The following is a 56,566-nucleotide window of genomic DNA, read 5'->3' as shown; positions in this document are numbered from 1 at the left end:
GTGTCGGTCCACTCGTGGGAGGGCGCCTGGCTCGGCACGAAGTCGGGGTGCGAGGGGTGGCGGCGCGGGTCGGGCGCGGCGGCCGGGGCGTCCTCCACGAGCGGCTCGGCGTCCAGCAGTCCGGCCTCCAGACCGGTGGCCAGCAGGTCGGCCTCGCGGCGGGCCCGGGCGTCCTTGGCGGTTTCGCCGACCGGGTGGCCGGGGCGCAGCGGGGCGCCGCCGTCGGTGCCGGGCTCGTTGATCAGGTCCTCCAGCGCGGAGCGCAGCGCCTCGCCGAACTCCGGGTCCATCGTCCCGGCGTTGTCGGCGGCGTCCTGCGGGCCGGTGGGGCGGGGGAAGAACAGCGGCCACTCTTCGGTGCCGGTGAACGGGGAGTCGAACAGTGGCGCGTCCTCGGCCGCGCGGGCCTCCTGCTCGGCCCAGAACGCCCGGGCCTCGGTGATCTCCCGCTCGCGGTCGGCGGCGAGCGCCTCGGTGACGGCCCGGCGTATCGCGGCCTCGTCCACCGGTGCGGGCACGGCCCGGGCCGCGGCCTGTGCGTCCAGCCGGCGGGAGATTCCGCGGAGACGGAGCAGCACGGCGGTCGACACGGTGATCAGGATCAGCAGCAGGATGGTGTAGACGGCGCTCACGGAACGTACTCCTAGCGAGGAGCGGAACGGGGTTACGTGTCCACACTGCCGCATGCGGGGCTGTTACCGCAGTGGCGAATGTCTAATTCGTCCGGAACTTTCGCGCTTGTCCCCAAATTGTTAGGTAACACCGTTCTACGCAGTGGAGTTGATCCGCTCCGCAGTGTCGATTTCCGGACCGGAAATGACGGAAAGGAGGGCCGGATCGACCTCGCGGTGTGATCCGGCCCTCAATTACGCTGCGTCACTCCAAATGGGTGGTCCAGACCCTTCGGAGGTGCCGGAGGGTCAGCTGAGGCGCTCGATGACCATGGCCATGCCCTGGCCGCCGCCGACGCACATGGTCTCCAGGCCGAACTGCTTGTCGTGCCACTGCAGGGAGTTGATCAGCGTGGTGGTGATCCGGGCGCCGGTCATGCCGAAGGGGTGGCCGACCGCGATGGCGCCGCCGTTGACGTTCAGCTTGTCCAGGTCGATGCCGAGGTCGCGGTAGGAGGGGATCACCTGGGCCGCGAAGGCCTCGTTGATCTCGACCAGGTCGATGTCGTCGATGGTCAGACCGGCCCGCCGGAGCGCCTGCTTGGAGGCCTCGACCGGGCCGTAGCCCATGATCTCGGGGGAGAGGGCGCTGACGCCGGTGGAGACCACCCGGGCGAGCGGGGTGATGCCGAGCTCGCGGGCCTTGGTGTCGGACATGATGACCAGGGCGGCGGCGCCGTCGTTCAGCGGGCAGCAGTTGCCGGCGGTGACGGTGCCGTCCGGGCGGAACACCGGCTTGAGGCCGGACACGCCCTCCAGGGTCACGCCGGCGCGCGGGCCGTCGTCGGTGCTCACCACGGTGCCGTCCGGCAGCGTGACGGGGGTGATCTCGCGCTCCCAGAAACCGGCCTTGATGGCGGCCTCGGCGAGGTTCTGCGAGCGGACGCCGAACTCGTCCTGCTCGGCGCGGGTGATGCCCTTGAGCGCGGCCAGGTTCTCGGCGGTCTGGCCCATCGCGATGTAGGCGTCGGGCAGCAGGCCGTCCTCGCGCGGGTCGTGCCACTCTCCGCCGCCCTCCTCGGCGCGCTTGGCGGTGCGGGCCTGGGCCTCGTCGAAGATCGGGTTCATGGTGCCGGGCAGTCCGTCCGAGGTGCCCTTGACGCTGCGCGAGACGGTCTCGACGCCGGCCGAGATGAAGACGTCGCCCTCGCCGGCCTTGATCGCGTGCAGCGCCATCCGCGTGGTCTGCAGCGAGGAGGAGCAGTAGCGGGTGATGGTGGCGCCGGGCAGGTAGTCCATGCCCATCTGCACGGCCACGATGCGGGCCAGGTTGTGGCCCTGCTCGCCGCCGGGCAGGCCGCAGCCGAGCATCAGGTCGTCGATCTGGCGCGGGTCGAGCTGCGGGACCTTGGCCAGGGCGGCCTGGATGATGTGGGCGGTCAGGTCGTCCGGGCGGACGTCCTTGAGCGAACCCTTGAAGGCCCGGCCGATCGGCGAACGGGCGGCGCTGACGATGACGGCTTCGGGCATTGCGGGCTCCTCGCTGGGTGACGGCGGACTCGGCGGTCCGGGAGGAAAGTTACCGCTTGGTAGCTCAACCGTCACCGGCCCCGGCGTGTGAGCTGGCCGACGTGCTCCCCGGATCCTCGCCCGGTTCCCGCGCCGCCTCCGGGCCGACCCGCAGCCGGTGGCGCAGCAGGGCCCAGCGCCGGCCCGCGCCCTCCGCCTCCACGGCCGCCACCTCGGTGCCCGCCCGCCCGGCCGCCGCCGCCGCGGCCACCGCGACCGGCAGCACCGTCTCGCCCGGGACGGCGGCGCTCGGCCGCTCCTCCTCCGGCCACAGGTCCAGCGCGGCGCACACCGAGGGCAGCACGGCCATCGCGGCGGTGGCATAGCCCTGGGCGGACGGGTGGTAGCGGTCGGCGGCGAACATCTCCGGGCGGGCGGCGAACTCCGGGCCCAGCAGCGAGCCCAGCGACACGGTGCGGCCGCCCGCCTCCACCACCGCGATGGTCTGCGCGGCGGCCAGCTGGCGGCTCAGTCGCCGGGCCACCCAGCGCAGCGGCGGGCGCACCGGCTTGATCGTCCCGAGATCCGGGCAGGTGCCCACCACCACCTCGCAGCCGTTCGCGCGCAGCGCGGCGACGGCCTCGCCGAGCTGGCGGACGGCGAGCTGGGCGGGGCTGTGCCGGGTCACGTCATTGGCGCCGACCATGATCACGGCGATGTCCGGGCGGTGCCGCAGGGCCTGCTCCAGCTGACCGGAGAGGTCGGCGGAGCGGCCGCCGGAGCGGGCCACGTTGACCAGCCGCACCGGGCGCTCGGCCACCGAGGCCAGACCGGCGGCCAGCAGCGCGCCCGGGGTCTCGCGGGCCCGGGCCACCCCGAGGCCGGCGCCGGTGGAGTCACCGAGGACGGCCAGCACCAGCGGGGGCTGCGGGGCGGTGCGCTGGTCGGCGAAGGCCTCGCCGTAGACGCCGTCCGCCTTGGGCGGGACGGTCTCCAGGATGCCGATGGCCTGGATGGCGAGCTTGCTCTCGGTCAGCAGCAGGCCCACCAGCCCCACCCCCAGCAGGCCGAGCCCACCGCCGCCGTAGGCCGCCGCAGTGGCGATCCGGCGGGCCACCCGGGCCCGCGAGTCCTGTGCGCCTGGCATCCGCTGCCCCCTTCGCGTCCTCGTGCCGTCCCCTCCGGGGCACGGCAACGCCTGCACAGCGCTCTTACCCGCGCGGAGGGCGGGAGTACCGGGGGCGGGGGAGGGGGTGGGCCATTGGGGGAGGCGGGGGCCGCTGCGCGGGGCCGGGTGGGGTGGAGAGGCAAGGGCGCGGAGGGCGGGAGTACCGGGGGCGGGGGAGGGGGTGGCCCATTGGGGGAGGCGGGGCCGGAGTGAGGAGAGGGCCGGAGGGGAAGCCCGGGGCGCCGCCCACGCCCTAGGCTTTGCAGTACCGAATGCACTCGCATGCCCATAGACCGGGAGGACCCCCGTGCGGTACCACAACTCGATCATCGACCTGGTCGGCAACACGCCGCTGGTCAAGCTGAACAAGGTCACCGAGGGCATCAGCGCGACTGTGCTGGCGAAGGTCGAGTACTTCAACCCCGGCGGCTCGGTGAAGGACCGCATCGCGATGCGCATGATCGAGGCCGCCGAGGCCTCGGGCGCCCTCAAGCCGGGCGGCACGATCGTGGAGCCGACCTCCGGCAACACCGGTGTCGGTCTGGCGATCGTGGCCCAGCAGAAGGGCTACAAGTGCATCTTCGTCTGCCCCGACAAGGTGTCCACCGACAAGATCAACACCCTGCGCGCGTACGGCGCCGAGGTCGTGGTCTGCCCGACCGCCGTCGCCCCGGAGCACCCGGACTCCTACTACAACGTCTCCGACCGCCTGGTCCGCGAGACCCCGAACGCCTGGAAGCCGGACCAGTACTCCAACCCGGAGAACCCGGCCTCGCACTACCACTCCACCGGTCCGGAGCTGTGGGAGCAGACCGAGGGGAAGATCACCCACTTCGTGGCGGGCGTCGGCACCGGCGGCACCATCTCCGGCACCGGCAACTACCTGAAGGAGGTCTCCGGCGGCAAGGTCAAGGTCGTCGGCGCGGACCCGGAGGGCTCGGTCTACTCGGGCGGCACCGGCCGGCCGTACCTGGTCGAGGGCGTCGGTGAGGACTTCTGGCCGACCGCCTACGACCGCAACGTCGCGGACGAGATCGTCGCGGTCTCCGACAAGGACTCGTTCCAGATGACCCGCCGCCTGGCCAAGGAGGAGGGCCTGCTGGTCGGCGGCTCCTGCGGGATGGCCGTGGTGGCCGCGCTGGAGGTGGCCCGCAAGCTCGGGCCGGACGACGTCGTCGTGGTGCTGCTGCCGGACGGCGGCCGCGGCTACCTGTCGAAGATCTTCAACGACGACTGGATGGCCGACTACGGCTTCCTGCCCTCCTCCACCGACGAGGCCCACATCGGCGAGGTGCTGGCCCGCAAGGAGTCCATGGAGCAGGGCGGCGTCCCGCAGTTCGTCCACATGCACCCGAACGAGACGGTCGCCGAGGCGGTCCGGGTGCTGCGCGAGTACGGCGTCTCGCAGATGCCGGTGGTCTCCCCGGGCGCCGGCCACCCGGACATCATGGCCGGCGAGGTGATCGGCTCGGTGGTGGAGAAGCTGCTGCTGGAGGGCATCTTCGCCAAGGAGATCGAGCTGACCGACACGCTGGACAAGGTGATGTCCAAGCCGCTGCCGGTGGTCGGCTCGGGCGAGACCGTCACCAACCTGATGACCGTGCTGGAGAAGGCCGACGCGGCGGTCGTGCTGGTCGAGGGCAAGCCGCAGGGCATCGTCACCCGGCAGGACCTGCTGGGCTTCCTGACCACCCGCGGCGCGCACTGACACCGGCTCACCGGGCGGGCGCGCACTGACGCCCGCTCACGGAGCCAGCTGACGCCGGCTCACCCCACTTCGCCCGTGGACGGACCGGAAGGATTCGTCCACGGGCGAAGTGGTACACCGGCGTCACCTGTCCGCAGCACGTGGTTAACACGGCTCCGGCATCGTGGTGGTCAACGGCGAGACGCCGAGCGAGACGGCAGCGGCCGACCGGGAGCGGCTCCCCGGCGGGCGCGGTCGGCTCCGGACACGTCGGACGGTCCTGACCCGGCCGCCGTGTCCGCCCTCCCCGACCGGCATCGGAGGGAGGGGCCCTCCGCGGGAGGCGCCGTCGTCCCGCCCCTGTCCGGCTCCGGCCGGTCGACAGGGTGCGGCGGCTCCCGCGGCGATCACCGCGCCGCACGGCGCGGCTCCGCGGTTCCCGGGTGGGGGAGCCGAGGCGGAGAAACGGTGGGGCCGGTCCTGTTCCGAGGACCGGCCCTTCCCGTGCGCCGCTTCCGGTGCGCGCCGGGGGGCCTTCGTTCCCGTACGCTCGCACGCATGACCAGCACTGAAACGACCGACGCCCCGCGCTACGTCAAGCTCAAGATCGAGCTCATCGCGGAGATCACCGACGAGGGCGCGCTCAAGGCGGCGGCCCTGCAGCAGGTCGCCGGGGACGAGTACCTCGACGACGAGGAGCGGGCCCAGTCCGTCGAGGCCATCGAGGTGGACCCGTCGGGTTCGCTCGCCCACTTCATCGACCCCGTCGCGCTGCTCGGCGACGTCCCGGGCGTCGAGCTCGCCTCGGCGACCTGGGAGTCGGCGCAGACCGAGTTCGACCCCGAGAGCGAGGAGTGGGACGAGTACACGGTGGAGGAGTCCGCCGAGTAACGGCCGCACCTGCGGTGGCCGCCGCCCGTGAACGCCCGGTCCGCCTTCGGCGGGCCGGGCGTTTTGTCCATGTTCAGCGGGAAGTTGGGTCATCTCATATGATCGCTTACCCTTCGGTGATGGAACCGTGAGCAGCCGGATTGCGTTTCTGTATCCGTAAATGCCCGGGATGGATCAGCAGGGAGACGCGACGTGACGGCACTGGACGGTCAGGGGCGGGTGGCCGGAAGCAGCTTGAGCCGACGCGGGATGCTCGCGGGCCTGATCGGCGCTCCGGTGCTGCTGCTCGCGGCCTGCAACGACAACAGCGGCGGCAGCGGCGGCAGTGGTGACAAGGCCGGCTCCGGCGGTGGCGGCGCCAGCGGCACCCCCGGCTCGGGCGGCGGCAGCGGCGCCCCGAAGACCTCGGCCGCCGTGATCACCGTCACCCCCGCGGACGGCACCACCGGTGCCAGCTTCAGCGAGCCGGTCAAGGTCACGGTCAGCAACGGCACCCTGAGCGCCGTCAAGGTCACCGACTCCACCGGCAAGGAGCTGGCCGGCCAGCTCTCCGCCGACAACACCAGCTGGACCTCGGCGGCGGCCCCGGCCAGCGGTACCAAGTACTCGGTCACCGCCAGCGGCGTCGACAAGGACAAGCTGGAGGCGGACGCCAACGCCACCTTCACCACGGCGACCCCGGCCAACACCTTCGTGGGCTACTTCACCCCCGAGGACGGCTCGGTGGTCGGCGTCGGCATGCCGGTCTCGATCAACTTCAGCAAGCCGATCACCGACAAGAAGGCCGTCCAGTCGGCGATCACCGTGATAGCCGAGCCGGGCGTCGAGATCGTCGGCCACTGGTTCTCCAGCACCCGCCTCGACTTCCGGCCCCAGGAGTACTGGGCCAAGGGCACCAAGGTCACCCTGAAGCTGCGACTCAAGGACGTCGAGGGCGCCAAGGGCGTCTACGGCACCCAGTCCAAGGACGTCGGCTTCACCATCGGCCGCGCCCAGACCAGCGTCGCCGACCTCGCCACCAAGAAGCTCACCGTCACCACGGACGGCCAGGTCAGCGCCGTCTACAAGATCTCCGGCGGCGCCCCCGAACACACCACCTGGGGCGGCAAGATGGTCATCTCCGAGCAGTTCACCCAGACCCGGATGAACTCGCAGACCGTCAACCTGGGCAGTGAGTACGACATCGCCGACGTGCCGCACGCCCAGCGCCTGACCACCTCCGGCACCTTCATCCACGGCAACTACTGGTCCTCGCCGTCGATCTTCGGCGGGCAGAACACCAGCCACGGCTGCGTCGGCCTGCAGGACGCCAAGGGCGCCTCGGACAGCAGCACGGACGGCTACAAGTTCTACAAGTCCTCGATCGTCGGCGACGTGGTCGAGGTCGTGAACTCCGGCGACAAGACCGTCGCCCCGGACAACGGCCTGAACGGCTGGAACCTGAGCTGGGCCGACTGGAAGGCCGGCAGCGCCGTCTGACCCTCCCCATCCGAAGAAAGCTCCCGGGCGGACCGAACCTCGCGGTCCGCCCGAGGAGTCTGATGGGTGTGAAACGCGAGCAGAGACAGCGACAGGACGCCGAATTCAGCGCGTTCGTCGCCGGGAGCGGCCGCCAACTACTGCGGCTGGCCGAGCTGTTGACCGGCGATCCGGAGCGGGCCAAGGACATCGTGCAGTCGGCGCTGGAGCGCGCCTACCTGCACTGGCACCGGATCACCGGCGACGACCCCACGGCGTACGTCCGCCGGATCGTGGTGAACCAGCACCGCGACTGGTGGCGTCGGCTGCGCAACCACGAACTGCCCACCGACCACACCCCGGACCGGCCGCTGGCCGAGGACCTGGCCGAACGGCAGGCCGAACGGGCGCTGCTGCACCAGGCGTTGGGCGCCCTCACCCGCCGGGAGCGGACGGTCGTGGTGCTGCGGTACTACGGGGACCTCACCGAGGCCGCCATCGCGGCCGAACTGGGAATCGCCCGGGGCACCGTGAAGAGCACCCTCAACCGGGCGCTGTCGAAGCTGCGCGCACACCCCGAACTCGCCGACCGCGCGGGCGGCCCGGCGGGCCCCATGACGTACATCGAGGTGACGGTATGAGCTTCGAGGACCGACTCGGAGAGCTGTTCAGGGACGAGGACCCGCACGCGGCCGGACCGGACCCGGCGGCGGTCATCGCCGGCGCCCGGCGGCGCCGCGCCCGGCGCAGGGTGGGGGTCGGGGCGGCCGCCCTGGCCGTGGCGCTGGTCTGCGGGGCGACGGCGGTGACGGTGGGCGGCGCCAGACCGGGCGGGGACGCCACGGCCGGGGCGGGGGCGGCCCCCTCGGCGGGGGCGTACGCCCTGGTGCCGCAGGCCCAACCGACTCCGACCCCGACGAAGACCGCGTTGCCGCCCTCGCCGGTGCGGCAGGTCGCGGTCGGGGAGAAGGTGCAGGTCACCGACACCTCTCGGATGTGGGTGACCGAGACCCAGCGTTGCGACGAGCAGCTCGGCCCGGACGGGAAGTGGTACTCGGCGTTCAGCTGCCGGGACGTCACCAGTGACAACCTGGACCACTCCCAGCCGCAGGTCTACTGCCAGGGCACCGGCGACGCACAGCACCTGGTGTCGCTCTGCTTCTACCTGGGCCCGACCCCTGACAAGATCATCTTGTTCGAGGACGGCAAGCCCCTTCCGGCCACCCTGGTCACCGCCCCGGGGATGAAGAACTGGACGGCCTTCTACCTGGTCCGGCCCGTCAAGCCCCAGCCGCAGCAGACCGCCCCCGTGGGGTGGCCGGCCGACCCGATCGGCGTCTACGACGCCCAGGACCGGCTGCTGGCCGAGTCCCCCGGCCGGACGGCCGACCACAAGTGGGTGCACGCGCCGGGCGCCACCGGCGAGACCACCGCGCCGACCGCGCCGACCACGCTGACCACGCCGACCGCGCCGACCGCTCACTGAGGCGGTCGCGCCGCCTCACCGCTTCGCGTAGTCCGCGAAGCCCTGCCAGTCGACGATCACGCACGGCTCGTCGCCCAGGATCCAGGCGTCGTGCCCCGGCGGACAGATCATGAAGTCGCCGGGGCCGTACTCGGCCTGTTCACCGTCGTCGATGACGATCTCCATCCGGCCCGAGACCACGTACCCCATGTGGGCGGCCTCGCAACTCTCGGTCCTGGCGATCGGCTTGACGTGCTTGGACCACTGCCACCCGGGCTGGAACACCGCCCGGCCCACCGGTCCGGCGTCCAGGTTGACCAGACGCAGTTCCCCCCATGCCCTCTTCGAAGGGGCGGACTTCCTCGGGTTCGTCGAAGCTCTTGCGGACGAGACCGGACATGGCGCGACTCCTCTCACGTGGGCGGCCCGGCCACCGGGGGGTGGCTGGGCCGCCCTGCCGGTGGTTCCAGTCTGAGTCCGGACCGGGGCGCGGTCACTCTGGGTGGCCGCGCCCCGGGCGGGTGCGCCGCGGGGGTCAGCCCTGGGTGCGGGCCACGCCGATCGGGCAGGAGGCGCCGGTACCGCCCAGGCCGCAGTAACCGTTGGGGTTCTTGGCGTCCGACAGGTACTGCTGGTGGTACGGCTCGGCCGGGTAGAACGGGCCGGCCGGGGCGATCTCGGTGGTGATCGGGCCGTAACCCAGCGCGGTCAGCGCGGGCTGGAAGGCGTCCCGGGTGGCGGTCGCGGCGGCGGCCTGGGCGGGGGAGTGGGTGTAGAGCGCGGAGCGGTACTGGGTGCCCACGTCGTTGCCCTGGCGGTTGCCCTGGGTCGGGTCGTGGGCCTCCCAGAAGGCCTTCAGCAGTTGCTCGTAGGAGATCACCGCCGGGTCGAAGACCACCCGGACCGCCTCGGTGTGCCCGGTCAGCCCGCTGCACACCTCCTCGTACGTCGGGTTGGGCGTGTGGCCGCCCTGGTAGCCGACCAGCGTCGTCCAGACGCCGGGCAGCCGCCAGAACGTGCGCTCGGCGCCCCAGAAGCAGCCCAGCCCGAAGTCGGCCACCTCCAGCCCCTCCGGGTACGGCCCGGTGAGCGGGTGGCCGAGCACGGTGTGCGGCTCGGTCAGGGCGAAACCCGGGGCCGGGCGGCCGGGCAGCGCCTGGTCGGCGGGGACGAGCGAGGTCTTGTGGTGGCGGCTGAACATCACGGCCTGCTCCAGCGGGGTAGGGAGGGTTGCCCAGGGTTCAACGCACCTGACGGCCCGCGGATTCCGTGCCCGGATTCCGGCGAGCGCACGGTCGCACGGCCACTAGGCTCGGAGCCATGACCGAGCACCAGCTTCCCCATGGCTTCGAGACCCTCGCCATCCACGCAGGGCAGGAAGCAGACCCCCAGACCGGGGCCGTCGTCACGCCGATCTACCAGGTGTCCACCTACAAGCAGGACGGGGTGGGCGGCCTGCGGGGCGGCTACGAGTACAGCCGCAGCGCCAACCCCACCCGCACCGCGCTGGAGGAGTGCCTCGCGGCGCTCGAGGGCGGCGCCCGCGGCCTCGCCTTCGCCTCCGGCCTGGCGGCCGAGGACACCCTGCTGCGCACCATCCTCAAGCCGGGCGACCACATCGTGATCCCCGATGACGCCTACGGCGGCACCTTCCGGCTGTTCGCCAAGGTGCTGACCCGCTGGGGCGTCGAGTTCTCCGTCGCCAACACCCAGAAGCTGGACGACGTCCGGGCCGCGCTGCGCCCCAACACCCGCGCGGTGTGGGTGGAGACCCCGTCCAACCCGCTGCTGGGCATCACCGACCTGGCCGGGCTCGCCGAGGTCGCGCACGGCGCCGGCGCGCTGCTGGTGGTCGACAACACCTTCGCCAGCCCGTACCTGCAGCAGCCGATCGCGCTCGGCGCGGACGCGGTCGTGCACTCCACCACCAAGTACATGGGCGGCCACTCGGACGTGGTCGGCGGTGCGCTGGTGCTGGCCGAGGCGGGCCTCGGCGAGGAGGTCGCGTACCACCAGAACGCGATGGGCGCCGTCTCCGGGCCGTTCGACGCCTGGCTGGTGCTGCGCGGCATCAAGACCCTGGGCGTCCGGATGGACCGGCACAGCTCCAACGCGGAGAAGGTCGCCGAGCTGCTGAGCAGCCACCCCAAGGTCAGCCAGGTGCTCTACCCGGGTCTGCCCGAGCACCCCGGCCACGACATCGCGGCCAAGCAGATGAAGGCCTTCGGCGGCATGGTCTCGTTCCGGGTCGCCGGCGGCGAGGAGGCGGCCGTCGAGGTCTGCAACCGCGCGCAGCTGTTCACCCTGGGCGAGTCGCTGGGCGGCGTGGAGTCGCTGATCGAGCACCCGGGCCGGATGACCCACGCCTCGGCGGCCGGCTCGCCGCTGGAGGTGCCGGCCGACCTGGTGCGCGTCTCGGTCGGCATCGAGTCGATCGACGACCTGCTGGCCGACCTCACGCAGGCGCTCGGCTGAGGCCGTTGGCTCTCACTGCCCCTGCTGGTTCGCCGTGTACGACTCCATCGCGAGGTTGAAGCGGGCCAGCAGGGCGCAGAACGCCTGCTGCTCCTCGGGCGGCCAGTCGGCCACCAGGCGGCGGGTCAACTCGGCCCGGCCGTCCCGGACTTCGGCGAGCCGGCCGATGCCGCAGGAGGTCAGCGCGAGCCGTACGGCGCGGCGGTCGGCCGGGTCCTGCACCCGGCCGACCAGCCCGGCCGCGACCAGCGGGGCGACCTGGCGGGTCACCGTGGAGGAGTCCACGCCGAGCGCCTCGGCCAGCGCCTTGACGTTCGCCGCACCGTGCCGCTCCAGGCGATCGAGCAGCAGGTAGGCGGCCCGGTCCAGCGTGCCGACGCCGCCGCCGGAGGTCCGGACCTGTTCCATCCGGCGGGCGAACACCGCCAGCTGGTACTGGAGTTGGGTGTGCACGGGCTCGGTTCGGTCAGTGGCCTGGGGCGAGGTCGTCGTCATCGCGGCTCACGATCGTCATGCGGTGAGAGAAGCTCAGAAGCAGCAGCGTACGCGGGCGGAGCGGGCCCGGGAACAGGCCCGACGTCCCCGATTGCCGGTGCTCGCACCCGGGGGCTCCCCGTGCGGGCCAGGCCGGGCGCGCTGATCCGGCCCGCCCCACACGGGGCGCCCTAGGCTGACATCATGCACAACTGGCCGATCACCCTCGACGACGTCCGCGGGGCCCAGAAGATGCTCGCCGGGGTCGTCCGGGTGACCCCGATGGAGGGCAGCCGGCACCTGTCCGGGCTGGTCGGCGCGCCGGTGCACCTGAAGTGCGAGAACCTCCAGCGCACCGGCTCCTTCAAACTGCGCGGGGCGTACGTGCGGATCGCGGGACTCTCGCCGGTGCAGCGGGCCGGCGGCGTGGTGGCGGCGAGCGCCGGGAACCACGCCCAGGGGGTGGCGTTGGCGGCCTCGCTGCTGGGGGTGCGCTCGACGGTGTTCATGCCGGTCGCGGCGCCGCTGCCGAAGGTCGCGGCCACCCGTGAGTACGGCGCCGAGGTGCGGCTGCACGGCACCACCGTGGACGAGGCGCTGCAGGCGGCGCAGCGGTACTCGGAGGCGACCGGCGCGGTCTTCATCCACCCCTTCGACCACTGGGACGTGGTCACCGGCCAGGCGACCGTCGGCCTGGAGATCCTGGAGCAGTGCCCCGAGGTGCGCACCATCCTGGTCGGGGTGGGCGGCGGCGGGCTGCTGGCCGGGATCGCGGCGGCGGTCAAGCCGCTGCGGCCGGACGTCCGGGTGGTGGGGGTGCAGGCGGCGGCCGCGGCCGCGTACCCGCCCTCGCTGGCGGCCGGGCGGCCGGTGACGCTGGAGCACTTCGCCACCATGGCCGACGGGATCATGGTCGGGCGCCCCGGGGACATCCCGTTCGAAGTGATCAACACCCTGGCGGACGGCATCCGCACGGTCTCCGAGGACGCCCTGTCGCGGGCCCTGCTGCTCGCCCTGGAGCGGCTGAAGCTGGTGGTCGAGCCGGCCGGGGCGGCGCCGATCGCGGCGCTGCTGGAGCAGCCGGACTCCTTCGAGGGCCCGGTGGTGGCGGTGCTGTCCGGCGGCAACATCGACCCGCAGCTGATGCAGCGGGTGCTGCGGCACGGACTGGCGGCGGCCGGGCGCTACCTGTCGCTGCGGGTGCGGCTGGCGGACAAGCCGGGCTCGCTGGCGGACCTGCTGGGGGTGCTGACCAGGGTGGACGCCAACGTGCTGGACGTCGCGCACGTGCGGATCGACCCGCGGCTCGGGCTGACCGAGGTCGAGGTGGACCTGCACCTGGAGACCAAGGGGCCGGAGCACTGCGCGCTGGTGGTGGGGGAGTTGCGGGACGCGGGGTACGTGGTCGCGGGCTGAGCGCTTCCGGTCCCGGTTCGAAGACTTTCTTCGAATCCCCTTGACGCGATGTATCGCGAGTCGTCAGACTCGCGATACATCGCGTTCTGTGTCGGTGTCGGGAACCGAGTCGCCCGTGCGCCCGAATGGGGGGCAAAGCGGAACAGATCGCCACAATCGTCCAAGGAGATGAGGCAGGCCATGGCGCCAGCCATCCAAGCCGAGAACCTGGTGAAGACCTTCGGCGACGTACGGGCCCTGGACGGCGTCAGCCTCGACGTCCCCGAGGGCACGGTGCTCGGGCTGCTCGGCCCGAACGGCGCGGGCAAGACCACCACCGTCCGCGTCCTGACCACCCTGCTCCGCCCCGACTCCGGCCGCGCGGTGGTGGCCGGCGTCGACGTCCTCAAGCACCCGAACCGGGTCCGCAGCCTGATCGGGCTGTCCGGCCAGTACGCGGCGGTCGACGAGTACCTGACCGGCTTCGAGAACCTGACGATGGTCGGCGAGCTGTACCAGATGCGCACCCGCGACGCGAAGGCCCGCGCGCTGGAGCTGCTGGAGTGGTTCAACCTCACCGAGGCCAAGGACCGCACCGCCAAGACCTACTCCGGCGGCATGCGCCGCCGCCTCGACCTCGCCGCCGCGCTGGTCGTCCGGCCGCCGGTGATGTTCCTGGACGAGCCGACCACCGGCCTCGACCCGCGCAACCGGCTCGCCCTGTGGGAGGTCATCGAGACCCTGGTCGAGCAGGGCACCACGCTGCTGCTCACCACCCAGTACCTGGAGGAGGCCGACCGGCTCGCGCACGACATCGCGGTGGTCGACCACGGCCGGGTGATCGCCCGCGGCACCGCCGACCAGCTCAAGGCGCAGATCGGCGGCGAGCGGATCGAGGTCGTGGTGCACGACCCGGGCCTGGTCACGGACGCGGTCGCGGCGCTGTCCGGGTACGCGCTGGGCGAGCCGGCGGTGGAGAAGAACACCCGGAAGATCACCGTGCCGGTCAGCGGCGGCGCCCGGGTGCTCGCCGACGCGATCCGCGAACTGGACGGCCGGGGCATCGAGATCGACGACATAGGCCTGCGCCGCCCGACCCTGGACGACGTCTTCCTCACCCTCACCGGCCATGTCGCCGATGCGGTCGAGGAGGACAACGGCGGCGCCTCCAAGGGGCGCGGCCGGGGCGGCCGGGGCCGCGGGAAGACGGGCGGCGATGACGCGGACGGCGCCGGCGACGGTCAGGAGCCGGACCAGCAGCAGGCCGTCACGGCCGGAACGGAGCGCTGAGATGAGCACCAGCACGGCCACCGAGCACGCCATCGGCGCCGCGATGCCCACGCCCCGCCGGGGCCTGTCCGCGACCTTGCACGACTCCTGGGTGGTCGCCAAGCGCAACCTCCGCCGGATGTCGCGGATCCCCGAGATCGTGGTGTTCGGGCTCATGCAGCCGGTCATGTTCGTGCTGCTGTTCTCGTACGTCATGGGCGGGGCGATCAAGATCCCCGGGGCGAGCTCGAGCTCCGACACCTACATCCAGTTCCTGATGGCCGGCATCTTCGCCCAGACCGTCACCTTCGCCACCGCCGGCGCCTCGGCCGGCATCGCGGAGGACATGACCAAGGGCCTGGTGGACCGCTTCCGCTCGTTGCCGATGGCCCGCTCGGCGGTGCTGGTCGGCCGCACCCTCGCGGACCTGTGTCAGACCGCGTTCACCGTGATCGTGCTGGCGTTGGTCGCGCTGGCGGTCGGCTGGCGGATCCACGACGGGGCGCTCAAGGCGCTCGGCGCCTTCGGGCTGCTGCTCCTGCTCGGCTACGCCTTCTCCTGGATCGGTGCGCTGATCGGACTGTCGGTGCGCAGCCCCGAGGCGGCCACCTCGGCCGGGCTGATCTGGCTGTTCCCGCTGACCTTCGTGTCCAACGCCTTCGTGCCGGTCAGCTCGATGCCGGGCTGGCTGCAGGGCGTCGCCTACTGGAACCCGTTCAGCGCGACGGTGCAGGCCTGCCGGGACCTCTTCGGCAACCAGGTCGGGCCGGTGGACAGCGCCTGGCCGATGCAGCACGCGGCGCTGGTGTCGGCGCTGTGGTCGCTGGTGATCACGGCGGTGTTCTCCTGGCTGTCGGTGCGCAAGTACCGCTCGGCCGTGGGGTGACCTCGTGGTGACCGTGGGGTGAAACGTCACCGCTGGAAACGCCCGAGGGCGGCCACGGGGTCCTGGTGGACTCCGCGGCCGCCCTCGGCGGTGTTCGAGGGTCGGATCAGCCGGCGTGCGGCACGACCTTGACGATCTTCACCATGGCCGGCTTGCCGTTCGGCAGCTCGTAGGTGGCCTCGTCGCCGATCTTCTTGCCGTCGATCGCGCGGCCCAGCGGCGACTGCGGCGAGTAGACGTCCAGGTCGTCGGCGCCCGCCACCTCGCGCGAGGCGAGCAGGAACTCCATGAGGTCGTCCTCGTCGCCGTCGAAGGCGACCGTGACGACCATGCCCGGGGCCACCACGCCGGAGTCGGCCGGGGCCTCGCCGACCTTGGCGCGCTCCAGCAGCTGGGTCAGCTGGCGGATGCGCAGCTCGTACTTGCCCTGCTCCTCCTTCGCCGCGTGGTAGCCGGCGTTCTCCTTGAGGTCGCCCTCCTCGCGCGCCGCCTCGATCTTCTGGGCGATCTCGATGCGCCAGGGCCCGGTCAGGTGATCCAGCTCGGCCTTGAGCTGGTCGTAGCCGGCCTGAGTGAGCCAGGTCACGTTCTCACTGGTCTGGGTCACGGGTGCTCCTCGTAGGTGCTGGGGGGCTGTGCTGAGGGTGTGAGTCGTCAGCAGGGTCGTCGGTGATATCGGTCTTAACTACAAAGCAACGCCCGCTCCCGTACCATCCGGTGCGGAAGGGGCGAAACCACGAGCCTAACAAGTCCTGCCGACAAGCGGGAGAGCCGTTGTCGTGGCATTGACGGTGGCGTTACGCCACGGTGTACAGGAACCGGGTGCGGGACTTCCTACGGATGCCCGTTCTGTCGGACGAGTATGCGTCCCCGGGCCGTTCCCCGTCTCCTCCTGGCCTGCTTGCCGGCGTACCTCCCGGCCCTGCGTCCCGGTCTACTTCGCCTTCGCCGGGGTGCAGCCCAGCAGCTCGGCGGTGGTGCCGCGGGCGGTGGTGCGCAGGGTGACGGTGGCGTCGTAGCTCGACCCGGCCGCCGGGACCGGGAAGTCGGCCACCCCGACCACCGCGTGGTCGTCGCTCTGCGAGCGGACCGTACAGGTACCGGCCGTGCCGTCGCTCTTGCTCACGGTCAGGTGCAGCTGCACCTCGGAGTCGGAGAGCACCTGGAAGGTCGGCACCGAGCCGTTGATCTTGGACTCGCGCAGCAGGTAGGAGCCGCCCAGCCAGGCGATCAGGCCCAGCCCGAGCACGCCGCAGACCGCGCCGACCACCTTCAGGCGGCGGTCCGAGTCGCCGTCGTCGCGCCGGCCGTAGCGCCCCTCGGGCAGCTGCGTGGCGGTGCTCTGTGCAGTCATCGGACTTCGTCCTCTCCTCGGGAGGGGCCGCGCGGGCGGTGCGGGGGAATGCCACGGTCTCCCAGTCCGTCACTATAGGAGGGGCACGCCCGCGGCCGGTCCGGCGGGGGCGGGGCTCGGCCGCGCCGGAGACCTGCCGCGGGCCGGGCCTTGCGGCGACGCGGTCCCCAAGTGAGCGGTTCGTACGGTGGGCTGACCGGACTTCGCGGAACGCCCGATGACGTGGAAGGAACGCAAGGCGTTGACTGAGCAGTTGCGACTGATGGCGGTGCACGCCCACCCGGACGACGAGTCCAGCAAGGGCGCGGCCACCATGGCCAGGTACGTCGAGCAGGGTGTGGACGTGCTCGTGGCCACCTGCACGGGGGGCGAGCGCGGGTCGGTCCTCAACCCCAAGCTCCAGGGGGACCCGTACATCGAGGCGAACATCCACGAGGTGCGCCGCAAGGAGATGGACGAGGCGCGGGCGATCCTCGGCGTCAAGCAGGCCTGGCTGGGCTTCGTCGACTCCGGCCTGCCGGAGGGCGACCCGCTGCCCCCGCTGCCCGAGGGCTGCTTCGCCCTGCAGGACGTCAAGGAGGCGGCCGAGCCGCTGGTCCGGCTGATCCGCGAGTTCAAGCCGCAGGTCATCACGACCTACGACGAGAACGGCGGCTACCCGCACCCGGACCACATCATGACCCACAAGATCACCATGCTGGCCTTCGACGCCGCCGGTGACCCGGACGCGTACCCCGAGGCCGGCGAGCCCTGGCAGCCGCTCAAGCTGTACTACAACCACGGCTTCCCGATGGGCCGCATCCGCGCTCTCCACCAGTACCTCACCGAGCGCGGCCAGGACTCCCCGTACGGCGAGTGGATCGCCGGCTGGGAGAAGAGCGGCCGCAAGGAGCGCGAGATCACCACCCGGGTCCGCTGCGACGACTGGTTCGAGACCCGCGACCGCGCGCTGATCGCCCACGCCACCCAGATCGACCCGGACGGCCCGTGGTTCCGCGTCCCCCTGGAGGTCCAGCGCGAGGTCTGGCCCACCGAGGACTACGAGCTCGCCCGTACCCTGATTGACGTGGACCTCCCGGAGGACGACCTGTTCGCCGGACTGCGCACCCCCACCCTGGCGGCCGAGGCCGTCGACGCGCGCGACTGACCCACCCCCCGACGGCCCGGCTCGGCGTGAGCCGGGCCACCATAGAGATATGAGCGCCCCCGTGAACCTCATCCACCTCGCCGCTGACCTCGCCGTCGACGACGCCAAGGTCACCCCCGGTCTCCTCGGCTTCGTCGTCTTCGCCGCCCTCGGCGTGGCGACGTGGTTCCTGGCCAAGTCGATGAACCGGCAGTTCAAGAAGGTCGACTTCACGGAGGAGCCGGAGGCCCCCAAGGAGTGACCCGCCGCGGCCGGCCCCCGCCGTCAGCCGCGGGGGGACCGGCCGTCGGCGGACTCGGCCGGGTCCGGACCGGCCTGACGTGTGGGTGGGGGGCGATGCGCGAGGATGGGGGCATGCCGAACCGTCTCGCGGACGCGACCTCGCCGTACCTGCTGCAGCATGCCGAGAACCCGGTCGACTGGTGGCCGTGGGGGCCGGAGGCCTTCGCCGAGGCCGAGCGGCGGGGGGTGCCCGTGCTGCTGAGCGTCGGGTACGCGGCGTGTCACTGGTGTCATGTGATGGCGCACGAGAGCTTCGAGGACGCCGGGCTCGCCGGGTACCTGAACGAGCGGTTCGTCGCGGTCAAGGTGGACCGGGAGGAGCGGCCGGACGTCGACGCGGTGTACATGGAGGCCGTGCAGGCCGCGACCGGGCAGGGCGGCTGGCCGATGACGGTCTTCCTCACGCCGGACAAGGAGCCGTTCTACTTCGGTACGTACTTCCCGCCGCAGCCCCGGCACGGGATGCCGTCCTTCCGGCAGGTGCTGGAGGGCGTGGACGCGGCCTGGCGGGACCGGCGGCAGGAGGTGGGGGAGGTCGCCGGGCGGATCCGGGCCGACCTGGCCGAGCGGGCCTCCGTCTACTCGGCCGGCGCCCACAACCCGCCCGGTGAGGCGGACCTGCACCAGGCGCTGGTGACCCTCAGCCGGGAGTTCGACCAGAGCCGCGGCGGCTTCGGCGGGGCGCCCAAGTTCCCGCCGGCCATGGTGATCGAGTTCCTGCTGCGCCACCACGCCCGGACCGGATCGGAGGCGGCGCTGGAGATGGCCGTCCGCACCGGTGAGGCGATGGCCCGCGGCGGCATCCACGACCAGCTCGGCGGCGGCTTCGCCCGGTACGCGGTGGACGCCGGCTGGGTGGTGCCGCACTTCGAGAAGATGCTGTACGACAACGCCCTGCTGCTGCGGGCCTACCTGCACCTGTGGCGGTCCACCGGCTCCGAACTCGCCCGCCGGGTCGCGCTGTCGACGGCGGACTTCCTGCTGCGCGAACTCCGCACCCCCGAGGGCGCGTTCGCCTCCGCGCTGGACGCCGACAGCCTGGACGAGGAGACCGGCGCCGCGGCCGAGGGCGCCTACTACGTCTGGGAGCCCGGCCAGTTGGTCGACCTGCTCGGACCGGCCGACGCGGCCACCGCCGCCCGGCTGTTCACCGTCACCGCCGACGGCACCTTCGAGCACGGGACGTCGGTGCTCCAACTCCTCGCCGAGCCCGAGGACTTCACCGAGTACGAGGAGATCCGGCGCCGGATGTTCCAGGCCCGGGCCTCCCGGCCCGCACCGGCCCGGGACGACAAGGTGGTCGCCGCCTGGAACGGCCTCGCCATCGCCGCGCTCGCCGAGACCGGCGCCCTGCTGGAGCGCCCCGACCTCGTCGAGGCCGCCGAAAGCGCCGCCGACCTGCTGCTCGCCGTCCACCTCACCCCCGACGGGCGGCTGCTGCGCACCTCCCGGGACGGCCGCCCCGGCACCAACGCCGGCGTCCTGGAGGACTACGCGGACACCGCCGAGGGCTTCCTGGCGCTGTACGCCGTCACCGGCGAGGCGGAGTGGCTCCAGCTGGCGGGCGGCCTGCTCGACACCGTGCTCAAGCACTTCACCGACGAGACCTCCGGCGCCCTCTACGACACCGCCGACGACGCCGAGCAGCTCATCCGCCGCCCCCAGGACCCGACCGACAACGCCACCCCGTCCGGCTGGACCGCGGCCGCCGGAGCCCTGCTCGGCTACGCCGCGTACACCGGCTCCGACCGGCACCGCACGGCCGCCGAACGCGCCCTCGGCATCGTCGGCGCACTGGCCGGGCGGGCGCCGCGGTTCATCGGCTGGGGCCTGGCCGTCGCCGAGGCGCTGCAGGACGGGCCGCGCGAGGTCGCCGTCGTCGGCCCCGCCGACGACCCGGCCACCGCGGCGCTGCGCCGGGCCGCGCTGCGGGGCACGGCGCCCGGGGCGGTGGTCGCGGTCGGCGCACCGGGAGAGGCCGCCGCGGAGGTTCCGCTGCTGGCGGACCGGCCGCTGGTCGGCGGCGCGCCCGCCGCCTACGTCTGCCGGCACTTCGCCTGCGAGGCGCCGACCACCGATCCCGCGGTGCTCGGCGAGCGGCTGGGCGTCGTACTCGAATAATCGTTGGCGGGCGGGCGTCGAGCGGGGCGAGGATGGGCCATGGCCTGGACCCTCAGCACCTCGCTCGACGACTTCCGCGGCCGGGCGGCGGCCTTCCTGGCCGCCCGCCCCGCCGAGAACACCGTCCTGCTCACCGTCCTCCACCGGCTCGCCGAAGCCGGGCCCTCCGTGTTCGGGGAGTGGCCGCCGGTCTTCGGCTGGTGGCAGGCCGAGCCGGGCGGCCCGGTCGAGGGCGCCTTCCTCCAGACACCGCCGTTCGCGCCCCGGCTGTCCGCCATGCCGCGGGCCGCGGCCGCCGAGCTGGCGGTCCGGCTGGCCGCGGCCGGGCCGGAGTTCACCGAGGTCGCCGGCGTCGGCGGGGGAGTGGAGCCGGTCCGGGCCTTCGCCGAGGCCTGGACGGCCGCCACCGGCGCCGGGCAGTCCGTCCGCGCTGAGGAACGGCTCTACCGGCTCGGCGAGTTGACCGACCCGCCCCGCCCACCGGCCGGCCACCCCCGGCTCGCCGAGCCGGCCGACCGGGAGCTGGCGATCCGCTGGTGGCAGGAGTTCCTGCTCGAAGTGAAGATTCCGCTCCACGACGTGACACGCACGGTGGACGACCGGATCGCGTCCGGCGGCCTCCACCTCTGGGAGGACGCGGGCAGCCCGGTCGCCCTGGCCGGCAGCACCCCGGTGCTCGCCGGGATGTCCCGCATCGGCCCGGTCTACACGCCTGCCGACCTCCGCGGTCGCGGCTACGCCAGCGCCGTGACCGCGGCCGCGTCCGCCCACGTCCTCGGCCTGGGGGCACAGGAGGTGCTGCTCTACACCGACCTCGACAACCCGACCAGCAACTCCATCTACCAGCAGATCGGCTACCGGCCGGTGGAGGACTGCCTGGTGCTGGACTTCCGGGCGCGGTAGGGCGGTTACGCGTCCTCGGTGAGGTGGCCGCCGGTCACGCCGACCACCTTCGTCTCGAAGGGGTCGAAGGGGGTGGAGGCCGTCGTCGCGGTGGTCGGCGACGGCAGGTGGTCGGCGTTCTGGTAGTCGTGCGCGCAGGTGATCAGATGGCCGCCGGCCGTCTTCATGTCGGTGGAGAGCCCGTCCAGCAGTGCCTTCCAGGCACTGCTGCACCCCGTCAGCGCCGCTCCGCTCTGCCAGCCGGCCAGGCTCCCGGCGGCCGTGGCGCTGGGCTCGGCCAGCTTCGCGGTCTCCTCGGGGACCTTCCCGGCCACCGTCAGCGCGTTGTTCCCGGCGGCGGTCAACTCGCCCGGTTTGACCGTGAATCCCGGATCCTGCCCCATCGGTTCCCCCTGACATCACTGCCCCCTGCGGACGCTATGGTAGCCGTGAGTGTCGCGGGAGACACAGGGCGTACAGGGGGCCTGGGGATGGACATCGCAAGCCTGCGGAACGCCAAACCGGCGGACCTCTACACGGCGGCGGGGGCGTACGACACGCTGGCCAAGGCGTTGTCGCAGCACGCCACGGACTGGAAGTGCGGGACCGCCGACCGGGTCCACGGTTCCCGGTGGACCGGGCCGACGGCCGACGCCGCGATGCCGGTGCTCGACGGCCTCACCGGCAAGATGCGCGCGGCGGCGACGGAGCTCGGCCTCGTCGGCAAGGGGATCCGCGACTGCGCCGACGCCATGACGCTCGCCCAGGGCAGGCTCACCAATGCGCTGTCCGATGCGCGGACCAAGGGCTTCACGGTCAGTGACACCGGTGCCGTGAGCTGGCCCGCGTCGACCAACCCGTACCAGGCTCCGGACTGGGAGACCAAGCAGAAGACGGCTGCCGACGGGATCAGCAAGCAGATCGCCAAGGCCCTGGCCGACGCGGCGGAGGCCGACAGCGCCCTGACCGGCACGCTCAACAGGTTCGCGGGGCATGCCAAGGACAAGTCGGGCCTGGACGAGAAGACGGCCGGTGCCGACGCGTACATGGACCAGTTCGGCGATGCGTCCGACCCGGCGTGGCAGTGGAACATGCCCCTCAAGGACGCGCCCCCCACCGAGGTCAACTCCTGGTGGAAGGGGCTCGGCCCGCAGGGCCAGCAGTGGTACCTGAGCCACCACCCGGAGGTGCTCGGCAATCTCGACGGGATTCCAGCGGAGATCCGGGACCAGGTGAACCGCAAGTACCTGGGGGACCTGATGGAGCCCATCAGGACCAAGCACAAGCTGGGCCAGCCGCTGGACTCAAGCGACAAGGCGAACCTCGCCCTCTACGGGCCGATCGCCGCCCGCCTTGCCGACAGCAAGGGTGACCCGCCGATCTACCTGCTGGGCCTCGGCAGCGAGGGCCAGGGACGGGCGGTCCTCTCGTTCGGGAACCCGGACACCGCCACCGACATCTCCTCCTACGTGCCGGGAATCACGACCACAATGGCCAGCCTCGGGCCAGGGAAGAACGACGGGACCAACGAGGCGGAGAACGCGCTGAACCTCTACCGCGCCGCGAGCGGCAAGGCTCCGGCCGGTCACTCCGTAGCCTCGGTCGTCTGGCTCGGGTACGACTCGCCGGGGATGGACTTCGGGGCCGCATCGACGAAGGCGGGCAAGGACGGCGCCCCGGCGTACGCCCAGTTCCTCAGCGGGGTGCGGGCGAGCCACGAGGGCGCTCAGCCACCGCACGTCACTGCGGTCGGGCACAGCTACGGTTCGTACTTGGTCGGCCAGGCCACCAAGCTGGCCGCCCAGCCGGGCTCGCGCTACGTGCCCCCGGATGATGTGGTCTTCATCGGTAGCCCGGGCGTCGGCGTGGACAAGGCCGCTGACCTCACGATGCCCGCCGGTCACGTGTGGGTCGGTGCCGCCGACAACGACGTCGTGACGCACGCCCCGTCGAAGTTCAGCCTCGACCCGGACGAGCGCTGGTACGGACGGGACCCGTCGAGCAAGCACTTCGGCGCGAACCGCTTCACCGTCGACGACTGGAGCCGTGGCAACCCCATCGACGCGCACACCAAGTACCTGAACGGGAGGGGCGGGCCCTCGCTGGACAACATCGCGGCCGTCGTCACGGGCAGCGGGGGCGTCAAACTGCAGGGTCGACGCGGATGAAGCGGCCGCGACGCAGGCTGGGTTGTTCCGTGGTGACGGTGCTCGTCCTGGCCACCGGGGCGGGGATCGCCGGCGGTTCGACACCACTACGGGCAGTCGGGCGACGCACTACACCGAGCTTCATCGCTCCGGGCGCGGTGACATCCTGTTCACGCTCTCGGTGACGACCGTCACGGACGACCCGGCCGTGACGGTGGCCGGGCGCGGATGCCCTCGGGGTGCACTACCAGCCTGAGAAGGACTACGGAGCCCCTCCGATCGGTGAGCGGCCGGCTGGCCGCGTTCCCGCCCCCGACCTCGACGACCCGTACTGGTCGCACTGATTGCCCCCCTCAATCCCAGTCCCACCGGATCCCCAGGATGCACGGCCGCACCGCTGTCGCCACCAGGTGGACGCAGCGATGTCCGTCGAGCGTCAACTCCTCCGTCTCGTACGGGGCTTCGCCGGGGGAGTGCAGAGCGAAGCGGTGGCAGCGCACCGGCAGGGCGGTGGGATGGAAGGTGATCTGGAGGACGTACTGGCCGGCGCCGGAGTTGAAGCCGCGGACGTATTCGCAGCTGGGTTCGGGGGAGGGGGCGTCGTCGAAGCCGTAGCCGAGGAGGTGGGTGTCGCCGGCGCGGAGCCGGCGGTCGAGGAGGAGTTCGGCGGCGAGGAGCTGGTGGGTGCGGTCGCGGCGGATGCGGCCGGGGCGGCAGTTCTCCTCGGCGCGGACGCCGACCCGGGTGATGTCGCTGCCCGGGTCGCCCTGGTAGAGGGCGAGGTAGCGGTCGATGCCGTCGCGGTGGGCGCGCAGGGCGTGTTGGGAGTCGCGGCGGGTGACCTGACGGTCGGGGCCGATCCGGACGCGTTCGATGTGGGTGATGGTGTGCAGGCCGGTGTCGCGGGGGCTGGCCAGGGTGGCGAGCAGGTGGTCGACGGCGGTGGCCGGGGAGATCAGGTCGCGGTACGGGCGTACCGGCGGTCCGACGGCGACGGTCGCGCGGCGGGGGCCGAGCAGTCGGGTGAGGGAGTGTTCGGGCAGATCGAGGACCTCCTCGAGGGCGGCGACGGCGCGCAGTGACTCGGGTCGTTCGGGGCGGCGTCGGCCCTGCTGCCAGTAACTGAGGCTGGTGAGGCCGATGTTGACGCCACGCAGGGCGAGGTGGCGGCGGATGCGGTGCAGGGCGAGGCCGCGGGTGGCGATGGCGGTGCGCAGGGCGAGGTGGAACGGGCCGGTGCGCAGGGCCGCGGCGAGGTCGGCTGGGTCGCTTCGGTGGATGGCGGCCTCCTGGCTGGTCGGATCTGGTAACCGGTCGGCGTGGTGCGGGTTTTGACCGTGAATATTCACATCCGTGCGGCGGTTTGTCACCGGTCCGGGCGTCTCGCGCTGCGGTTTCCCCGGCGCCGTTCACATCCGGACCGCTCCGTTCACACCGTGATCGAGCCCCGTCCAGGGCCGTTGACCAGCCTCCGACAACGGCGCGATGCTCAGGGCGCGATCCGGACCGCGCCCCCACACAGCACCTCGCTCCACTCGCGCAAGGAGGCATCCCCACATGCCAGTTCCACGGATACGGCTGCGCCGCGCGGTCGCCCTGCTCGCCCTGGGCGTGCTCGGTCCGGCGCTCACCGCAGCGGTGGCCACCCCCGCGGCCGCCGCCCCCGCCCAGGACCGGGCCGCACACCAGGTCCACCGGGCGGCGGCCCCCGGCAGTACGGCCGACCTGGCCGGCACGTACAAGAAGCTCAACATCACCATGCAGCAGCAACAGCAGACCAACTGGTGCTGGGCGGCGAGCGGGAACACCATCGCCACCTGGTTCGGCTACGACTACAGCCAGAACCAGTTCTGCAACGCCGCGTTCGGCCGCTCGATCGACTCCAGCTGCCCCAACAGCCAGGCCACGCTGGCGGACGTGCAGAACGGGCTGGACTGGATCGGCATCAACCCGGGCTCGTACGTCACCGGGTACCTGCGCTACAGCACCGTGCAGTCCGAGGTGGACGCCAACCGGCCGGTCGAGACGCGCATCCAGTGGAGTTCGGGCGGCGGGCACATGCACGTCCTGTACGGCTACGACACCGGCAACAACTGGGTCTACTGGGGCGACCCGTGGCCGTCCAACTACCGCTACAACTGGGCGGACTACTGGTACTACGTGAACAACGACACGTTCTCGTGGACCCACTCCCTGTACCGGATCGGCGCGTGAGGACGACCATGACCGAGCTCATCAGGCCCCGTCGGGCCGCCGTCACCGCCCTGCTCGCCGTCGGCCTCGCGCTGGCGCTCGCCCCGGCCGCGCACGCCGACACCCCCGCACCGGGCGCCCCCGTGCCCGTCCCCACCGCCGACCTGGCCCGGGCCCACAGCGCGGTCCAGGACCCGTCGGTGCTCGACAAGGTGGGCCACTTCTTCGCCCGCAGGGGTGTCCCGCCGACCCAGCAGCTGACCATCGGCGCCGCCGAGGAGGCGAAGGCGGCGCAGGACGCGGCGCCCCGCCTGGCCGGGGACACCGTGCCGGTCTACACCCTGGACGCCGGTTTCGTGGCCGGCACCCCGGGCGCACCGGTGGCGAAGGCCGAGTTCACGGCGAGCAAGGTGGTCGCGGCGGACGGGCAGACCGCCTCGGTCTGGACCGTCCGCCAGGGCGACTCCTGGCGGGTCGTCAACATCGCCTCCGGCGGCGACGAGAGCGACTACGCGGCGAAGGCGGCGGACGGCGGCGGTACGGCGTTCCGGGAGCCGCAGGTCAACGCCTGGTACGTGCTGCGCGACGGCCGGGTGCTGCCGCTGGACGACGAGGCCCGGCGCTCGGTGGGCGCGGACGGGGTGTCGCTGGCCGCGTACCAGAAGCTGGTGCACCAGCGGTACGGCGACAAACTGCCCGGCTCGGCGTACGACCGGGCGGGCAAGGGCGGCGGCTACCGGCTGGACGCCGCACCCAACGCCGCACCCGGAGCCGCACCCAACGCCGCACTCGAAGCCGCGGCGCAGCCCGCGGCGGACGGCGGCTCGGCGATCCCGGCCGTGACGGCAGCCACGGCGCTGGGTGCCACCGCACTGGTGGCCGCGCGCGCCGGCGCGGTGCTGCGACGGAAGCGGGCGACCCGCTGATCGGGCGGACACCCCCACCGGGGCCCGGCTCAACGAGCCGGGCCCCACACCGCCGTCGCCCCCTCACCCGCGTGCACGCCCGCTCACACCCCGGCGAAACCGCTCTCCAGCAGCGCGAAGGTGCGGTCGACCAGCTCGGCGAGGTCCTCCCGGCCGTCGCCCGCGGCCCACTGCAGGACGGCCTCGGTGGTGGCGGCGCCGATGGCGGCGGCGGTGACCAGCATGTCGTAGGTGGGTTCCTCGAGGCCGGCCCGTCGGGTGAGGACGGAGAGGTAGAGCTCGTGGGTGCTGTTGCCGGCCCGGAACAGTCCGGCGCGCAGCGCGGGGACCTCGGTGATCAGCCGCATCCGGGTCAGCAGTTCCTGGCGCTCGTGCTGGAGCAGGTCGCGGATCAGGCCGATGAGGGTCTCCCGGCAGGACCGCAGGAACGGTTCGTCGGCCGGGCGGTCCAGCAGGGCGGCGATCATCGCCGGGTCGTACTCGTCGGTGAGGACGAGGTCGTCCTTGGTGGCGAAGTACCGGAAGAAGGTGGACGGGGAGATCTCGGCGGCGGCCGCGATCTGCTCCACCGTGGTGTTCTCGTAGCCCTGCTCGGAGAACAGCCGGTACGCCTCGCGGCGCACGGTCTGCCGGGTCTTCAGCTTCTTGCGCTCGCGCAGCGACAGCGGCGCCTCCAGCAGCGCCTGGACCGGATTGGTCGGGGCGTCGGGGAGGGCCGCGGTCGACTGCTCGGTCTTCGTGTCCCCGGTCGTCATGTCCCCGATTATCGGCGATCTCCGGCGGGGGCGGGTTCGGCCCCGGCCGCACCGGCGTCCGCGGGCTCCCCGGCCGCACCGGCACCCGCCGGCTCCGCGGCGGGCATCCGGGCCGCGACCAGCATCGCCGAGCCGACCGCGACCAGCCCGGCGACCAGCAGCACCACCGTCATGCCGTGCACGTACGCGGCGTGCGCGGCGGCGCTGAGCGCCGGCCGTCCGGTCTCCCGGGCGATGGCGTCGGCGGCGACCACCGACTTCCCGGCCCGGTGCGCAGCCTCGGCCGGCAGTCCGCCGGTGCCCAGCGCGCCGCGGTACGCCCCGGCCAGCAGGCTGCCGAAGGCGGCGATCCCGATCGCGCCGCCGACCTGCCGCAGGGTCTGGAGCAGTCCGGAGCCGATCCCGGCCCGGGCGGGCGGCAGGGTGATCAGGGCGGAGGCCTGGGCGGTGATCAGCGACAGGCCCATGCCCAGGCCGAGGACGGTGAGCCAGATCGCGGCCCGCCCGTACCCGTCGGAGCTGTCGGTACGGCTGCCGAACAGCAGCGCGGCGCCGAGCAGGGCGAGGCCCAGGGTGATCACCGCCCGGGGGCCGATCCGCGTCACCAGCCGTTCGGTGAGCTTGGCGGCGACCATCAGGCCGAGCATCATCGGCATCAGCCGCAGCCCGGAGCCGAGGGCGTCGGTGCCGAGCACGCTCTGGAAGTAGAGCGGCAGAACGAAGAAGGCGCCGAACAGGACGAGCGAGATCAGCGTGGCGGCGAGCGCGGACCAGCGGAAGGTCCGGTCGGCGAGCAGGGTGAGGTCGAGCATCGGGTCGGGTTGGCGGCGGCTGCGCAGCACGAGTGCGGTGAGCAGGAGGACCGAGCCGATCAGGGTGGCGAGCACCAGCGGGTCGGTCCAGCCGCGGTCGGCGCCCTCGATGATTCCGTAGGTGAGCGCGCCGAGCCCGGTGGCGGCGAGCGCGGTGCCGGGCAGGTCCATCCGGGGCGCGGCGGGGTTGCGACTCTCGGGCAGCAGCAGGACGCAGGCGATGATGCCGACTGCGGTCAGCGGGACGTTGACCGCGAAGACCGCGCCCCACCAGAAGTGCTGGAGCAGCAGGCCGCCGATCAGCGGTCCGAGCGGGGCGCCGCCGGCGATGGCGGCGGTGAGGATCGCTGTGGCCCGGCGCTGTTCGGCGGTCGGGAAGAGCCCGGGGATCACCGCCAGTGACATCGGCATGACCAGCGCTCCGGCCAGGCCCATCGCGGCGCGGGCGGCGATCAGGGTGCCGGGGGAGCCGGTGAGCATCCCGATGCCGGAGGCGAGTCCGAACAGGGCGAGACCGGTGGTGAGGGTGCGGCGCCGGCCGTACCGGTCGCCGAGCAGGCCGGCCGGGAGCATCACGGCGGCGAAGACCAGGGTGTAGGCGTCGACGATCCACTGCTGCTGTCCGGTGCCGGCCTGCAGCTGGGAGGCCAGGGTGGGCAGGGCGACATTGAGGATCGTCATGTCGAAGCTGATCACCAGGACGCTCAGGGCGACGGCGACCAGGGCGAGCCAGCGGCGTGGGTCGGCGTCAGCGGCTTCAGCGGCGGTGGCGGGTGTGGGCGGAGCGGCGGGCACGGCGGCCTCCAGGATCCCCGGAAGAAAGTCTCTGTCAAATGACAGTAACTCTCAAAAGAGGTCGACCGTCAACATGAAAGCCATGTGATCGAATGGACACTCTCCGTCATGTGTCCTGGAAGTGCTTCTTCCGCACGAGGAATTGACGCAACGTTGATCTGCCGTTCGCCGCCTCGGGGCGGGCGCGGGTGACTGTCGGTAGATACCATGTGGCAATCGGTCAGTGGTGGCCGGACGCGTGCCGAGAGCGGAGAAGGGGTGGGGCGGCAGGAGCCGACCACGAGCCCGGCGCCGGGAAAGGGGAGCCGAAGTGGCCGACAGTGACGACAGGCGGGCGAGTGCCCAGGCGTGGGGCGCGGCCGCGGTGGTGGGTTCCGCGCTGGCCGTGGTCGCGGCCTATCTGATCAATGGCGCACCGCTGGTCCTGGTGGTCGCCGGGATCGAGACGCTGCTGCTCATGGTGTACGTCGGGTGCCGGTGGCGCGCGCTGCACCGGCAGGCCTCCCCGGCCGGGCACCGGCTGCGGCGTGGCATCCCGGACGCCGCCCACTGCGAGCGCTGTCGCCGGGCCCGTGAATCGCTGGACGCCCGACAGGTGCGCCCGGAGGCCACCTCGGAGCTGTCCGAGTCGGCGGAGGCGGAGGCGGAGGCCGAGGCGGGGGCGGCGCACTTCCCGCCGCCGGAGTCCGGCGTCGCCGAGCACCCGGCGTACCCGCGCCGCCCGCAGGGCCGGGCTCCGTACGAGCGGCCCTGGACGGCCGAACGGGCGGCCGCCCGGTCCGTGGACCGGTCGACCGCCCGTCGTGGTGCGCCGGGTTCAGCCGGCCGTGCTGTACGCCACCAGTGAGACGCCGATGTACTGGACGATGAACGCGCCGAGGGTGAAGGCGTGGAACACCTCGTGGAAGCCGAACCAGCGCGGTGAGGGGTTGGGCCGCTTGAGGCCGTACACCACGCCGCCGATGCTGTAGAGCACCCCGCCGACGATCATCAGCACCAGTACGGCGACCCCGCCGGCGCGCAGGAAGTCCGGCAGGAAGAACGCCGCGGCCCAGCCCAGCGCTATGTACACGGGCGTGTACAGCCAGCGCGGCGCGCCGACCCAGAACACCCGGAACGCTATGCCGGCGAGCGCCCCGCCCCAGGCCACCCAGAGCAGTACCTGCTGGTCGGCGCCCTTGAGCAGCAGGATCGTGAACGGCGTGTAGGTGCCCGCGATGATCAGGAAGATGTTCGCGTGGTCCAGCCGCCGCAGCACGGCGTCCCCGCGCGGGCCCCAGTCGAAGCGGTGGTACACCGCGCTGACCCCGAACAGCAGCCAGGCACTGACCGAATAGATCGCGCAGGCGATCTTGGCCGGGGTGGAGTCGGCCAGGCAGATCAGCACGATCCCGGCGGCGACGGTGGCGGGGAACATCCCGGCGTGCAGCCAGCCGCGCCACTTCGGCTTGCCCTCCCAGCCCTCGGCCAGGTCCTCCCCAGTGCTCTCCGCGAGCGCAGCAGCAGTCATGGGCGGCATGCTACCCGCTACCTACGGAACCGTAGGTTACTGGCGCGTTGGGAAGTGGCGATCGTCACTCTTGGACGTTTTGGAGCATTTGAAGTGTGGCGCCGCGCACTCCGGCTCGGACGTGAGTGACCTGTTACCGCCTAGTAATCGTACTTTCCGTAGTAAAAGATGCGTCAATTTCGCCTCCGTGCCGCGTTGGGGCCTTGGGCCCGGAGCTACGCTGCAAGCACCCTCAGACCCCCGCAACGCCGTCTCCTCGACGAGACGGCGTGAAACGGAGCGATCGTGTCGTACGAGATCTCTGCTCTCAGCGCATCCGCGCCCACCCGCCACAAGCAGCTGCTCGCTTGGGTGAGCGAGATCGCCGAGCTCACCCAGCCGGACCGCATCGAGTGGTGCGACGGTTCCGACGAGGAGTACCAGCGCCTCGCGGACCTGCTGGTGGCTCAGGGCACCTTCAAGAAGCTGAACGAGGAGAAGCGCCCCAACTCCTACTACGCCGCCTCGGACCCTTCGGACGTGGCGCGCGTCGAGGACCGCACATTCATCTGCTCCGAGCAGGAGAAGGACGCCGGCCCGACCAACAACTGGAAGGCCCCCGCCGAGATGCGGGCCATCTTCCAGGGCGAGCAGGGCCTGTTCCGCGGCGCGATGAAGGGCCGCACGATGTACGTCGTGCCCTTCTCGATGGGCCCGGTCGGCTCCCCGCTGGCCGCGTACGGCGTCGAGATCACCGACTCCGCCTACGTCGCCGTGTCGATGCGCGTGATGACCCGCATGGGCCAGGCCGTGCTCGACCAGCTCGGCGAGGACGGGGAGTTCGTCAAGGCCGTGCACACCGTCGGCGCCCCGCTGGCCGAGGGCGAGGCGGACGTGCCGTGGCCGTGCAACACCACCAAGTACATCTCGCACTTCCCGGAGACCAAGGAGATCTGGTCCTTCGGCTCCGGCTACGGCGGCAACGCCCTGCTCGGCAAGAAGTGCTACGCGCTGCGCATCGCCTCGACCATGGCCCGCGACGAGGGCTGGCTGGCCGAGCACATGCTGATCCTGAAGCTCACCCCGCCGTCCGGTGAGGTCAAGTACGTCGCGGCCGCCTTCCCGTCGGCCTGCGGCAAGACCAACCTGGCCATGCTCCAGCCGACCATCCCGGGCTGGAAGGTCGAGACCATCGGCGACGACATCGCCTGGATGCGCTTCGGCGCGGACGGCCGCCTGTACGCCATCAACCCCGAGGCCGGCTTCTTCGGCGTCGCCCCCGGCACCGGCGCGGACACCAACGCCAACGCCATCGCCACGCTGCACAGCAACACCGTCTTCACCAACGTCGCCCTCACCGACGACGGCGACGTGTGGTGGGAGGGCCTCACCGAGGAGCCCCCGGCGCACCTCATCGACTGGCGCGGCAACGACTGGACCCCCGAGTCCGGCACCCCGGCCGCCCACCCGAACGCCCGCTTCGCCGTCCCGGCCGCGCAGTGCCCGACCATCGCCCCCGAGTGGGAGGACCAGGCGGGCGTGCCGATCTCGGCGATCCTGTTCGGCGGCCGCCGAGCCACCGCCGTCCCGCTGGTGACCGAGTCCTTCGACTGGCAGCACGGCGTCTTCCTGGGCGCCAACATCGCCTCCGAGAAGACCGCCGCCGCCGAGGGCACCGTCGGCGAGCTGCGCCGCGACCCGTTCGCGATGCTGCCGTTCTGCGGCTACAACATGGGCGACTACTTCGCCCACTGGCTGAAGGTCGGCGCCCAGGCGGACGCCGCCAAGCTGCCGAAGATCTACTACGTCAACTGGTTCCGCAAGAACGCCGAGGGCAAGTTCGTCTGGCCCGGCTACGGCGAGAACAGCCGCGTGCTCAAGTGGATCGTCGAGCGCCTGGAGGGCACCGCCGAGGGCGTCGAGACCCCGATCGGCGTGCTGCCGAAGGTCGACGGCTTCGACCTGGGTGACCTGAAGCTGTCCGAGGAGGACCTCGACCTGCTCTTCACCGTGGACGCCGACATCTGGCGCCAGGAGGCCGCACTGGTGCCGGCCCACCTGGAGCTGTTCGGCGACCACACCCCGAAGGAGCTGTGGGACGAGTACCGGAGCCTGGTCGCGCGCCTCGGCTGAGCCTGAGCCTCAACCGAGCGAGAGGCGGCCGCGCGGCACGAACCGAGCGCCCCGCCGATGCGACAGGACGGCCGGAGTTCCGCCGGACGATCTTTCCCCGACCAAGGAGATCGTCCGGGCCGGGACTCCGGCCGTAGTGCGTTCCGGCGTTCTTCCGCGCCCCGCCCGGCGCCGCAGCGCCTCAGCGACTCAGCGCTTCGTCCGGCGCCGACGCGCTGCGGCCAGAGCCGGGTGATGGCGGTGATCCAGGCCTGGTTGCCCTGGCAGACGCCGCCCCCCGTGGAACCCTGCCACTGGCGGGCCCGTCCCCCTACGGCCCGGAGAGGATCCCGGGCCGCCGACGCGCGGGAACCATACGGTCCGGCGCGTGATCCGTGATCAAAGCGGAGGTCAAGGCTGGGTGTAGCCGCTGAGGAAGTCGCCGATCCGGGTCACCGCTTCGGTGATCTCCTCCGGACGCGGCAGCGTGACCAGCCGGAAGTGGTCCGGCTCGGGCCAGTTGAAGCCGGTGCCCTGGACCAGCAGGATGCGCTGGGAGCGCAGCAGGTCCAGCACCATCTGGGCGTCGTCCTTGATCTTGTAGACCTTCGGGTCCAGCCGGGGGAAGGCGTACAGCGCGCCCTTCGGCTTGACGCAGCTCACCCCCGGGATCTGGTTCAGCAACTCGTACGCGGCGTCCCGCGAGGCGAGCAGCCGGCCGCCGGGCAGCACCAGGTCCTTGATCGACTGCCGTCCGCCCAGCGCGGCGGCCACCGCGTGCTGGGCGGGCATGTTGGCGCACAGCCGCATCGAGGCGAGCACGGTCAGGCCCTCGATGTAGCTGTGGGCGCGCTGGCGGTCGCCGGAGAGCACCATCCAGCCGGAGCGGAAGCCCGCGACCCGGTAGGCCTTGGACAGTCCGTTGAAGGTGACGCAGAACAGGTCCGGGGCCAGGGTGGCCAGCGGGACGTGCTCGGCATCGTCGTAGAGGATCTTGTCGTAGATCTCGTCCGCGTAGACCACCAGCTTGTGCCGGCGGGCGATCCCGACGATGCCCTCCAGCACCTCGCGCGGGTAGACCGCGCCGGTCGGGTTGTTCGGGTTGATCACCACGATGGCCCTGGTCCGGTCGGTGACCTTGGCCTCGATGTCGGCGAGGTCCGGGTACCACTCGGCCTGCTCGTCGCAGCGGTAGTGCACCGCGGTGCCGCCGGCCAGCGAGACCGAGGCGGTCCACAGCGGGTAGTCCGGCGCCGGGACGAGCACCTCGTCGCCGTCGTCCAGCAGCGCGGTCATGGCCAGCTGGATCAGCTCGGAGACGCCGTTGCCGAGGTAGACGTCGTCGACGGAGAGCCCGTGCAGCCCGCGGTCCTCGTAGTGCATGACCACCGCGCGGCGGGCCGAGAGCAGGCCCTTGGAGTCGCCGTACCCGTGCGCGTTCGCGAGGTTGCGCAGGATGTCCTGGAGGATCTCCGGGGGCGCCTCGAAGCCGAAGGTGGCCGGGTTGCCGGTGTTGAGCTTGAGGATGCGGTGGCCCTGTTCCTCCAGCCGCATCGCCTCGTCGAGAACCGGGCCGCGGATGTCGTAGCAGACATTGGCGAGCTTGCTGGACTGGATGACCTGCATGCCTGCCTACTTTAGGGGCACGCCGGGGCCCCACGCCGGGTGACCGGAGGCGCGGCTCGCAGGTCCCGGACGGGCTTCCTTGGATCGGCAGGCGAGTATGTCGAGCGGCCTTCCAAACCGTTGGTCCCATGTCCGGAATGCTCATGTATGCGAGGAGCGCGGTCGGTCTCTCGTCCGGCTTCTCCTCCGGAACGAGACGGACGGCACACCGTCCGCCGCCACGGACGGGAAGATGGGCCCGGTGCGTCGACGAGGAGGGGGTGCGCCGGTGGTGACGGTCGTGGCCGGGGCGGTACTGGTCGGACTCCTGCTGGCTCCGCTGCTGCGCGGACTGATCGCCCGCTTCGCCGTGCCCGAGGGCGAACCCTGGTGCGAGGCCTGCCCGTTGTGCGACCGGGCGCTCGGCCGGCTGTTGCCACCGACCGGGCGCTGCCCGGGCTGCCGGGGCCGGCTCGGTGCCGGCCCCGGAACGGTGGAGGCGGTCGCGGCGGCGGTCGCGGTCGCGGTGGCGTACGCGGCGGACGGGCCGCAGACCGCGGCGCTCGCCTGGGCGGGCGCGCTCGGCGTGGCGCTCGGTTTCACGGACGGGCGGGTGCGCCGGCTGCCGTACCGGCTGACCGTGCCGCTGCTGGCCGGGGTGGCCGCCCTGCTGGTGGTCGCGGCGCTGACCGAGGGGCGTCCGGGGGTGCTGCTGCGCTGCCTGCTGGTCGCGCTGACGGTCGGGGCGCTGCTCGAAGTGGCCGTCCAGATCGGCGCGTTGGGCCCCGGCGACTCCCCGCTCGGGCTCGCCCTGGGCGGGCTGCTCGGCTGGTACGGCTGGTGGGCCGCGATCGGCGGGCTGGTCGCCGCGGTGGTCCTCGCCGGGCTCTGGGGCACCCTGCGGGTCGCCGCCCTGCTGGTCCGTCGGCGCCCCTGGCGCGGACTCGAAGTCCCGGTCGGCCCGTTCCTGCTGCTCGGCGCGCTCACCGCGGTGCTGGCCCGGTGAGCGGAAGGCGCCCGCCGTACCGGAGTCGGTACGGCGGGCTCCACCGTCGGCGCGTGGGCCTGACCCCCCAAGGGACAGCGCGCCGAAGGGAGTTGGATCCGGGACTCACTCAGGGCATCTTGTGGACGAACGGGCCGACCGCGTTGGAGAACGCGTTGCCGTTGTTGGCGTCCCAGTTGGTGGACCAGGTCATCGCGCCCCGGATGGTGGGCCACTTGGCCGGCGGCACGAAGCTGCCGCAGTTGTTGCCGGTGGCCAGGCAGTCGAGCGCGTTGTTCACCACCGACGGGTCGACGTAGCCGCCGCCGGCCGCCTTGCCGGAGGCGGGGACGCCGATGCCGACCTGGTCGGGCCGCAGGCCGCCCTGGATGTGGGTGCAGACCTGCGAGGTGATGAAGTCGATCGTGCCCTGGTTGTAGACCTTGCCGTCGCAGCCGTTCATCCCGCCCGAGTTGTAGAACTGGGTGTTGACGACGGTCAGGATGTCCTTGGTGTTCAGCGCCAGCTGGAAGTAGGCGCCGGAGGTGCTGTACATCCCGATGGTCTCGGGAGCCATGGTCAGCACGAAGCCGGGGCCGACCTTGGCCTGCAGGGCGTGCAGCGCGTCGCCGAGCGGGCCGGCCTGCACGCCGTTCTCCAGGTCGACGTCGATGCCGTCGAAGCCGTAGTCCTTGATGATCGCGTAGGCGCTGTTGGCGAAGTTCGCCCCGGCGGTGGCGTCGCCCACGGTGATCGCGCCGTTCTGGCCGCCGATGGAGAGGACGACCTTCTTGCCGGCCGCCTGCTTGGCCTTGACGTCGGCGCGGAACTGGGCGTCGGTGTAGCCGCCGAGCGCCTTGGACAGACCCGGGTCCAGGGTGAAGCCGATCGCGCCGGTCTGGGTCGGGACGGCGTCGGCGAAGGAGACCGCGATGACGTCGTACGCGTTCTGCACGTCGCTCAGGCGCTGCGGGGTGGAGCCGTTGTCGAAGTTCTGCCAGTAGCCGGTGACCACGTGCGCGGGCAGGCCCGTGGCCGGCGGGGTGGCGGTCGGGGTCGCGGTCGGCGTGGCCGTGGGGGTCGGCGTCGCGGTGGGGGTCGGCGTCGCGCTCTGGGTGGGCGTCGCGGTGGCCGTCGGGGTGGGCGTCGGGGTGGGCGTGGCCGTCGGCGACGGGCTGGAGGTGCCGCCCGGACCGACCAGCGCGACGTCGTCGGCCAGGTAGGCGCCCTGTCCGTACCAGCCGTGCAGGTAGACCGTGACGCTGGTGGTGTTCGCGCCGGTGGTGAAGCCGGTGGACAGCTGGTTCCAGCTGGTCTGGTTCGACCAGGTGGACGGGTCGGTGGCGCCGGTGCCGCGCGCGCCGAGGTAGACGTACGGACCCTGCACCCAGGCGCTGAGCGTGTAGCTGGTGTTGGGCAGCACGCTGATGGTCTGGGAGCACTCGGCGGTGTCGGCCGCGCCCGGGGTGGCCTGCAGCGCACCGGTGCCGGAGTGGACCGGCGAGGACACTGCGGTCGCGCCGCCGGTGCAGGACCAGCCGCCCAGGCCGCTCTCGAAACCGCCGTCGGTGACCAGGTTGCCGACCGCCGCGCCGGCGCCGTCGGTGACCAGGTTGCCGACCGCCGCGCCGGCGCCGCCGGCGAAGAGGGCGAGGCCGCCGCCGGCCAGGGCGAGGGCGGTGGTGCCGGCCGCCAGGGCCGGGAGGGTGCTGCGCCGGCGCTTGTGCGCGGGCGCGTTCGGCGTACGGGCCATGGATGACGCTCCTGGGGAAGGAGCGACCGCCGCGGTGGGGGGCGCGGCGGCCGCGTGTGGGGGAGGGGTCCGCAGGTGACTCGGGGGGCGGGTCGTGCTCGTTCCGCCCCGGGTCAAAAGCTGGACTAGACCATTACCGGCCGTCAAGCGTCGCAGGACCGGCTTACGGCTCCCTTAAGGATTCGGAGACCGTTCCGTGTCCACGCCGGCGCACCCCCGGCAGGCCGCTCCGCAGGCCGCTCGCCAGGCGGCGACACGCCCGTCGCGACAGACTTCGTACAGGACCGTGACCAGACCGCTACCTGCGGCTTTACCGTGCGCCTGCGCGCCGGAGTAGGCTGCGCCGGGGCGGTGAGGAAACAGCCTGAACGAGTACGGAGGGGCCGGGAAACCATGGGTCTGCGCGATGTCGCCGAACGGACGCCGGGGCTGCGCACCCTGCTGGGCGGGATGTACCGGCTCTACGGCCGCCGGGTCGAGGTCCACCTCGGGCGCACCCCGCACCACATCGGCGTGATCCTCGACGGCAACCGCCGCTGGGCCAAGGCCGCCGGCGGCTCCACCGCGTACGGCCACCAGCGCGGCGCCGACAAGATCAGCGAGTTCCTCGGCTGGTGCGACGAGACCCACGTCAAGGTCGTCACCCTGTGGATGCTCTCCACCGACAACCTGGACCGCCCGGCCGACGAGCTGGTCCCGCTGCTCGGCATCATCGAGGACGCCGTCACCGGCCTGGCCGCCGCCCGCCGCTGGAAGGTCAACCCGGTCGGCGCGCTGGACCTGCTCCCGCAGCACACCGCCGACGTGCTCAAGCGCGCCGCCGAGGAGACCTCCGGGATCGACGGCATCACCGTCAACGTCGCGGTCGGCTACGGCGGCCGGCACGAGATCGCCGACGCCGTCCGCTCGCTGCTCCAGGAGCACGCCGGGCGCGGCACCCCGATCGAGGAGCTGGCGGAGATCCTGACCGTCGAGCACATCTCCGAGCACCTCTACACCGCCAACCAGCCCGACCCGGACCTGATCATCCGCACCTCGGGCGAGCAGCGGCTGTCCGGATTCCTGCTCTGGCAGAGCGCCCACAGCGAGTTCTACTTCTGCGAGGCGTACTGGCCGGCCTTCCGCAAGGTCGACTTCCTGCGCGCGCTGCGCGCCTTCGAGCAGCGGCACCGGCGGATGGGCCTCTGATCCACCGTCCGGTCGGAACGAACTCCGGCCGGAATGACCGCCGTAGGCCTGGCCTACCCGGCCCGCGCGCGAGGCCAAACGTTCACCGGCAATGATCCGTCAGTTCGCCAGGTGCGCGAATGCACCGCTCCCCGCCTGGGAATACTCCAGTCAGTCCGGCCCCGAGGCCACCGGGGCAGCGGGGGCCGGCTTGCCGCGGATGACGCAGGGTCATCCGCTCTGGAGGCCTAGTGGTCAGTTCCAAGAGCCGCCGGACACCAGACCGGCGCACGTACGTTCTCGACACCAGCGTGCTCCTGGCGGACCCGCTCGCCATGACCCGCTTCGAGGAGCACGAGGTCGTCCTTCCGGTGGTGGTCGTCACCGAGCTGGAGGCCAAGCGGCACCACCCGGAGCTGGGCTACTTCGCCCGCCAGGCGCTGCGGTTGCTCGACGACTACCGCATCCGCCACGGTCGGCTCGACGAGCCGATCCCGGTCGGCGAGCTGGGCGGGACCATCCGGGTCGAGCTCAACCACTCCGACGTCTCGATACTGCCGGTCGGTTACCGGGCCGGCGGCGGCGAGGCGGACACCCGGATCCTGGCGGTAGCCCGCAACCTGCAGGCCGAGGGCTACGACGTCACCGTCGTCTCCAAGGACCTCCCGCTGCGGATCAAGGCCAGCTCGGTGGGCCTGCTCGCCGAGGAGTACCGGGCCGAGCTCGCGATCACCTCCGGCTGGACGGGCATGTCCGAACTGCACGTCGCGGCCGACCAGGTGGACGCGCTGTTCACGGCGGGCCACGACGCGGCGGTGGACGTCGACGGGGCCGACGGGCTGCCGGTGCACACCGGGTTGGTGCTCACCTCGGAGCGCGGCCGGGCGCTCGGCCGGGTGACCGGCGACGGGCGGGTCCGGCTGGTGCGCGGCGAGCGCGAGGCGTTCGGGCTGCGCGGGCGCAGTGCCGAGCAGCGGGTGGCGCTGGACCTGCTGCTCGACCCGGACGTCGGAATCGTGTCGATGGGCGGCCGGGCCGGCACGGGGAAGTCGGCGCTGGCGCTGTGCGCGGGGCTGGAGGCGGTGCTGGAGCGGAGGCAGCACCGCAAGGTGATGGTCTTCCGGCCGCTGTACGCGGTCGGCGGTCAGGAGCTCGGCTACCTGCCCGGCTCCGAGGCGGAGAAGATGGGCCCCTGGGCGCAGGCGGTCTTCGACACCCTCTCGGCGGTCACCACCCCGGACGTGATCGAGGAGGTGATCTCCCGCGGGATGCTGGAGGTGCTGCCGCTGACCCACATCCGGGGGCGCTCGCTGCACGACGCCTTCGTGATCGTGGACGAGGCCCAGTCCCTGGAGCGCAACGTGCTGCTGACGGTGCTGTCCCGGATCGGCCAGGGCTCGCGGGTGGTGCTCACCCACGACGTGGCGCAGCGGGACAACCTCCGGGTCGGCCGGTACGACGGTGTGGTGGCGGTGGTGGAGAAGCTGAAGGGGCATCCACTCTTCGCCCACATCACCCTCACCCGCTCGGAGCGTTCGCCGATCGCGGCGCTGGTCACGGAGATGCTGGAGGACATCCACCCGTGAACTGCCCCTGATCGGGGCATAGTCGGACAATAAGGTCAACTTGCGGTGCGGGGCCCGTTCCTGACGGAGCGGGCCCCGTTCCCCTTTCGTCACGTCGGTCCGTTTCCGTCCGGAGAACTCCCCCACGGTGAATGTGACATGCGCCACGCAAGCGGGAATTGCGTCGACAGTGTCCGGTGCGGCATGGTGAGGGTTCTGTCAGGCCCCGCGTACGGCGCGGCAGGGCTTCCGGTCTCCGGAAGTCAGGCCCCGGAAGGTCCACCAACTCCGGTCGGTGGACGCACAATTGAAGACCGTTGAGCCGTACGCCGCCCGATTTCAACGCCCGGTCGCCTCACCTCGGCCGGACGCCGGGCCAGCACCTCCCGTGACCAGAGCACCCTGCGGAGGTCCGTGCCAAGGGGCATGTTGCGTCCGCACGGTCACGCGCGGGCGATGCTGGAAGGAATCCATGTGACTCGGATCTCGGTCCGGGGAGTTGCTGTGGCCTCCGCCACCGCCGTCACCGCTGTCGGTGCCGTCGTCGGCATGGCCTCGGGCAGCGAGGGCAAGACCACGCAGACGGTCGACGTCGCCGGCGCGACCCTGCTTGCCGAAGTCCCCTCCGGCGCCCAGGCGCAGGCCATCAGTGACAACATCGGCCAGCAGGCGTCCGCCCAGCAGGCCTCCGCCGACGCCGCGGCCAAGGCCGCCGCCGAGCAGAAGGCCGCCGAGGAGGCCGCGCGCCAGAAGGCCGCCGCGGACGCCCAGGCGAAGGCCGACGCCCAGGCCAAGGCCGACGCGGACAAGGCCGCCAAGGCCGCCGCCGACCAGCGTGCCGCGGCCGACGCCGCCGCCAACCGCTCCAAGGCGCGTTCGGCGATGGCCGCGGTGGACGACAGCGCGCCCTCGGTCAGCCCCGGCTCCGTCCAGGACATGGCCCGGCAGATCGTCGGCAACGACACCCAGTTCCAGTGCTTCAGCCAGATCGTGAAGCGCGAGAGCGGCTGGGACTACACCGCGACCAACAGCGGCTCCGGCGCCTACGGTCTGGTCCAGGCGCTGCCCGGCTCCAAGATGGCCTCGGCCGGTGCCGACTGGCGCACCAACCCGGCCACCCAGATCAAGTGGGGCCTCAGCTACATGAACAGCCGCTACGGCAGCCCCTGCGGCGCCTGGTCGTTCTGGCAGGCGCACAGCTGGTACTAGGAGGGCCCGCCGCCCCTCGGGCGGCGCACTCCGCACGGCCCCCGGCCGCTCGTCCCGTTCGACGAGCGGCCGGGGGCCGTGGCGTTTCCCCGGTCCGTCGGGGAAGGGCGGGCCGCGCCGCCCGGGCTGCGCTGACCAATGCGCCCACGGGCGGTGCGGTCCTGGGTGCGGACGCGGGGCGCGGGAAGGGGTCCTGGTTGCTTCCCGCACCGGCCGGTCCGCCGGCGGTTGGCTCGGTTGATATCGATCGAGGTCGATCGGTTGATCGATGGCTGGTCGATGGCTGGGCGATCGGCTGGTTGCTTCAGGGTGAGTGGGACGAGTGGGATGACCCGGTCGTCCCGTTCGGAGTCCTCCCCAGCGGTGCGTGGGCGAAACCCTGGGAAACATGGCGTTTTGTCCCACTTCGCGGAATGAAGCCATCGCGTCGAACGCCCCGGCGGGCGGACTCGCCCGGCGCCCGCCGGGTAGCGTCATCCCTGACGGCCGTGGCGGGACCCACGGCGTACCGCCGGACTCGGCGGGTCCGGCGGGGAAGCGGTGGTAGCGGGATGGCGCGGGGCGGAAAGGCCTTCAAGGCCGTGGCCAAGGGCATGGCCGTGGTGGCGAGCGCGGCCGCCGTGATCGAACGGCGCCGGCGCGCCGCGATGGCGGCCGACCCGCACGAGCTCCCCGTACCGGCCCTCGCCGAGGCGCCCGGGCCGGTCCCGGTGCCGCGCGCCGATCCCGCTCCGGCGGCCCAGGCCGTGACCACGGCGGTGGAGGAGTCCCCCGTCCCGGTGCCCGCGACGACGACCGCGCCGCCGGTCCCCGCCGCGCACGCCGGACTCGGCCGGGAGCACCACCCCGGCCGGCCCGCCACCCCCGCCGAGGCGGTGCCGTGGGGCCTGCGGGTCGCCGCCGAGTCGACCTGGCGGCTGCTGCTGCTCGGCGCGGCCCTGTACGTCCTCTTCTACGTCGTCGACATGCTGCGGCTGGTCGCCTTCTCGGTGCTGGCCTCGCTGCTGATCGCCGCGCTGCTGGAACCCTCGGTCTCCTGGCTGCGCCGGCACGGGGTGCCGCGCTCGCTGGCGGCAGGCGGGGTGTTCCTCAGCGGTCTGGCCGGGATCGGGCTGGTCGGCTGGTTCGTGGTCTGGCAGGTGTCCGCCAACCTGCCGGGCGTCACCAACCAGGCCAAGGACGGCATCAACCGGCTGCGGGACTGGATGGTCACCGGGCCGCTGCACCTGACCCAGCAGCAGATCAAGGACTTCGCCGACCAGATCACCAAGGCCATCACCACCAACACCGACCAGCTCACCTCGGTCTCGATCACCGGCGCGCAGATCGCCGTGGAGACCCTGACCGCGCTGCTGATGACCTTCTTCACCACCTTCTTCTTCCTCTACGACGGCGCGAGGATCTGGAACTGGGCGCTGCGCGGCCTGCCCCGGCAGTCCCGCTTCGCGATGGCCGGGGCCGGCCCGAAGGCCTGGACGACGCTCACCGCGTACGTGCGCGGCACCGTCTGCGTGGCCTTCATCGACGCGGTCTGCATCGGCATCGGCATCGACCTGCTGGGCGTGCCGCTGGCCATGCCGCTGGCCGTGATCATCTTCCTGGGCGCCTTCGTCCCGCTGGTCGGCGCCCTGGTCACCGGAACGATCGCGGTCCTGATCGCCCTGGTCACCCAGGGGGGGCCGTGGACGGCCCTGATGGTGTTGGTCGTGCTGATCGCGGTGATGCAGGTGGAGAGCCACATCCTCCAGCCGCTCATCCTCGGCCGGGCCGTCCGGGTCCACCCGCTCGGTGTGGTCCTCGGCGTCGCGGCCGGCGGGATCATCGGCGGCATCGGCGGCGCGGTGGTCGCCGTTCCGCTGATCGCCGTCACCAACACCGTGGTCGCCCACCTGCGCCGCCGCAACGAGGCCGGCCAGGCCGTCTTCACCGCCCTCGAAGCCGCCCGCGAAGCCGCCGAACGCACGGCGGCGACCCAGCCGGCAGGGGCCCAGTCGGCTGCGGCGACGGACTGACGAAGCGCGGACAGCACGGCGGTGAGGCCCGCCGCGACCGTCAGTCATGACGTCCGGCAGCCGTCGTGATCCGGCCGCCGTGTCCGCTGACGATCCGTCCGATGTTGTCGACCGAGGTGTGGTCGTCGTGGGGGCCGTCGTCCCAGTAGGACGAGTGCGCGGTGAAGTCGGGGGACCCGCCGTCCACGGCGAAGCGGTGGGCGCCGAAGCCGGAGCCGGCCGGGTCCCGGGTGTACCAGCCGAGGTGGGAGATGTGGTCCCAGGAGGCGGCGCCGACGTAGGTGTGATCGGCTCCCACCGAGAACTCCGAGGCGTGCCGAGCGCCGGTACCGGGGCTGCCAACCAGGATGACGTCGTCGGCCGCGAGTCCGGTCGGTTTCCTCGCGGCGAGGCCGACCAGGAGTGAACCGAAGCTGTGGCCCTCGGCCGTGACGTGGGCCGGTGCGCCCTGGTGCGTGACGCGTTGTCCCTCGAGGAACCTGCGATAGGCGTCGACGCCGCCCTGGGCGCGGCTCAGGTCGCCGGCTTGCCGGAAGCTGAGCGGCGCGTCGTACCCCAGCCAGGCGATGGATGCGGTGCTGCGGGTCGGGTCGGCGCGCTGGGCCGCGTCGTACACGGCCTTCGCCCGGTCCGCGTCACCGCCGCCGATCCGTTGCAGCGTGGTGTCCAGGCCGCCGACCAGGGAGGTGACGTCCTGGGCGGTGTCGGGGTTCCCGAAGGAGATGATGCCGCGCCCCTGTCCTTCTCCACCGATGCCGAGCAGGAGGACCGGCGGTTCCGTTCCGTCGGTCCGGCGCAGCCGCTCGGCGATCCTGCGGTACCCGTTCAGCTTCAGGTCATGGTGCGGGTCGGACGACGGCCCGCCCTTCTCGTACCTGGCGATGAGTTTCGGCAGGAGGATCCGGTTGGCCTGGTCCCTGGCGACGGCGGGGACGCCGTCGCGGTTGCCGACCAGGTCCGGATGCTCGTGGATGAGCCACTGCTGCCTGTCGGTGGGCAGGGCGTTCCACCAGGCGTTGACCTCGGTGGGCGGGGCATCGTCCTTCGGGACGCTGCCGAGCAGCAGGTCGTCCGGGGCGAGGGTGAGGTCGAGCTGGTCACTGACGGCGCAGACGGAGTCGAGGCCCGTGCCGTCCTGGGCGCGCTCGACGTAGTGCTGGAGCCGGGCGGCGAGGGCCTGATCGACGGTTCCGGCCTCGGTCAGTGCGGTCGAGATGCGGGTGGCGAGCGCTTCGGCGGTGCGCTCGCAGCTCTTCCGGTGTTCGGGGTCGTGCTGGTCGGCGTAGCTGCCGGGAGGCCAGGAGACGGCGCCGCGGGCGTCGACGGACATACCGGCCGTCCGCGCGTCGGTCAGTGCCGTGCGCAGTGCGGACTGGGCGAGGGCCAGCGCGTCGGCCCCGGCGCGGATGCTCCTGCCGATCTGCCCGAGCTCGCTGTGGGCGGCCTTCAGCTCGCTGGTGCTGCGGCGCAGTGCCGGGCGGGCCGCGTCGGCGCAGGGCCCGGACCAGCCGGCTGCCGCGATGCGGCTGTCGACGCCGTCGCGCCACTCGTCCACGTGCTGTCCGAAGGAGCCGTGCAGCTTGTCGTAGGCGTCTGCAGCGGCGTACAGGTGGCCGAGGTCGGTGTCGCGCAGTGTGGCGAGGTCCAAGCGGTCGCCCCTCAACCGAAGTGCAGGACGAAGTTCTGCGCCTGCTGTGCGGTCGGGCCCGCTGGAACGGTCCGGGTGTCCGGGCCGAACGCCGCGTTGATCCGCCGGTCGGTGCTCCCGTAGCCGAGGCCCGCGTCGATCAGGCCTCGGCCCTGCCGGCCCAGCGTGGTGTGCAGGTCCGTCAGCAGGGCGTTCCAGACGTTGGTGCAGGTGCCGAGTGCGATGCCGCACCGGAGCCCGGCCAGTCCGGCGGCGGACTGGTTCGAGACGTCGAGCAGTGCGTTGAGTTCGCCGGGGATCCGGCCGGCCGTTTCGACGGCGGTGCCCCCGGTCTGCCGGAGTTCGTCCGGGTTGGCACCAAAGCCCCCGCCGTTCTCAGGGTGGTCGGACACCGCGGTTCCCCTCGGACCGAATGTCGTGCACGGATCGCCCTGCACTGTAGCGGAGTCGAGCAAGGCCGCGGGGCGCGGAAACGCCGACGGGCCCCTCCGGCAAGCGGAGGGGCCCGTCAGGGATTACGGGGTGCGTCAGGCGTTGACGGCGGCGAGGGCGGCCTCGGAGTCGAGGACACCGGCCACGGCCTGCAGCACGGCGGCGATCTTCATCGAGGCCTGGATGACCTCGCGCTCGACGCCGGCCTTGCGCAGGACGGCCTCGTGCGAGTCGAGGCACTGGCCGCAGCCGTTGATGGCCGAGACCGCGAAGCACCAGAGCTCGAAGTCGACCTTCTCGACGCCCGGGGTGCCGATGATGTTCATCCGCAGACCGGCCCGCATCGTGCTGTACTCCTTGTCGGAGAGCAGGTGCAGCGTCCGGTAGTAGACATTGTTCATCCCCATGATCGCGGCCGCGCCCTTGGCCGCGGTGTACGCCTCCGGGGAGAGGTTGGCCTTGGCCTCGGGCTCCAGCTCGCGCAGCAGGCCGGGGCTGCGGGTGGCCATCGCGCAGGACAGCACGGTGCCCCAGAGCTGCTGGGCGGGGAGGTCGGAGTTGCCGATGACCGAGCCCAGGTTGAGCTTGAGGTCCTTGGCGTAGTCCGGGAGGGCGGCCTTCAGGTCGTCGAGAGCCATGGGTCAGCCCGCCAGCAGGGCCTGGGCGTCGAGGGTGTCCTCGCCCTTGTTCCAGTTGCACGGGCACAGCTCGTCGGTCTGCAGGGCGTCCAGCACCCGCAGGACCTCCTTGGGGTTACGGCCGACGGAGCCGGCGGTGACCATGACGAACTGGATCTCGTTGTTCGGGTCGACGATGAACACGGCGCGCTGGGCGGTGCCGTCCTCGCCCTCGACGCCGCAGGCGCGCATCAGGTCGTGCTTGATGTCGGCCAGCATCGGGAAGGGCAGGTCGCGCAGGTCCTTGTGGTCCTTGCGCCAGGCGTGGTGGACGAACTCGGAGTCGCCGGAGACGCCGAGGATCTGGGCGTCACGGTCGGCGAACTCGTCGTTCAGCTTGCCGAACGCGGCGATCTCGGTCGGGCAGACGAAGGTGAAGTCCATCGGCCAGAAGAAGACGATCTTCCACTTGCCCTCGTAGGTCTTGTGGTTGATGTCGGCGAAGGCGCTCGCGGCGTCCAGGTCGACGCAGGCCTTCAGGTCGAACTCGGGGAACTTGTCGCCGATCGTGAGCACGTTCGCTTCTCCAGAACATGAGACTGAGGGGATTTGTCCGGATTCCGGACACGAATCCACGATTCCACATCGTGGACTGATCAGGGAAATAGCTACACTGGATGTGTTTGATCGGAGATTGCTATCAGTACTGAATCGTCCGTGCCCAGGCCCGGCGTCCGCAGGGCCGCCGCCGCCAAACCCGAGCCGACTGTGGGGAGCGCCACAGTCCGAAGCCCGCGCACCCCGACGGTCGCCCAGCTCAGGGCCTTCGTCGCGGTGGCCGAGCACCGGCACTTCCGGGAGGCCGCCGCCGCGACCGGGACCAGCCAGCCGGCGCTGTCCGGGGCGGTCGCGGCGCTGGAGGAGTCGCTGGGCGCGCAGTTGGTCGAGCGTACGACGCGCAGGGTGATCGTCACTCCGCTGGGGGAGCGGGTGCACGAACACGCGCGCCGGGTGCTCGCCTCCCTGCAGGCCCTCACCGAGGAGGTCGAGGCCGCCCGTCGCCCGTTCACCGGGCCGCTGCACCTCGGAGTGATCCCGACCGTCGCGCCGTACCTGCTGCCCACCGTGCTGCGGCTGGTCCGCGACCGCTTCCCCGAGCTGGAGCTGCACGTCCACGAGGAGCGCACCCCCTCGCTGCTGGAGGGCCTGGCCGCCGGGCGCCTGGACGTCCTGCTGCTCGCGCTCCCGGCCGGCGGGGCCTCGCCGACCCGGGACATCCCGCTGTTCGACGAGGACTTCGTCCTGGTCACCCCGCCCGGGCACCCGCTCGCCGGGCGGATCGACGTCCCGCGCGACGCGCTGCTCGACCTGGACGTGCTGCTGCTGGAGGAGGGTCACTGCCTGCGCGACCAGGCCCTCGACATCTGCCGCGAGGTCGGCGCCGACCCGGCGGGCTCCACCACCCGGGCGGCGGGCCTGTCCACGCTGGTCCAGCTCGTCGCGGGCGGCCTCGGGGTGACCCTGCTGCCCGCCACCGCGCTGGACGTCGAGGCCGGGCGCACCGACCGGCTGGCCGCGGTGCGCTTCGCCGCCCCGGCGCCCGGCCGCCGGATCGGGCTGGCCACCCGCCCGGGCTCGGCCCGCAGCGCCGAGTACGAGCGCTTCGCCGCGGCGCTGCGCGAGGTGCTGGTCGAACTGCCGGTGCGGATCGTCGAGAGCTAGGGGGAGCTAGGGGGCCTGCCGGTCCCAGGGGCCGGCAGGCGAGGGCCTTACCGGCCCGCCGCCTCGCCGAGGCAGAGCCCGACCGTGGTCGCCACCAGCACGTCCAGGGCCTCCACGGTCTCCGGGTCGGGCCGCTCGCCCGGGTGGCGCCGGATGAGGTGGCGGGCCGTCAGTCCGTCGAAGCCGCTGAGGAAGTGGACGGCGATCCGGTCGGCGGGCGCGGCCAGGGTCAGTCCGTGGGCGGCCGCGAGGGCGCTGATCATCTCGGCGGCGGTGCCTTCGATCGCGTGCTGCAGCCCGAGCATGATCTCCCGCACGTCCGGGTCGCGCATCGCCAGCGTCGCGAACTCGCTCAGCAGCACGCAGCGCCCGTCCTCGCCGGTGGCGGCGTCCCAGAGCGCGAGCACCAGGGCGCGGACCTGTTCGCCGAACGGGCCGTCGCCCGGCGAGGCGGCGCGCACCTGGCCGATGAACTGGGCGGCGACCTCCTCGACGACGGCCCGGTAGAGGTCCTTCTTGGTGCCGAAGGTGTAGTGCACCGTCGCCTGTGCCACGCCCAGCTCGGCCGCGATCGCGCGGGTGCTGGCGGCGGAGACCCCTTCCCGGGTCATCAGGTCGATCGCGGCCCGGACCAGCTGCGGTCGGCGTTCGGAGGCGGGGACATGAGCCATCCCGCCAGGGTAGCGCCATGGTCGCCCAACTGGGTCGATCGATCTTGTCGCGCAACTTTGTCGCTAAACTTTGTCGCTGAACTTTGTCATTGAACTTTGTCACCTGACAAAGTTGGGTCTACCGTTGGACGGGTTCGCTCAGGCACCCGCCTGTCCGCCGACCGCACCGCGAGGGGTCAGACCTTGGCCACGTACCTGTACCGACTGGGCCGCCACTGCTTCCGGAGAAGGCGCGCCGTGCTGGCCGTCTGGATCGCGCTGTTGATCGCGATCGGCGGGGCCGCGGGCGCCTTCGCGGGCAAGACCAGCGACGAGTTCAAGGTCCCGGGCACCGAGGCGCAGGCCACCCTGGACCGGATCAAGGGCACCTTCCCGGAGCAGGGCCACGGCTCCGCGCAGGTGGTCTTCGCCGCCCAGGCGCCCGGCGGCATCGCCTCGCCCGAGGCGACCAGGGCGGTCGGCGAGGCCGTCGGCCGGATCGCCCACCTCCCCGGCGTGGCCGCGGCGCCCGACCCGTACGCCACCGGCGCGGTCTCCCCGGACGGGAAGGTCGCGATCGCGCTGGTCTCCTTCGACCACAAGCTCGCCGACGTCACCGACCAGCAGCGCGACGCGGTCAGGGCCGCCGCCGAACCGGCCCGCGCGGCCGGACTGGAGGTGGCCTTCGGCGGCGACGCGTACAACCGGTTCGCGCAGATCGAGGGCGGTTCCGAGGCGATCGGCCTGGTGGTGGCCGGGGTGGTACTGGTGATCACCCTCGGCACCCTGGTGGCCGCCGGGCTGCCGCTGCTCACCGCCCTGGTCGGCGTCGCCGTGGCCATGGCCGGACTGCTGGCGCTGACCGGCTCCTTCGAGATCATCACCACCGCGCCGGTGCTGGCGCTGATGGTCGGCCTCGCGGTCGGCATCGACTACGCGCTGTTCATCCTGTTCCGCTACCGCCGCCACCTGGACGAGGGCCTGGAGCCGGAGGAGTCCGCCGCCCGGGCCACCGCGACCGCCGGCAGCGCCGTCGTCTTCGCCGGCCTGACCGTGGTGGTGGCGCTCGCCGGGCTCGCCGTCGCCGGCGTCCCGTTCCTCACCGTGATGGGCCTGGCCGCCTCCGGCGCCGTCGTGGTCGCCGTGCTGGTCGCGATCACGCTGCTGCCCGCGGTGCTCGGCTTCACCGGCCGGGCGATCGACCGGCTGCCGATCTGGAAGCGGGCGCTGACCACCCACGGCAAGGTCACCATGGGCGAGCGCTGGGCCCGGTTCGTGGTCCGCCGTCCGCTGCCCGTCCTGCTGGTCGGCCTGGCCGGGCTCGGCGCCATGGCGGTGCCCGCCGCGAGCCTGAACCTCGGCCTGCCGGGCGGCGGCTCACAGGCCGTCGGGACCGACGGCCGGAAGGCGTACGACCTGGTCAGCGACGGTTTCGGCCCGGGTTTCAACGCGCCGCTGGTGGTGGTCGTGGACGCCCACGGCACCCCGCGGCCGGAGCAGGCGGTGCAGGGCGTGGCGGCCAGGCTGCAGGGGCTGACGGGCGTCCAGACCCTGCTGCCGCCGAAGGTCGACCGGGCCGCCGGCACCGCCCTGGTGCCGGTCATCCCGAAGACCGGCCCGGACGACGCGCACACCAGGGCGCTGGTCAACGAGATCCGCGACCAGCGCGCCGGGCTCGAGTCCGCGACCGGCGCGAGCATCGCCGTCACCGGCACCACCGCCGCCAACATCGACGTCTCCACCAAGCTCGGCCAGGCCCTGCCGCCGTTCGTCGCGGTGATCGTCGGCATCGCGCTGGTGCTGCTCGCGCTGGCCTTCCGCTCGGTGCTGGTGCCGCTCAAGGCGGTGCTGGGCTTCCTGCTCAGCATCCTGGCCTCGCTCGGCGCGGTGGTCGCGGTCTACCAGTGGGGCTGGCTGGACGGCCTGATCGACGTGCCCAAGGTCGGGCCGGTGGTCAGCTTCGTGCCGATCCTGCTGATCGGGGTGCTGTTCGGGCTGGCGATGGACTACGAGCTGTTCCTGGTCTCCGGGATGAAGGAGCGGTACGTCCACGGCGAGGCGCCGCGCGAGGCGGTCGTCGGCGGGGTGAAGGGCGGCGCCCGGGTGGTGACGGCGGCCGCGCTGATCATGATCTCGGTGTTCGGCGCCTTCGTCCTCGGCCACGACCCGATCGTCCAGCCGATCGGCTTCGCCCTCGCGGTGGGCGTGCTGGTGGACGCCTTCGTGGTGCGGATGGCGCTGGTGCCGGCCGCGATGGCACTGTTCGGCAAGGCTGCCTGGTGGTTCCCGAAGCCGCTGGAGAAGCTGGTGCCGAAGGTCGACATGGAGGGCGAGCAGCTGATCGCCCGGCTGGCGGAGCGGCGCGGGGAGGCGAAGCAGCCCGCCGGGGTCTGAGGCCCGGTTCGACGCGCCCGGTGGGACGTGGTCCCGCCGGGCGCTTTCAGGTCCCTACGGGCAGCCGCTGCTCGAACCAGACCACCTTGCCGGTGCCCAGCCGGGTGGCGCCCCAGCGGTCCGCGCACCGGGCCACTATCTGCAGCCCGCGCCCGCGTTCGTCCTCCGGACCGGTACGGCGCGGGCGCGGCAGCAGCGGGCTGTCGTCGCCGACCTCGCAGCGCAGCCGGGTGGTGCGCACCAGGCTGAGGGTGACCGGTCGGGTCGCGTGCTGGACGGCGTTGGTCACCAGCTCGCTGACCATCAGTTCGGTCGCCTCGCTCAGCTCGTCCAGCCCCCAGCGGCGCAGCGTGTGCGCGGCCAGCCGGCGGGCCCGGCCCGGCGTCTCGTTGCGCGGCTGGAGGTACCAGTGGGCGACGTCCCCGGCCGGGATCCCGTCGAAGCAGGCGCCCAGCAGGGCGATGTCGTCGCCGCGGTCGCCGGGCGGCAGGATCCGCAGCGCCTCCTGGCACAACTGCTCGGGGGACTGCCAGCGAGCGGCCGCGATCTTCGCGCGGAGCACCTCCAGCCCGTCGCTGAGCGGACGGCTGCGGGTCTCCACCAGGCCGTCGGTGAACAGCAGCAGCGCCGAGCCGGGCGGCGCGGGCAGTTCGACGGAGTTGAAGTCCACCCCGCCGACCCCGATCGGCGCCCCGGAGTCCAGCTCCACCAACTCGGCCGTGCCGTCCGGGCGGACCAGCACCGGCGGGACGTGGCCGGCGTTGGCCAGCACCACCCGGTTGGCGATCGGGTCGTACACCGCGTACACGCAGGTGGCCAGGTGCTGTTCGCGGCCGAGCCGCTGGGCCTGCTCGTCCAGGTGGTAGAGCACCTCGTGCGGCGGCAGGTCGAGCGCGGCCAAGGTCTGGGCGCTGGTGCGCAGTTGGCCCATGATGGCGGCCGAGGTGAGCGAGTGGCCCATCACGTCGCCGACGATCAGGGCGACCCGGTTGCCGGGCAGCGGCACCGCGTCGTACCAGTCCCCGCCGACCTGCGCGCCGCGCTCGCCGGGCAGGTAGCGCTGGGCGAGCCGGACGCCGTGCGACTGCGGCAGGCGCAACGGCAGCATGCTGCGCTGGAGTTCGTTGGCTATCTCCCACTCGCGGGCGTACCGCAGCGCGGTGTCCACGGCCAGCCCGGCCTGGGTCGCCAGGTGCGCGGCGGTCGCGGTGTCGGCCGCGTCGAAGGCCGGGCGGCCGGTGCGTTCAGGAGGCCGGCGGATCAGCACCAGCAGGCCGAGGACGGCCTTGCGGCCGCGCAGCGGCAGGGCGACGACCGAGGTGCCGGGGGCCAGCCGGGCCAGCCCGCGGGTGCCGTACAGCTCGCGCAGTAGCGCCTCGGTGCGCTCGGCGGCGGGCGTGCCGAGGACGGCCGACTCGGCGGGGCGGCGGCTCAGCAGGATGTGCGCCAGCGCGCCGCCGCGGGTGACCGGGGTGGCCGGGCCGGTGTCGGCGGTCGAGCGGGAGCCGTACCGGGAGCGGTGCCGGTCGTCCGCGCCGCTCTTGCGACCGCGGCGGCCGATCCGGGTGCCGGTGCTGTGGTGGATCCGCAGCTCCTCCGGGAAGCCGGGCTCGCGCTCGACGTTGGGCAGCGGGTCGCGCAGGTGGACGACGGCGGCGTCGGCGAGGGTCGGGACCAGCACCCGGCCGATGTTGCGCAGGGTCGCGGCCAGGTCGAGGGCGCTGTTGATCCGCCGGGTCGCGGCGTCGAGGTAGGCGAGGCGGTACGCCATCTTCTCCGCCGCCCCGTTCGTCGTCCCTTCCGCCGCCCTTTCCGTCGCCCCGGCGCGCTCCAGCCGGGCCGCCGGCGGCTTCGCCGGGACCGGTGGCCGGGCCGGGAGCCGGCGGCGCTGGCCCGGGACGGCGGACGGCGGCTCCGCCTCGGTCTTGAGCTGGTCGCGCACGGCTGCCTGTCCTGGATTCGGTGTGGTCTGGTCGGTGGAGTGCTTCTGGTCCTGTGGTCGGTCAGCCGACGCGTCGACAGCACAGGAACAGCTGTTCCTCCGGCGGCAGCGTGGTACTGGCCGGCGCGTACGGATGCCCCGAGCACTCCTCGACGGCGAAACCGGCGGCGACCAGAACCCGTTCCAGATCCTCCCTCAGATACCCACTGATCCGCAGCTCTCTGCCAAGGAACGGAAGCGGAACGTGATCCAAGTCCGCCTCGACCATACCGAGCGCCAGCAGTCCACCCGGCCGCAGGAGTTCGCGCAGGCGCTTCAGTACGGTCGGGATCTCGTCCTGCGGCAGCAGGATCAGCGAGAAGAACGCGGTGACGGCGGCGAAGGAGCCCCGGCCCGCCGGGCCCAGCGCGGGCGCGCCCCAGACCCGGTCGGCGCGCTCGGTGGCCAGATCGTACAGGTCCATCCGGTGGAACTCGGCCGGACAGGGGCCTTCGGTTCGCGCCTGACGGGCCAGCGTGACCATCGCGTCCGAGAGGTCGATCCCGGTCACCCGCAGCCCGCCGGCGGTCAGCTGGCGCACGGTCGGCTCGCCGGTGCCGCAGCCCACGTCCAGCACCCGGGCGCCTGGTTCGAGCGCGTCGAGCAGCCGCCGCCGGCACTCCAGCTGCCCGTCCTTGGCGGGGAACGCCTCGCCGTACCCGGCGCCGATGGTGTCGAAGGCGACCGCCTGCAGGGCCCGTGCCGCCCGGCGTCGTCGCACGTCGGGGCCGTCGTCGCCGGCGTCCTCGCCGACGGGGAACGCGTCGGATATCTGTCCGGTCGTCACGTTGAGGGGCACCCTTCCACCCGTGGCCTCCGGTGGGCTCCTCCGCAGCCTCCTGGGCCGCTGCCGGTGGCGGTACGTCACGCTCCCCGCATCACACAGACGGCCTGCACCCCGACACGTTGTCGGCAGACACTCGTGTGCGTACTGGCATCTGAGAATATGCGTGATCACTGCGCCATGGGGTCCGTTTCCGGCCAACTCGTCGTGCTCGGGCCGATGTGGCCCGGCCCGCGGAAGCACTCCGGTGCGGGCGGGGTGGTGCGCGGGGCGCCGCACGCCGGATTCCGCGCCGGGGTGGCGGCGCTGACCTGCGGTTTCACCGGTCCGCAGGCTGACAATCGGACGTTTATCGAACGTCAATCGGCGGGGTGCACAGTTGGATCCAGCGCCGGGGAAGCGTTGAGGGCGCTCCCGCAGCCGGGGGGCTGCGGGGGCGCCGACGCGCTGATCGGGGGAGGTGCTCCGTCGGGGGGCGGAGGCCTCAAGGCGCGGGGGGAGAAGAGAAGGGCTCGGTGTGCTGTCGGGAGATGAGGTCCGCCACGGGGGAGGCCTCCGGCACACCGAGCCGCGTGAAGATCGCGTGCGCCTCCTGGAGACAGGCGAGGCCACGCGCCGGCTGGGCGAGGGCGAGCAGTGCCTCGCCCAGGGCGGCATTGGCGAGGCCCTGGCAGTAGGCGGAGTCCAGCTCCTGGGCGATCGCGAGTGACTCGCCGGCGGCCTCGGCGGCCTCGGCCGGCTGCTCGGCGACGAGCAGGGCGGAGGCGAGACGGGCCAGGGTGTAGCCCTCCCAGAGCGGGTTGCGCTGGGACTGGTAGAGCTGGTGGGCCTCGCGCAGGTGCGGGACGGCCTCGGCGCCGGGGAGCACCACGCCCAGTTGGTAGAGGGTCTGGGCGAGCAGCGGGCCGTTGTTGGACTCCCGTGCTGCCGCGACGCCCTCACCGGCGGACTTGACCGCCGTTTCGGTCATGCCGAGCCGGTGCTGCACCCGGGCGATGTTGCTGATCAGCCTGGCCTCACCGATGGCTGTACCTACCTGCCGGTTGATGGTGAGGGCCTGTTCGAGGAACGGCAGGGCCTCAGCCGGACGGTTGCCCACGCTCAGAATCACGCCCAGCATGTTGGCCGTAGCCAGGAGTAGGACGGTTGGGTCGTCCGCTGTCTGGTGGTCCAGGCTCTTGCGGAAGGACAGCTCTGATCCCTGGAAGTCGCTGGTAACGGACTGCAGGTTACCGAGGGCGAAGTGCACCCGAGCGAGCACAGCGCTGTCTCCCCGGTGCTCCGCCTCGCGGCCGACGGTTTCCAGGATCTGCCGCACCTGGTGGCCGTGGGTGGGGTCCGGTCCCAGGTTATACAGCATGATCAACAGGTCGATCGCCGCGTGCTGCGAGGCGCGGGGGCCGTTCGCCGCCGCAGCTGTGGCGCTGAGCAGCAGGGCTCCCTCGGTCCGGAGCCAGTCCTGAGCGGATCCGCTGGTCGGCAGCCCGATTCCCGGTGAGGAGGGCGTGGTCAGCAGCTCCGGCTCCGCATCCTCCGGCTCGATGGTTCGGGCCGCGTTGCGGACGGTCGGGATCAAGAGGTCGAGCAACCGCAGTACAGCCCGCTCCTGTTCCCCGGTGTCCCCGATCCGCTCGTTCTTCCGCTGCGCGTAGAGCCGGAGCAGGTCGTGGTAGCGGTAGCGGCCAGGGGCGAAGCACTCCAACATATTCGCCTCGACCAGCGTCTCGGCGAGGTCCTCGGCCGTGTACTCGTCCACGCCGAGCAGCGCCGCGGCGGCCGCCAGCGGGATGTCGGGTGAGTCGATCAGGGCGAGCAGCCGAAAGGCGCGGGCCTCGTCCACGGACAGCTGTCCGTAGCCGAGCCCGATGGTGGTCTCCACGGCGAGGTTGCCGAGTTGGAGTTCGTCCAGGCGCCGCCGCTGGTCCGCTAACCGACTGGCCAGGTCGGAAACGCTCCAGCGCGGGCGGCTGGCCAGTCGGGCTGCGGCGATGCGGACAGCCAGCGGGAGGAACCCGCAGGCGGTGACCACCTTCATGGCCGCCTCCAGCTCGGCTGCGACGCGGTGTTCACCGACGATGGCCGAGAATAGCGAGAGTGCCTCGTCCGGCGTCAGCTCCTCGACGTCGAACAGTTGGGCGCCCGGGATGCCGGCCAGCCGGGATCGGCTGGTAGCGAGCACGGCGCAGCCGGAGACGCCGGGAATGAGCGGCCGGATCTGGTCGGCGTCCCGTGCGTTGTCGAGCAGGATCAGCATCCGTCGGCTGGCGAGCAGCGAGCGGTAGAGCGCGGCGCGCTGTTCGAGCGAGTCGGGGCTCTCGGTGACACCGAGCGCGTGCAGGAAGTCGCCCAGGACGACCACCGGATCCGCGGGCGAGGCGCCCGCTCCGCGCAGGTCGACGTAGAGCTGACCGTCCGGGAACTCGGCACGGACGCGGTGGGCGACGTGGACGGCGAGGGTGGTCTTGCCGACCCCGCCGATGCCAGCCAGGGAGGTCACCACCACGGCCTGGCCGGTGGCGTTCATCAGTACCGTCGAGAGGTCGCCCACCAACTTCGACCGGCCGCTGAAGTCCGAGACGTCGGCGGGGAGCTGCGCCGGAGCAGGGCGTGGGCTCGGGCCGTCCTCGCGGGCGGCGAGGGCGGGGACCGTCGGGAGGGTGAGCGTCGGATCGGCCGCGAGGATGCGGTTGTGCATCGCGGACAGGCCGGTGCCCGGCTCGACCCCGAGTTCCTCGATCAGGAGCTTGCGGGTGTCGGTGTAGACGCCGAGCGCCTCGGCCTGGCGCCCGCAGCGGTACAGCGCCAGCATCAGCAGTTCGCGCAGGCGCTCGCGCAGCGGGTGCTCGGCCGTCAGGTTGTTGAGCTCGAGGACGATCTCGGCATGCAGGCCGATGTCGAGGGCGGCGGCGCACAACTCCTCAGCGGCGGCGACCTGGCGCTCCGCCAGCCGCAGCCTCTGGGCGTCGGCGTAGGGGCCGGGGATACCGGTGAGCGGACGGCCGCTGAACAGGTCCAGTGCCTGTGCCAGCAGTCGGTGTGCCTCGCGCTTGTCACCCGAGGCGCGGGCCGTCGCGGCCTCGGCGGAGAGCCGCTCGAAGACCGAGAGGTCGAGGGCCTCGCCCGGAATGCGCAGGGCGTAGCCGTCGGCGACCGAGACCAGTAGTTCGGCGGGGCGACGCACCTCCCGCTGGGGCTCGATGACCGCGCGCAGGCGGGAGACGTACGTGCGGAGGGCGGCCACGGCCTGGGTCGGAGGCCGCTCGCCCCAGAGCGCGTCGACCAGGTCCTGGGTCGTGACCGGCCGTCCGGAATGCAGCAGAAGAGTGGTCAGAACGGCCTGTTGCTGGGGGGAGCCGAGGGAGAGGGGTTTCCCGTCGAGCCAGGCCTGGACCGGGCCGAGGACTTGGAAGCGCAGCGCAGGGGCCTGCGGCGTCTCCCGAAACTCCATGAAGTCCCCCGATGGCCTGTGGTGTCGATTCCGTGAAACGGCGCTCGGCGGTCCGCCACGGTGCTTCAGCTTAGGCGGAGGCCCGACTCCGCCGGACGGCACCGCAAGCCGCACGATGTTTATCGGACATTTAATCAACCTTACGATACTGTCCCCGCGCCCGCGCCACGGAGGTCGGGCTGGACACATTTGATGACCGAAAGGCGGCCGCCCAATGGCCAATGACCAGAGCGAGACCCCGGTGCCGTCGACGCCGCAGAACGCGACGCAGACCAGTGCCCCGGCCGCCGC

At 72.3% G+C, this 56,566-nt stretch carries 48 protein-coding genes and 1 pseudogene (2 of these 49 running past the window's edge); 26 read left to right on the top strand and 23 right to left on the bottom strand.

What is annotated here, in order from left to right; all coding sequences use genetic code 11:
• From ACWCYO_RS03615 to ACWCYO_RS03605, 3 genes are all read right to left on the bottom strand, one after another.
• Window positions 1-632 carry the 5' portion of a hypothetical protein gene (locus ACWCYO_RS03615; protein ID WP_449783212.1) on the bottom strand. The gene continues 277 nt to the left of window position 1, outside the view, so only the first 632 of its 909 coding nucleotides appear in the window; the start codon lies at window positions 630-632; its stop codon lies beyond the left edge, outside the window.
• Between the two features lie 288 nt (window positions 633-920).
• Window positions 921-2,141 carry an acetyl-CoA C-acetyltransferase gene (locus tag ACWCYO_RS03610; RefSeq protein ID WP_270144559.1) on the bottom strand — a complete coding sequence of 407 codons (1,221 nt, stop codon included), beginning with the start codon at window positions 2,139-2,141 and terminating at the stop codon, window positions 921-923.
• A 64-nt stretch (window positions 2,142-2,205) separates the two neighbouring features.
• Window positions 2,206-3,267 carry an SGNH/GDSL hydrolase family protein gene (locus tag ACWCYO_RS03605; RefSeq protein WP_270144557.1) on the bottom strand — a complete coding sequence of 354 codons (1,062 nt, stop codon included), beginning with the start codon at window positions 3,265-3,267 and terminating at the stop codon, window positions 2,206-2,208.
• Between the two features lie 328 nt (window positions 3,268-3,595).
• Here ACWCYO_RS03605 and ACWCYO_RS03600 point away from each other — a divergent pair, with 328 nt between their 5' ends.
• From ACWCYO_RS03600 to ACWCYO_RS03580, 5 genes are all read left to right on the top strand, one after another.
• Entirely contained in the window at window positions 3,596-4,996 is a 1,401-nt protein-coding gene (locus ACWCYO_RS03600; protein WP_270144555.1) for a cystathionine beta-synthase, read from the top strand.
• Window positions 4,997-5,533: 537 nt separating this feature from the next.
• Window positions 5,534-5,866: a hypothetical protein gene (locus ACWCYO_RS03595; protein ID WP_030286581.1), complete on the top strand. Its 333-nt coding sequence runs from the start codon at window positions 5,534-5,536 to the stop codon at window positions 5,864-5,866.
• Between the two features lie 249 nt (window positions 5,867-6,115).
• Window positions 6,116-7,345, top strand: a complete 1,230-nt coding sequence (locus tag ACWCYO_RS03590) for a L,D-transpeptidase (RefSeq protein ID WP_405000813.1) — start codon at window positions 6,116-6,118, stop codon at window positions 7,343-7,345.
• A gap of 62 nt (window positions 7,346-7,407) precedes the next feature.
• Window positions 7,408-7,965 (top strand): SigE family RNA polymerase sigma factor, encoded by a 558-nt coding sequence (locus ACWCYO_RS03585; protein WP_449783211.1) that lies wholly within the window; start codon window positions 7,408-7,410, stop codon window positions 7,963-7,965.
• Window positions 7,962-8,810 carry a hypothetical protein gene (locus ACWCYO_RS03580; RefSeq protein ID WP_449783210.1) on the top strand — a complete coding sequence of 283 codons (849 nt, stop codon included), beginning with the start codon at window positions 7,962-7,964 and terminating at the stop codon, window positions 8,808-8,810. The genes ACWCYO_RS03585 and ACWCYO_RS03580 overlap by 4 nt, the downstream gene beginning before the upstream one ends.
• A 15-nt stretch (window positions 8,811-8,825) precedes the next feature.
• On the opposite strand, the pseudogene ACWCYO_RS03575 reads toward ACWCYO_RS03580, so the two are convergent.
• Window positions 8,826-9,189, bottom strand: a pseudogene (locus ACWCYO_RS03575) (cupin domain-containing protein).
• A gap of 135 nt (window positions 9,190-9,324) precedes the next feature.
• The gene (gene msrA, locus ACWCYO_RS03570; protein WP_270144546.1) at window positions 9,325-9,990 is read right to left on the bottom strand and encodes a peptide-methionine (S)-S-oxide reductase MsrA; all 666 of its coding nucleotides are present in this window, start codon (window positions 9,988-9,990) and stop codon (window positions 9,325-9,327) included.
• 119 nt (window positions 9,991-10,109) lie between these two features.
• Here msrA and ACWCYO_RS03565 point away from each other — a divergent pair, with 119 nt between their 5' ends.
• The gene (locus tag ACWCYO_RS03565) at window positions 10,110-11,264 is read left to right on the top strand and encodes a cystathionine gamma-synthase (RefSeq protein WP_270144545.1); all 1,155 of its coding nucleotides are present in this window, start codon (window positions 10,110-10,112) and stop codon (window positions 11,262-11,264) included.
• Window positions 11,265-11,276: 12 nt separating this feature from the next.
• Here ACWCYO_RS03565 and ACWCYO_RS03560 read toward each other — a convergent pair whose 3' ends face one another.
• Window positions 11,277-11,759 (bottom strand): MarR family winged helix-turn-helix transcriptional regulator, encoded by a 483-nt coding sequence (locus tag ACWCYO_RS03560; RefSeq protein ID WP_270144542.1) that lies wholly within the window; start codon window positions 11,757-11,759, stop codon window positions 11,277-11,279.
• Window positions 11,760-11,942: 183 nt separating this feature from the next.
• Between ACWCYO_RS03560 and ilvA the strand changes: the two genes are divergently transcribed.
• The 3 genes from ilvA (at window position 11,943) to ACWCYO_RS03545 (ending at window position 15,288) form a co-directional block, all read left to right on the top strand.
• On the top strand, window positions 11,943-13,154 hold the full coding sequence (gene ilvA / locus ACWCYO_RS03555) for a threonine ammonia-lyase (RefSeq protein WP_449783209.1): 1,212 nt from the start codon (window positions 11,943-11,945) through the stop codon (window positions 13,152-13,154).
• 180 nt (window positions 13,155-13,334) lie between these two features.
• The gene (locus ACWCYO_RS03550) at window positions 13,335-14,423 is read left to right on the top strand and encodes an ATP-binding cassette domain-containing protein (protein WP_449783208.1); all 1,089 of its coding nucleotides are present in this window, start codon (window positions 13,335-13,337) and stop codon (window positions 14,421-14,423) included.
• Window position 14,424: 1 nt separating this feature from the next.
• Complete coding sequence (locus tag ACWCYO_RS03545; protein ID WP_270144536.1) at window positions 14,425-15,288, top strand: ABC transporter permease; 864 nt, start codon at window positions 14,425-14,427, stop codon at window positions 15,286-15,288.
• Window positions 15,289-15,394: 106 nt separating this feature from the next.
• On the opposite strand, the gene greA is transcribed toward ACWCYO_RS03545, so the two are convergent.
• Window positions 15,395-15,895: a transcription elongation factor GreA gene (gene greA / locus ACWCYO_RS03540; protein WP_030286600.1), complete on the bottom strand. Its 501-nt coding sequence runs from the start codon at window positions 15,893-15,895 to the stop codon at window positions 15,395-15,397.
• A gap of 327 nt (window positions 15,896-16,222) precedes the next feature.
• The gene (locus ACWCYO_RS03535) at window positions 16,223-16,642 is read right to left on the bottom strand and encodes a DUF4307 domain-containing protein (protein WP_270144533.1); all 420 of its coding nucleotides are present in this window, start codon (window positions 16,640-16,642) and stop codon (window positions 16,223-16,225) included.
• Window positions 16,643-16,883: 241 nt separating this feature from the next.
• On the opposite strand from ACWCYO_RS03535, the gene mca reads away from it, so the two are divergent.
• From mca to ACWCYO_RS03515, 4 genes are all read left to right on the top strand, one after another.
• A complete protein-coding gene (gene mca, locus ACWCYO_RS03530) occupies window positions 16,884-17,789 on the top strand; it encodes a mycothiol conjugate amidase Mca (protein WP_270151032.1) in 906 nt (301 codons plus the stop codon).
• A gap of 49 nt (window positions 17,790-17,838) precedes the next feature.
• Window positions 17,839-18,030 (top strand): hypothetical protein, encoded by a 192-nt coding sequence (locus ACWCYO_RS03525; RefSeq protein ID WP_270144532.1) that lies wholly within the window; start codon window positions 17,839-17,841, stop codon window positions 18,028-18,030.
• A gap of 113 nt (window positions 18,031-18,143) precedes the next feature.
• Complete coding sequence (locus ACWCYO_RS03520) at window positions 18,144-20,192, top strand: thioredoxin domain-containing protein (RefSeq protein WP_449783207.1); 2,049 nt, start codon at window positions 18,144-18,146, stop codon at window positions 20,190-20,192.
• A gap of 39 nt (window positions 20,193-20,231) precedes the next feature.
• Complete coding sequence (locus tag ACWCYO_RS03515) at window positions 20,232-21,095, top strand: GNAT family N-acetyltransferase (protein WP_449783206.1); 864 nt, start codon at window positions 20,232-20,234, stop codon at window positions 21,093-21,095.
• 5 nt (window positions 21,096-21,100) lie between these two features.
• On the opposite strand, the gene ACWCYO_RS03510 is transcribed toward ACWCYO_RS03515, so the two are convergent.
• On the bottom strand, window positions 21,101-21,478 hold the full coding sequence (locus tag ACWCYO_RS03510) for a hypothetical protein (protein WP_449783205.1): 378 nt from the start codon (window positions 21,476-21,478) through the stop codon (window positions 21,101-21,103).
• Between the two features lie 87 nt (window positions 21,479-21,565).
• Between ACWCYO_RS03510 and ACWCYO_RS03505 the strand changes: the two genes are divergently transcribed.
• On the top strand, window positions 21,566-23,242 hold the full coding sequence (locus ACWCYO_RS03505; protein WP_270144524.1) for an alpha/beta hydrolase: 1,677 nt from the start codon (window positions 21,566-21,568) through the stop codon (window positions 23,240-23,242).
• 332 nt (window positions 23,243-23,574) lie between these two features.
• On the opposite strand, the gene ACWCYO_RS03500 is transcribed toward ACWCYO_RS03505, so the two are convergent.
• Window positions 23,575-24,501, bottom strand: coding sequence for a hypothetical protein (locus ACWCYO_RS03500; protein WP_449783215.1), 927 nt, complete (start codon window positions 24,499-24,501; stop codon window positions 23,575-23,577).
• A 277-nt stretch (window positions 24,502-24,778) separates the two neighbouring features.
• Here ACWCYO_RS03500 and ACWCYO_RS03495 point away from each other — a divergent pair, with 277 nt between their 5' ends.
• Complete coding sequence (locus ACWCYO_RS03495) at window positions 24,779-25,435, top strand: papain-like cysteine protease family protein (RefSeq protein ID WP_449783204.1); 657 nt, start codon at window positions 24,779-24,781, stop codon at window positions 25,433-25,435.
• A gap of 8 nt (window positions 25,436-25,443) precedes the next feature.
• Window positions 25,444-26,340, top strand: a complete 897-nt coding sequence (locus ACWCYO_RS03490; protein WP_449783203.1) for a hypothetical protein — start codon at window positions 25,444-25,446, stop codon at window positions 26,338-26,340.
• An 83-nt stretch (window positions 26,341-26,423) separates the two neighbouring features.
• Here the strand turns inward: ACWCYO_RS03490 and ACWCYO_RS03485 are convergent, their stop codons facing one another.
• Both ACWCYO_RS03485 and ACWCYO_RS03480 read right to left on the bottom strand, forming a co-directional pair.
• Window positions 26,424-27,095 (bottom strand): acyl-CoA-like ligand-binding transcription factor, encoded by a 672-nt coding sequence (locus ACWCYO_RS03485; protein ID WP_270144518.1) that lies wholly within the window; start codon window positions 27,093-27,095, stop codon window positions 26,424-26,426.
• Window positions 27,096-27,103: 8 nt separating this feature from the next.
• On the bottom strand, window positions 27,104-28,702 hold the full coding sequence (locus ACWCYO_RS03480) for an MFS transporter (protein WP_449783202.1): 1,599 nt from the start codon (window positions 28,700-28,702) through the stop codon (window positions 27,104-27,106).
• Between the two features lie 310 nt (window positions 28,703-29,012).
• Between ACWCYO_RS03480 and ACWCYO_RS03475 the strand changes: the two genes are divergently transcribed.
• On the top strand, window positions 29,013-29,549 hold the full coding sequence (locus ACWCYO_RS03475; RefSeq protein ID WP_449783201.1) for a hypothetical protein: 537 nt from the start codon (window positions 29,013-29,015) through the stop codon (window positions 29,547-29,549).
• Here ACWCYO_RS03475 and trhA read toward each other — a convergent pair.
• Window positions 29,520-30,212, bottom strand: coding sequence for a PAQR family membrane homeostasis protein TrhA (trhA, locus tag ACWCYO_RS03470; protein ID WP_449783200.1), 693 nt, complete (start codon window positions 30,210-30,212; stop codon window positions 29,520-29,522). The two genes, ACWCYO_RS03475 and trhA, sit on opposite strands and share 30 nt — an antisense overlap.
• A gap of 285 nt (window positions 30,213-30,497) precedes the next feature.
• Between trhA and ACWCYO_RS03465 the strand changes: the two genes are divergently transcribed.
• Window positions 30,498-32,324, top strand: coding sequence for a phosphoenolpyruvate carboxykinase (GTP) (locus ACWCYO_RS03465; protein WP_270144510.1), 1,827 nt, complete (start codon window positions 30,498-30,500; stop codon window positions 32,322-32,324).
• Between the two features lie 390 nt (window positions 32,325-32,714).
• On the opposite strand, the gene ACWCYO_RS03460 is transcribed toward ACWCYO_RS03465, so the two are convergent.
• Window positions 32,715-33,929 (bottom strand): pyridoxal phosphate-dependent aminotransferase, encoded by a 1,215-nt coding sequence (locus tag ACWCYO_RS03460; protein WP_270144508.1) that lies wholly within the window; start codon window positions 33,927-33,929, stop codon window positions 32,715-32,717.
• Window positions 33,930-34,197: 268 nt separating this feature from the next.
• Between ACWCYO_RS03460 and ACWCYO_RS03455 the strand changes: the two genes are divergently transcribed.
• Window positions 34,198-34,914 (top strand): prepilin peptidase, encoded by a 717-nt coding sequence (locus ACWCYO_RS03455; protein ID WP_449783199.1) that lies wholly within the window; start codon window positions 34,198-34,200, stop codon window positions 34,912-34,914.
• A gap of 109 nt (window positions 34,915-35,023) precedes the next feature.
• Here ACWCYO_RS03455 and ACWCYO_RS03450 read toward each other — a convergent pair whose 3' ends face one another.
• On the bottom strand, window positions 35,024-36,646 hold the full coding sequence (locus tag ACWCYO_RS03450) for a chitinase (RefSeq protein WP_449783198.1): 1,623 nt from the start codon (window positions 36,644-36,646) through the stop codon (window positions 35,024-35,026).
• Between the two features lie 393 nt (window positions 36,647-37,039).
• On the opposite strand from ACWCYO_RS03450, the gene ACWCYO_RS03445 reads away from it, so the two are divergent.
• The 4 genes from ACWCYO_RS03445 (at window position 37,040) to ACWCYO_RS03430 (ending at window position 42,599) form a co-directional block, all read left to right on the top strand.
• Window positions 37,040-37,834, top strand: a complete 795-nt coding sequence (locus ACWCYO_RS03445) for an isoprenyl transferase (RefSeq protein WP_405000655.1) — start codon at window positions 37,040-37,042, stop codon at window positions 37,832-37,834.
• Between the two features lie 230 nt (window positions 37,835-38,064).
• Complete coding sequence (locus ACWCYO_RS03440) at window positions 38,065-39,399, top strand: PhoH family protein (RefSeq protein ID WP_449783197.1); 1,335 nt, start codon at window positions 38,065-38,067, stop codon at window positions 39,397-39,399.
• A 453-nt stretch (window positions 39,400-39,852) separates the two neighbouring features.
• Window positions 39,853-40,587 carry an aggregation-promoting factor C-terminal-like domain-containing protein gene (locus ACWCYO_RS03435; RefSeq protein WP_449783196.1) on the top strand — a complete coding sequence of 245 codons (735 nt, stop codon included), beginning with the start codon at window positions 39,853-39,855 and terminating at the stop codon, window positions 40,585-40,587.
• 551 nt (window positions 40,588-41,138) lie between these two features.
• Window positions 41,139-42,599 (top strand): AI-2E family transporter, encoded by a 1,461-nt coding sequence (locus tag ACWCYO_RS03430; protein ID WP_449783195.1) that lies wholly within the window; start codon window positions 41,139-41,141, stop codon window positions 42,597-42,599.
• A gap of 40 nt (window positions 42,600-42,639) precedes the next feature.
• Here ACWCYO_RS03430 and ACWCYO_RS03425 read toward each other — a convergent pair whose 3' ends face one another.
• From ACWCYO_RS03425 to ACWCYO_RS03410, 4 genes are all read right to left on the bottom strand, one after another.
• Window positions 42,640-44,247, bottom strand: coding sequence for an alpha/beta hydrolase (locus ACWCYO_RS03425; RefSeq protein ID WP_449783194.1), 1,608 nt, complete (start codon window positions 44,245-44,247; stop codon window positions 42,640-42,642).
• 11 nt (window positions 44,248-44,258) lie between these two features.
• A complete protein-coding gene (locus ACWCYO_RS03420; RefSeq protein ID WP_449783193.1) occupies window positions 44,259-44,639 on the bottom strand; it encodes a hypothetical protein in 381 nt (126 codons plus the stop codon).
• 135 nt (window positions 44,640-44,774) lie between these two features.
• Window positions 44,775-45,317: an alkyl hydroperoxide reductase gene (locus ACWCYO_RS03415; RefSeq protein WP_270144495.1), complete on the bottom strand. Its 543-nt coding sequence runs from the start codon at window positions 45,315-45,317 to the stop codon at window positions 44,775-44,777.
• A gap of 3 nt (window positions 45,318-45,320) precedes the next feature.
• Complete coding sequence (locus ACWCYO_RS03410) at window positions 45,321-45,872, bottom strand: peroxiredoxin (protein ID WP_270144493.1); 552 nt, start codon at window positions 45,870-45,872, stop codon at window positions 45,321-45,323.
• A 192-nt stretch (window positions 45,873-46,064) separates the two neighbouring features.
• Between ACWCYO_RS03410 and ACWCYO_RS03405 the strand changes: the two genes are divergently transcribed.
• Window positions 46,065-47,018, top strand: a complete 954-nt coding sequence (locus ACWCYO_RS03405; protein ID WP_449783192.1) for a LysR substrate-binding domain-containing protein — start codon at window positions 46,065-46,067, stop codon at window positions 47,016-47,018.
• Window positions 47,019-47,065: 47 nt separating this feature from the next.
• Here ACWCYO_RS03405 and ACWCYO_RS03400 read toward each other — a convergent pair whose 3' ends face one another.
• The gene (locus tag ACWCYO_RS03400; RefSeq protein WP_449783191.1) at window positions 47,066-47,689 is read right to left on the bottom strand and encodes a TetR/AcrR family transcriptional regulator; all 624 of its coding nucleotides are present in this window, start codon (window positions 47,687-47,689) and stop codon (window positions 47,066-47,068) included.
• Between the two features lie 183 nt (window positions 47,690-47,872).
• On the opposite strand from ACWCYO_RS03400, the gene ACWCYO_RS03395 reads away from it, so the two are divergent.
• A complete protein-coding gene (locus tag ACWCYO_RS03395) occupies window positions 47,873-50,062 on the top strand; it encodes an MMPL family transporter (protein WP_270144490.1) in 2,190 nt (729 codons plus the stop codon).
• 46 nt (window positions 50,063-50,108) lie between these two features.
• Here the strand turns inward: ACWCYO_RS03395 and ACWCYO_RS03390 are convergent, their stop codons facing one another.
• The 3 genes from ACWCYO_RS03390 to ACWCYO_RS03380 form a co-directional block, all read right to left on the bottom strand.
• Complete coding sequence (locus tag ACWCYO_RS03390; RefSeq protein ID WP_405000812.1) at window positions 50,109-51,833, bottom strand: ATP-binding SpoIIE family protein phosphatase; 1,725 nt, start codon at window positions 51,831-51,833, stop codon at window positions 50,109-50,111.
• 232 nt (window positions 51,834-52,065) lie between these two features.
• A complete protein-coding gene (locus ACWCYO_RS03385) occupies window positions 52,066-52,830 on the bottom strand; it encodes a methyltransferase domain-containing protein (protein ID WP_449783190.1) in 765 nt (254 codons plus the stop codon).
• A gap of 481 nt (window positions 52,831-53,311) precedes the next feature.
• On the bottom strand, window positions 53,312-56,275 hold the full coding sequence (locus tag ACWCYO_RS03380; protein ID WP_449783189.1) for a BTAD domain-containing putative transcriptional regulator: 2,964 nt from the start codon (window positions 56,273-56,275) through the stop codon (window positions 53,312-53,314).
• Between the two features lie 214 nt (window positions 56,276-56,489).
• On the opposite strand from ACWCYO_RS03380, the gene ACWCYO_RS03375 reads away from it, so the two are divergent.
• Window positions 56,490-56,566: the beginning of a hypothetical protein gene (locus ACWCYO_RS03375; RefSeq protein ID WP_449783188.1), read on the top strand. The gene runs 208 nt beyond the window's last position; 77 of the gene's 285 nt are visible here — the first part of the coding sequence; the start codon lies at window positions 56,490-56,492; its stop codon lies beyond the right edge, outside the window.

Source organism: Kitasatospora sp. NPDC001683, assembly GCF_053596495.1.
The sequence above is the reverse complement of the archived record's forward strand: the minus strand, read 5'-3'. Positions and strand labels throughout refer to the sequence as shown.

Bases quoted from the DNA above. Each gene is read 5' to 3' on its own strand.
- ACWCYO_RS03610 (WP_270144559.1), bottom strand. From the start codon at position 2,141: ATGCCCGAAGCCGTCATCGTCAGCGCCGCCCGTTCGCCGATCGGCCGG.
- ACWCYO_RS03605 (WP_270144557.1), bottom strand. From the start codon at position 3,267: ATGCCAGGCGCACAGGACTCGCGGGCCCGGGTGGCCCGCCGGATCGCC.
- ACWCYO_RS03595 (WP_030286581.1), top strand. From the start codon at position 5,534: ATGACCAGCACTGAAACGACCGACGCCCCGCGCTACGTCAAGCTCAAG.
- ACWCYO_RS03590 (WP_405000813.1), top strand. From the start codon at position 6,116: ATGCTCGCGGGCCTGATCGGCGCTCCGGTGCTGCTGCTCGCGGCCTGC.
- ACWCYO_RS03585 (WP_449783211.1), top strand. From the start codon at position 7,408: ATGGGTGTGAAACGCGAGCAGAGACAGCGACAGGACGCCGAATTCAGC.
- ACWCYO_RS03580 (WP_449783210.1), top strand. From the start codon at position 7,962: ATGAGCTTCGAGGACCGACTCGGAGAGCTGTTCAGGGACGAGGACCCG.
- msrA (WP_270144546.1), bottom strand. From the start codon at position 9,990: ATGTTCAGCCGCCACCACAAGACCTCGCTCGTCCCCGCCGACCAGGCG.
- ACWCYO_RS03565 (WP_270144545.1), top strand. From the start codon at position 10,110: ATGACCGAGCACCAGCTTCCCCATGGCTTCGAGACCCTCGCCATCCAC.
- ACWCYO_RS03560 (WP_270144542.1), bottom strand. From the start codon at position 11,759: ATGACGACGACCTCGCCCCAGGCCACTGACCGAACCGAGCCCGTGCAC.
- ilvA (WP_449783209.1), top strand. From the start codon at position 11,943: ATGCACAACTGGCCGATCACCCTCGACGACGTCCGCGGGGCCCAGAAG.
- ACWCYO_RS03550 (WP_449783208.1), top strand. From the start codon at position 13,335: ATGGCGCCAGCCATCCAAGCCGAGAACCTGGTGAAGACCTTCGGCGAC.
- ACWCYO_RS03545 (WP_270144536.1), top strand. From the start codon at position 14,425: ATGAGCACCAGCACGGCCACCGAGCACGCCATCGGCGCCGCGATGCCC.
- ACWCYO_RS03535 (WP_270144533.1), bottom strand. From the start codon at position 16,642: ATGACTGCACAGAGCACCGCCACGCAGCTGCCCGAGGGGCGCTACGGC.
- ACWCYO_RS03525 (WP_270144532.1), top strand. From the start codon at position 17,839: ATGAGCGCCCCCGTGAACCTCATCCACCTCGCCGCTGACCTCGCCGTC.
- ACWCYO_RS03520 (WP_449783207.1), top strand. From the start codon at position 18,144: ATGCCGAACCGTCTCGCGGACGCGACCTCGCCGTACCTGCTGCAGCAT.
- ACWCYO_RS03515 (WP_449783206.1), top strand. From the start codon at position 20,232: ATGGCCTGGACCCTCAGCACCTCGCTCGACGACTTCCGCGGCCGGGCG.
- ACWCYO_RS03510 (WP_449783205.1), bottom strand. From the start codon at position 21,478: ATGGGGCAGGATCCGGGATTCACGGTCAAACCGGGCGAGTTGACCGCC.
- ACWCYO_RS03505 (WP_270144524.1), top strand. From the start codon at position 21,566: ATGGACATCGCAAGCCTGCGGAACGCCAAACCGGCGGACCTCTACACG.
- ACWCYO_RS03495 (WP_449783204.1), top strand. From the start codon at position 24,779: ATGCCAGTTCCACGGATACGGCTGCGCCGCGCGGTCGCCCTGCTCGCC.
- ACWCYO_RS03490 (WP_449783203.1), top strand. From the start codon at position 25,444: ATGACCGAGCTCATCAGGCCCCGTCGGGCCGCCGTCACCGCCCTGCTC.
- ACWCYO_RS03485 (WP_270144518.1), bottom strand. From the start codon at position 27,095: ATGACGACCGGGGACACGAAGACCGAGCAGTCGACCGCGGCCCTCCCC.
- trhA (WP_449783200.1), bottom strand. From the start codon at position 30,212: ATGACTGCTGCTGCGCTCGCGGAGAGCACTGGGGAGGACCTGGCCGAG.
- ACWCYO_RS03460 (WP_270144508.1), bottom strand. From the start codon at position 33,929: ATGCAGGTCATCCAGTCCAGCAAGCTCGCCAATGTCTGCTACGACATC.
- ACWCYO_RS03450 (WP_449783198.1), bottom strand. From the start codon at position 36,646: ATGGCCCGTACGCCGAACGCGCCCGCGCACAAGCGCCGGCGCAGCACC.
- ACWCYO_RS03445 (WP_405000655.1), top strand. From the start codon at position 37,040: ATGGGTCTGCGCGATGTCGCCGAACGGACGCCGGGGCTGCGCACCCTG.
- ACWCYO_RS03430 (WP_449783195.1), top strand. From the start codon at position 41,139: ATGGCGCGGGGCGGAAAGGCCTTCAAGGCCGTGGCCAAGGGCATGGCC.
- ACWCYO_RS03415 (WP_270144495.1), bottom strand. From the start codon at position 45,317: ATGGCTCTCGACGACCTGAAGGCCGCCCTCCCGGACTACGCCAAGGAC.
- ACWCYO_RS03400 (WP_449783191.1), bottom strand. From the start codon at position 47,689: ATGGCTCATGTCCCCGCCTCCGAACGCCGACCGCAGCTGGTCCGGGCC.
- ACWCYO_RS03390 (WP_405000812.1), bottom strand. From the start codon at position 51,833: ATGGCGTACCGCCTCGCCTACCTCGACGCCGCGACCCGGCGGATCAAC.
- ACWCYO_RS03380 (WP_449783189.1), bottom strand. From the start codon at position 56,275: ATGGAGTTTCGGGAGACGCCGCAGGCCCCTGCGCTGCGCTTCCAAGTC.